The sequence below is a fragment of the Actinomyces sp. HMSC065F12 genome (assembly GCF_001814535.1).
GTDB classification, from domain to species: domain Bacteria; phylum Actinomycetota; class Actinomycetes; order Actinomycetales; family Actinomycetaceae; genus Pauljensenia; species Pauljensenia radingae_A.
Genome location: NZ_KV816945.1, coordinates 57,672 through 111,889, shown reverse-complemented (window position 1 = coordinate 111,889; position 54,218 = coordinate 57,672). Strand labels below are relative to the sequence as shown.

Genomic DNA, 54,218 nt, shown 5'->3' with positions numbered 1-54,218 from the left:
ACCGACCACGCCGAAAAAACCCACGGACACTAACCAAACAGAGAAACCACAAAGTAAACCGAGAAAACACCAGCTCATTCAAGAAAGATAACCGCCTCGACATCGCAATCGGTACTTCCTTGAAAGAGACAGTGACTGAGCGGGGAGGGAGTCGCCAGACCACACAATGAATCTCTCTCGCGCACCTTAAGCTTTCCCTCACCGCACAAGCTCTCCTTCACCGCACAAGGAAATTCGCCACTCCACAACGAGGAGCCTCCACCACACCGCTTAAGGCAACTCGCCCAGTCGCGGAGGAAATACTCCCCTCAGCGCACAAAAAGCCTCACCACACCGTAACGAGGGACCTCATCACACCGTGCAAGGCACCACACCGCGCCATAAAAAGAAGCGGCTGGTGCAAGCCCGCCGCAATTCGCGGGCTTACACCAGCCACCTGAGGTTAACGGTCAGTTCTGGCCGTGGAACGGAATTCCGAAATCGATCGAGTCGAGCGAGGCCAGGAAGGACTCAGGAACTTCTCCATCCTGGAAATCCAGTTCGGAATAGTTCGCATCGGCCATTGCCTCAGCAGTGGGCTCCACGACAACCTGGTTGTAGCGAGCCAGGCCGGTGCCGGCCGGGATCAACTTTCCGAGGATGACGTTCTCCTTCAGACCCACCAGGTGATCAACCTTGCCGTTCATGGCGGCTTCGGTCAGGACCTTTGTGGTCTCCTGGAAGGACGCAGCCGACAGCCACGAATCCGTTGCCAACGACGCCTTGGTGATACCCATCAGCATCTGGCGACCTGACGCGGGCTGACCGCCCTCGGCGGCAACTCGACGGTTGGCCGACAAGTACGCTGAACGATCCACCAGCTGACCCGGCATGAACGAGGTGTCGCCCGGCTCCAGAATAGTGATCTTGCGCAGCATCTGGCGCACGATGACCTCGATGTGCTTGGCGTGAATACCCACACCCTGATCGCGGTAGACCTTCTGCACCTCATCAACCAGCTGCTTCTGAGCCACATTGCGGCCCATAATACGCAGGACCTCCTTGGGATCCAACTGGCCTTCAGTCAACGGGGTTCCAGCTTCGATGTGGTCGCCCTCGTTCACCAGGAGTTTCTGGCGACGAGTCACCTCGATGATTGAATCCTCACGGCCATCATCGCGAGTGATCACGATCTTGCGTGAACCGGGATCTTCGTCGTCAATATGGACGCGACCGGCGGCCTCGTTCATCTTGGCTTCAATCTTCGGGCTGCGCGCCTCGAAGAGCTCCTGAACACGCGGCAGACCCTGGGTAATGTCAGCAGCCGACGCAGCACCACCGGTGTGGAACGTACGCATCGTCAGCTGGGTACCAGGCTCACCAATCGACTGAGCTGCGATAATACCGACAGCTTCACCGATCGAGACGCGCTTACCGGTGGCCAGCGAACGGCCGTAGCAGCTGGCGCACACGCCCACCGCCGACTCACAGGTCAGCACGGAACGGGTCGTCACCTCGGTCACACCGGCGGCAACCATCTGAGCAATCAGGTCATCACCAATGTCGGTGCCAGCCTCCGCCACGACAGTGCCATCTTCACCCACCGCATCGCGGGCAAGCGTACGGGCGTACGCAGTAGTCTCAACCGCTTCAACGGCTTCCCACTCGTCAAACTCGTTCTTGCGGGCGATCGGCACGCGAATGCCGGCGCGGGTACCGCAGTCCTCTTCACGCACAATCACGTCCTGCGACACGTCGACCAGACGGCGGGTCAGGTAACCAGATTCGGCGGTACGAAGAGCGGTATCAGCCAGACCCTTACGAGCGCCGTGAGTTGCGATGAAGTACTCCAGAACCGTCAGGCCTTCACGGTAGTTTGCCTTAATCGGACGCTCAATGAGCTTCTGCTTCGGGTCAGACACCAGGCCACGCATACCGGCGATCTGCTGGACCTGGCTCCAGTTACCACGAGCACCCGACGACACCATGCGGTAGACGGTGTTGCGCGCATCGAAGTTCTGACGCATGTCGTCAGCAACTTCCTCAGTGCACTTCAGCCACAGCTTGACCAGTTCCTCGTACCGGGTTTCTTCCAGGATGATACCGGTGTCGAACTGGTCCTGAATCTCCGCAGCTTTGGCTTCGTAACGCGCCAGGATTTCTTCCTTGCGGTCTGACGCTTGAATGTCAGAGAACGCGATTGTGATGCCAGACCAAGTTGACCAGTGGAAACCGGCAGCTTTCAGTGCGTCCAGAGATTCGGCGACGAGGACGTTCGGGTAACGCTCCGTCAATGTGTTAACGATCGTTCCCAGCTGCTTCTTACCCACAACGTAGTTGACGAACGGGTAGTCGACCGGCAGAGTCTCGTTGAAGATCGCGCGCCCCAGCGAGGTTTCCAGCAGGATCGGATCGCCCTCTTCCCAGTTCTCCGGGACTTCCCAGCCCTTGGGCGGCACAATGTCGGTGAAGCGGATCCGTGCACGGGCATTCAGATCCAGTTCGCCACGATCAAACGCCATACGTGCCTCAGCCACTGACGAATAGCACGGCACAACCGGCTCACCGTTTTCATCAGTCGCCACCTCAACAGCCGGATCAGGATCACTGGTCAGGTGGAACAGACCAATGATCATGTCCTGCGACGGCATTGCAACAGGGCGACCGTCGGAAGGCTTGAGGATGTTGTTCGTCGACAACATCAGGATGCGTGCCTCAGCCTGAGCCTCAGCACCCAGCGGGAGGTGGACTGCCATCTGGTCACCGTCAAAGTCAGCGTTGAACGCGCCACAGGCCAGCGGGTGCAGCTGAATAGCTTTACCTTCAATCAGCTGCGGTTCGAAGGCCTGAATGCCCAAGCGGTGCAGTGTAGGTGCGCGGTTCAGCAGCACCGGGTGCTCACGAATAACGTCGTCGAGGACGTCCCACACCTCGGGGCGCTGGCGCTCAACCTTACGCTTGGCTGCCTTGACGTTCTGCGCGAACGACTTCTCAACCAGGCGCTTCATCACGAATGGCTTGAACAGTTCCAGAGCCATCTGCTTGGGCAGACCGCACTGGTGCAGTTTCAGCTGCGGGCCCACCACGATGACCGAACGGCCCGAGTAGTCCACGCGCTTACCGAGCAGGTTTTGACGGAAACGACCCTGCTTACCCTTGAGCATGTCAGAGATCGACTTCAGCGGGCGGTTACCAGGACCGGCCACGGGGCGGCCACGACGGCCGTTGTCGAACAGGGCGTCCACAGACTCCTGCAGCATGCGCTTTTCGTTGTTGACAATGATCTCGGGCGCACCCAGCTCCAGCAGCCTCTTCAGGCGCGTGTTGCGGTTGATGACGCGACGGTACAGATCGTTCAGGTCCGAGGTCGCAAAGCGGCCACCGTCCAGCTGAACCATCGGGCGCAGATCCGGCGGGATGACGGGGATAGCGGTCAGCACCATCGACTCCGGCTTGTTACCGGTTTGCACAAAGGCGTTGACGACCTTCAGGCGCTTGATCGCCCGGGTCTTGCGCGGGCCCGACTCGTTGGCGATCGTGTTGCGCAGGTTCTCCACTTCGGCATCCAGGTCGAAGGTCTGCAGACGCTTCTGAATGGCGGCTGCACCCATATCGCCCTTGAAGTACGTGCCGTAACGCAGCTGCATGGCGCGGTACAGGCGCTCGTCACCTTCCAGGTCACCAACCTTGAGGTCGCGGAAACGCTCCCACACGGTCTCCAGCTGTTCCAGGTCGCGGTCGAAACGGCGGCGAATCTGCCCCATTTCGCGTTCCCCTGCCTTGCGTTCACGGTCGCGATCGGCAGCTTTGGCGCCATCGGCTTCCATTTGTGCCAAGGTCTGCTCCAGCTTTTCGGCGCGCTGGTTGATCGCGTCGTCACGCTGAGACTCCAGGTGGCCCTTTTCAACTTCGAGCTCGCTGCGCAGGTCGGCAAGGTCCTCGTCGCGACCCTTTTCGTCAACCTCGGTGATCATGTAGGCAGCGAAGTAGATAACCTTTTCGAGGTCCTTCGGAGCCAGGTCCAGGACGTATCCGAGGCGTGAGGGCACGCCTTTGAAGTACCAGATGTGCGTGACAGGCGCTGCCAGGTCGATATGACCCATGCGCTCGCGACGCACCTTCGAGCGTGTGACTTCGACGCCACACTTTTCACACACGATGCCCTTGTAGCGCACGCGCTTGTACTTGCCACACGCACATTCCCAGTCGCGGGTCGGACCAAAAATCTGTTCACCGAACAAGCCGTCGCGCTCAGGCTTGAGGGTGCGGTAGTTAATCGTTTCGGGCTTTTTTACCTCGCCGTGGGACCATCCTGAGATGTCATCTGTCGTTGCCAGGGTGATCTTGAGGCTGTCGAACGTCTTAGCGTCGATCAAGGTCTCGCTCCTTGCATTAGTTCGTCGGTTCCAGCGTAAGTGGTCTGCTCAAGCCCGCCGCTGGAGGGGCTGAGGTTCCCCGCAAGCGCGTCGCCCTCGTTCGTCGTCTTGATTGACGAGGGCGACCTGTGCGCCGCGGAACCGACTGAGTTAAATGGCGTCAATGGTTGCTGCTGCGTTCGGACGGGCATCCAAGGTGATGCCCATATCCTCTTGCGCATCGTACGATTCGTCCTCGTCGCGCAGGTCAATCGGGTTGCCTGCCGCGTCGAGTGCTTCAACGTTCAAGCACAGCGAGCGCATTTCCTGGATGAGGACCCTGAAGGACTCTGGAATACCAGGTTCCGGGATGTCTTCACCCTTGACAATGGCTTCGTAGACCTTGACACGTCCAACGGTGTCGTCCGACTTGATGGTGAGCAGCTCCTGGAGGGCGTAGGCGGCACCGTAGGCCTCCAGTGCCCACACCTCCATCTCGCCGAAGCGCTGGCCACCGAACTGGGCTTTACCACCCAGCGGCTGCTGCGTAATCATCGAGTACGGGCCGGTTGAACGGGCATGAATCTTGTCGTCAACCAAGTGGTGCAGCTTGAGCATGTAGGCGTACCCCACTGCGATGGGGTACGGGAACGGTTCACCCGAACGGCCATCAAACAGCTGAGCTTTACCTTCATCGTTGGTCAAGCGCTCTCCATCGCGGTTGGGACGAACTGAACGCAGCAGGCCTTGCAGCTCCTCTGCTTCCAGACCGTCGAACACGGGGGTTGCAACCAAGGAGCCGGGCTCGGCGCTGATGCCGTTCTCAGGCAGGAACTTCGTCCAGTCTTCGCCAGCTTCCTTCGCCTTCGTGGCATCCCAACCCTGGTGGGCCAGCCAGCCGAGGTGGTACTCGAGCACCTGACCGACGTTCATACGTCCAGGAACACCCAGCGGATTCAAGATGATGTCCACAGGTGTGCCATCTTCCAGGAACGGCATGTCTTCGACAGGCAGAATCTTGGAGACGACGCCCTTGTTTCCGTGACGGCCAGCCATCTTGTCACCAATGGTGATCTTGCGGCGCTGAGCCACGTACACACGCACCGTCTGGCGCACGCCGGGGTTCAGATCGTCTTCTTCGTCATTGAACTCGCGCACGCCAATGACGATGCCCTCTTCACCGTGTGGGACACGCAGGCAGGTGTCGCGCACTTCGCGCGCCTTCTCACCGAAGATGGCGCGCAGCAGGCGCTCCTCACTGGTCAGTTCGGTTTCACCCTTCGGGGTGACCTTGCCGACCAAGATGTCGCCGGCCTGAACCTCAGCACCGATGCGGATGATGCCGCGTTCGTCAAGGTCAGCCAGTGATTCCTCGGACACGTTCGGAATGTCGCGCGTGATTTCCTCGTCGCCCAGCTTCGTTTCGCGGGCGTCAACCTCGTACTCCTCAATATGGATGGAGGTCAGGACGTCATCCTGCACGACGCGGCGTGACAGAATCACGGCATCCTCGTAGTTCAGGCCTTCCCACGACATGTAGGCGACCAGCAGGTTCTTTCCGAGGGCGACTTCACCGTTGTCGGTGGCCGGGCCATCAGCCAGAACGTCTGCTTCTTCAACGCGTTGGCCTTCCTCGACAATGACACGCTGGTTCGTGCAGTTGCCGGGGTTGGAGCGTTCAAACTTTTCGAGTCGGTAGGTGTCGCGGCCACCCTCGTCAGTTTCAACGACGATCAAGTCGGCGCTGACCTCGGTGACGACGCCGGCGCGCTCAGCGATCACCATTTCGCCTGAGTCCTGAGCGGCGCGGCGTTCCATGCCGGTGCCGACCAGTGGGGCTTCGGTGCGCAGCAACGGGACAGCCTGGCGCTGCATGTTCGCGCCCATCAGGGCTCGGTTGGCGTCATCGTGCTCGAGGAACGGGATGAACGCGGTGGCAACAGAGACCATCTGACGTGCAGAAACGTCCATGTAGTCAACGTCGTCGCGTGCAACGAGCAACGGGTCTTCGCCGGAGAGACGGCACAGAACCATCTCTTCGGCAAAAGTGTTGTCCTCCGTCAGCGGCGATGATGCCTGAGCGATGTAGTGGCCGTTCTCGTCATCAGCGGTCAGGTACTCGACCTCGTCGGTGACGTGGCCGTCACGCACCACGCGGTACGGCGTCTCGATGAAACCGAAGGGGTTGATGCGCGCGAACGTCGCCATCGTGCCGATCAGACCAATGTTTGGGCCTTCAGGGGTTTCAATCGGGCACATGCGTCCGTAGTGCGACGGGTGAACGTCACGGACCTCCATGCCGGCACGGTCACGCGACAGACCGCCAGGGCCCAGTGCCGACAGGCGGCGCTTGTGCGTCAAACCGGCTAGCGGGTTGTTCTGATCCATGAACTGTGACAGCTGGGATGTTCCGAAGAACTCCTTGATCGCTGCGACAACGGGGCGGATATTGATCAGCGACTGAGGCGTGATCGAATCGGCTTCCTGCGTTGTCATGCGTTCACGCACGGTGCGTTCCATGCGCGCCAGGCCGGTACGCACTTGCGACTGGATCAGTTCGCCCACCGCGCGGATACGACGGTTACCAAAGTGGTCAATATCGTCCGACTCAACGCTGACTTCCACGGCTTTGCCGCCACGCACGCCGGTGAACGTCTTGTCACCCTTATGCATCGAGAGCATGTATTTGATGGTCGTGACGATGTCTTCCAGCGTCAGAACGGAGGTACGAGGATCCGCATCCAGAGCCAGCTTCTTGTTGATCTTGTAGCGGCCAACCTTCGCCAGGTCGTAGCGCTTGGAATCGAAGTAGAAGTTGTTCAGCAGTGTCTGAGCTGCGTCGACGACTGCGGGCTCACCGGGGCGAATCTTGCGGTAGATATCCAGGAGAGCTTCCTCCTGGGTGTCGACCGTGTCCTTCTCAAGGGTTTCCAGCAAAACCGGGTAGTCCGCGAACTGTTCACGGATCTCAGCTTCGGTCATGCCGATAGCCTTGAGGAAGTGAGTCACCGACTGCTTACGCTTGCGGTCGATACGCACACCCACTGCGTCACGCTTGTCGATCTCGAATTCGAGCCAGGCACCGCGGCTGGGGATGACTTTGGCTCCGAAGATTTCCTTATCGGAGGAGCGGTCAGATGTGCGCTCGAAGTACACGCCAGGCGAGCGGACCAGCTGGGAGACGACGACGCGCTCCGTGCCGTTAATGATGAAAGTGCCGCGCTTGGTCATCAGGGGGAAGTCACCCATGAAGACGGTCTGCGACTTGATTTCGCCGGTCATGTAATTCATGAACTCGGCGGTGACGTACATCGGTGCTGAGTACGTGTAATCCTTGGCCTTTGCCTCTTCGACCGAGTACTTCGGGCGTTCGAGTCGATGGTCGCGGAATGACAATGACATGGTTTGTGCGACGTCTTCAATCGGCGAGATCTCCTGGAAGATTTCTTCCAGCCCGGAAACGTCCGGCACGTCGAATCCGCCTGAAGCTTTCGCAGCCTCAACGCGTTGTTTCCAATTGTCGTTCCCCAGAAGCCAGTCGAAGCTCTGAATCTGCAGACCCAGCAGGTTCGGGGCCTGCAAAGGTTCGCGAAGCTTCGCAAATGAGATACGGTTCCTGGGCTGATGTGCAGTGGTGCTACTGGCAGCCAAAGGGTGTCCTTCCCTGCAGTCGGTGAGTGCGCGCTCCCGCCTGCCGCCCCTATCTGATACTGTGTCGCTAGCACACTTAGCGCTGGTCTCGCGTGCGGGCACAGCTCACCTCGGGCGTCATCAGGCGCAAATAGTTATGTTAGAATCCTTCGCCGCCGTCGGCAAGGGGTATGCGCGAAGCTGTGCCCAATCTCACGGACCCCACCGCCGTGTTGCTTGGGGCCTGACCGGCGCTTTCACTTTTCTCTGCCCCTCCCGTTCACTGTTCTTTGCCCCCGTCTACTTTTCTCTGTCCCTCCCCTTCACTGTTTTCCACCCTTTCCATTCGCTGTTTCTGCCCTTTCCGTCTGGCTGGTTGTTGCCGGCGGCTGGTCGCCGTCTTTTCCCAGCCCCGAGTGCCGCCTCTCCCTCTCCCCCTCTCCCTCTCTCCTCCTCTCCCTCCGCTTCCCTTCTGTCGATCTCGACCGGTTCTCTTCGCAATTGACGAGGGCACCCATCCGTTTATGCAGGTCGCAGGCGCGGACGTGCAATGACACCCGAACTGAGTGCGCTGAGATCGACAGATGGGTGAATCGAAGGGAGGAAGTCAAGATCGACGGTCGGGTAAATGAGGGGAGAAAGTCGAGATCGACAGACGGGAATAGTACGGAAGGGGGTGGTGAGAGAAAGCGAGCACGGGAACGAACGGCGAACCGAATTAGGAACCGCTCGCCAGGTGCTCAATACACGCGAGCCAGCAGACACCAGGCCCTACCGGCCGCCGCCAAGGATGTCGCGAATACAAGCAGACAGCAGCACTGACTTCGGGTCCAGTCCGCCAGGCTCGTTCATGCGGCGCACATTGTATCCGAATGCCAAGCCGTAGAACGGATCAGCAAAGCCCAACGCTCCGCCCGCACCGTCGTGCCCGATAGCCTGATAGGAGCCAAACGGGAACATACCATTGGGCTTTTGAAACACCCGAGCAAAGCACATGACGTTTTGCAGCACTCGATCCATCCCGAACACCTGCTGCGTTCCCATTAGTTTCACCGTGTCAGGCGTTAAGAACGGCTCAGACAGATCATGGCGTGGGTTTCCCTCGTCAATTCGTGAAACAGAACAGTCGTTGAGACCGGTGACAGCTGCTGCGTACAGGCGAGCCAGGCCGCGAGCGGAACCGACCCCACCTGTCGACGCAACGCCGGCGGCACGAATATGGCGGTGGTTCGGTGTGGGTGTGTTGTCTGGCTCAATGACGCCGCCACCGAGTGCGGACAGCGCGCCAAGCGAATCTCCGAGCTCGCACTGGCCTACCGCTGCCGCAAGCTCATCAGCGCTGACAGGCCCGGCGCCAGGATCGTCGGACAGAGCGGCCGTTCCCGGAACCCGTTCGCCACGCTTGTCACGTTCCGCCAGGGCTTTCTCGAAGGGAAGAGACGGCAGGATGGGTTCGTAGCGATCATCTTCCGATTCAGGAAAGCCGATATAGAAGTCAATGTCACGTGGGGCACGAACCTCACGCTCGTAATGGGTTTGCAGGTCCTCGCCGGCGACTCGACGGAAAAGTTCCTCCATCAGCGGTCCGATCGTGCGGCCGTGGTAGCCAAACGCCGTGCCCGGGCGCCACAGCGGTGACATGGCTGCCAACTTTGCCGCCATCCCGCGCGAGTCATAGGGCACATCCATCAAACGCATCGATTCTTCGCCAAGCAGTCCCGCCTGATGGGACAGCATTTGACTGACTGTAATCTGGTCTTTGCCACAGGCGGCAAACTCCGGCCAGTAATACGCAACTCGCTGCTCAAGATCCAAGTCACCTGAGTCAACCAAGCGCGCCAAGGTCAGTGCGGAAGCACCTTTTGTTGCCGAGAAAAACCCTGTAACCGTCTGCCCATCCATGAGACCGCCGCCCCATAAGTCAACGATCTTGTCACCGTTGACGTAGGCGCACACCTGAGCAGAGTAGGTGGGATCGCGCTGGAGCATGCGTGCGAAAAGAGTCTTGACCGACTCGAATCGTTCGTCGACCCAGCCGTGCACCTCTCCGGCGCGGCGCGGCTCATCCGCGTCGATGTCACGTGCGGCTGCATCTGTCCGGCTGTTCATTTCCGTATTCATGGCACTCTCCTTTGCGCGCTTGCACTGTCAGTTTCTCGCAGGTTCACCGCCGCTGCCACCGCTACCGCCGCACGGGCCGATCCGCATACCGCCCTTCGCTCCCTCACACCCCTCGTCCCCCATCTGTCGATTTCAACGGGTCTGAGTGACCTATTGCCGAGCAGACTCCGCTCCTTTTGCAGGTCAGAAGCTCGCGAGCATATACGGCGTGTCTGCAAACGAAGTGAGATCGACAGTTGGGGAATGGAATGGAGGGCGGAGTTGAAGCTGCCGCCTTTGCCGAGAGCTTCGGGAGCACAGAAAACCCGCATACCTGCAATTACACGACGCACCAGTCGCGGCTTGGCGCCCCAGTACACATCCTGCCCCCACACAGCGAGGATGCAGACGGCGAGATCTTCAGTGCCCCCAGCGCGCGTACTGATCTTCAATGACATCCTTGCCGTCACGCCACCACGATTCATGTGAGCGATACCAGGCGATCACCTCAGCCAGCCCCGCTTCAAAATCCCTCTTTTCCGGCTCCCACCCAAGATCCCGGCGCAGTTTGCTCGCATCCAGCGCGTATCGGCGATCATGGCCGGGCCGATCCCCGACCCAGTCGAAGTCATCCTCGTCCCTGCCCATGAGGCGCAAGATCGAGCGTAAAACGTCAAAGTTGGAACGCTCCCCTTCGGCGGAAATCAGGTATGTTTCTCCGGGTATGCCGCGACACAGGATCTGCCAAACGGCCGCCGAATGGTCGTCGACATGGATCCAGTCGCGAACGTTTCGTCCATCGCCGTACAGCTTGGCGCGCCGGCCGGTCAAAATGTTCGTGATCTGTCGAGGAATGAATTTCTCAATGTGTTGATATGGTCCGTAGTTGTTCGAGCTGTTCGAAATTGTCACCCGGACACCGAAGGTGCGAAACCATGCGCATGCCAGCAGGTCAGACGAGGCTTTGCTGGCGCTGTAAGGGCTTGACGGCTTCACAGGTGATTCTTCAGTGAATCGCATGGAATCATCGAGAGCCAGGTCGCCGTACACTTCGTCGGTGCTGACGTGATGAAAGCGCCGCTCATGGTGCCGGCATGCCTCCAGCAGTCTGTAGGTGCCTGAAATGTTAGTGTGGATGAAAGGCTCGGGGTCAGCAATCGATTTGTCATTGTGGCTTTCGGCGGCAAAGTTCACGACGGCCTCGTGGTCAGCGACCAGGGATTCAACCAGCTCCTCGTCACAGATATCCCCAACGACGAGGGCGACTCTGCCGGGCGGCAAACCATCAAGATTGTGCCGGTTCGCGGCATAGGTCAACTTGTCGAGCACCGTGATGCGAATATGAGGATCGCGTTCGAGTGCGAATCGCACAAAGTTACTGCCGACGAAACCGCAGCCACCGGTGACCAGCAGGGAGTTCATGGTGTCCGACATGGATCCTCCTTTCCCCTCGTCAATTGTCACACGGAAAGCACTCCCACTCGGAGCAGCGGGGCGCGGCATTCGCGTGCAGACATCGCGGCCGGGCGGCTAGCGTGCAGACATCACGGTTGCGGGGCTCGCGCGTCACCGCCTGCCCACACTGCGCACAGTGGCCACACCGCCCATATACAAGTGTCGCGGCCCAGCTGATGCTGAACCGCGACAACTTGATATGCGCTTAAGCTAGCGCGAGGGTTTCAAGTGAAATCACTTGAGGGTGACGGTGCCGCCAGCCTCTTCGATCTCTGCCTTGGCCTTCTCGGCGTCTTCCTTGGAAGCGTTCTCGAAGATGGTCGACGGTGCGCCGTCAACCAGGCCCTTGGCGTCCTTCAGGCCGAGGCCGGTGAGGGACTTGACAGCCTTGATAACGGCAACCTTCTTGTCGCCGGCTGCTTCGAGGACAACCTCGAACTCGGTCTTTTCCTCAGCTGCTGCTTCTTCACCGGCAGCGGCTGGTGCTGCAACAACGGCGGCGGCCGGTGCGGCAGCCTCAACGTCGAAGACCTCTTCGAACTGCTTGACGAAATCGGACAGCTCGATCAGGGTCATTTCCTTGAAAGCTTCGATGAGCTCATCTGCGGAGAGCTTAGCCATGAGTGGCATCCTTCCTTGTTTGGCCTGCTACGCGAGCAGATTACGTTGTGTAAATGAGTCCGGGTGCATGGCGGTGAGGCCAGTAACCCGGGGCCTGTCGCGTCAGGCCGCTTGCTCCTGCTTGTCGCGAAGAGCATCGATTGTGCGCACAGCCTTGGTGGGCAGTGCATTGAATGCGTACGCAGCCTGGGAGAGCTTCGCCTTGAGGGCACCTGCAGCCTTGGCCAGCAGGACCTCGCGGGATTCCAGATCAGCAAGCTTCTTGACGGCGTCAGCATCGAGTGCGACACCATCCATAGCGCCAGACTTCAAAACCAGCGCCGGGTTATCCTTGGCAAAATCACGCAGCGTCTTGGCGGCCTCAACCGGCTCACCGCTGACGAATGCAATAGCTGTCGGGCCCTTCAGGTCGTCCTCGAGGAAATCGAATCCGACTTCGCGGGCCGCCAGCCGTGCCAGCGTGTTCTTCACCACGGCGTAGCTCACGTCATTGCCCAAACCGCGACGCAGCTCCTTGAGCTGTGCAACGGTCAGACCGCGATACTCAGTCAGCAGCACGGCATCCGAGTTGCGGAACTTCTCCGTCAGCTCGGCGACAACTGCCTCCTTGTCAGACCTCGCCATGGTCCTCCTTCCGAAAAGTCAGCCGCCGTACCCACGAAAAAGCCCGACACGCAGGTTCGTGTCGGGCTTGCACCACGCTTGTCCAGGTTTCCGCAAGGGAGCTGTCCAAGTCACGTTACCTGCGTCGGTCGCTCTTGCGCTTCGATCTACTGTCAGTAGATGTCCGACGGTCTTTGGCTGTTCCACTATACCAAGATCGATGTGCGGCCTCTACTGTGCGCTGTGTGCAACAAAGCACGTTTGCGTGCCGCTATTTATTCCCGCCCTTATGCCTCTGGCATCCTGCACATTCCCACGTGTTCTCCTCTCGCTTTTTCTCGCCGTTCTCTCCGCTCGCTCTCTTAGCTCCCCTCGGCATCCCTCTTGGCCTGCTCTCGACCTGCTCCTCGGCCTTCCTCTCCGCCTTCCCTCATCTTCCCCCCCTCCCCCTCATCCTGTCCGCATTAATCCCCAACTGTCGATCTGGAGCTCCCGTTATCGTCCTAATTGACGAGGGAGGCCCACACCTTCCGCGAATAACACTCTCTGACCAGTGAAAACGTTCGTCAGTGTTGAAAGCCAGTAATCCAGCCCGCCTTCTTGGTCCATCGAGATCGACAGTTGGGATTGGTAGGGGTGGGTGGGCTTCGGGAAAAGGGGGCTGCCGAGAGTAAGACGAAATGCGGATGAGACCGGACGCGGAAAAGGTGGCACGCAACGAAGACGTTCCACTAGAGAGTCGCCATTTGCTGAAGTCGGCTCAGGTCAAAATGCCATGCGCTGGAGACTGCGTGCTAGAAAGGGGCCGCGCATTCAAGACAGGGCTCATCGATGACGGCACACAATGAGGGTGGGTTCGCACACGCGTGCGAACCCACCCCCATTTATCAAGATTGCGACGTGACGCGGGCGCTGCGGCACCCTCGTCGAGGATCGCTCAGGCATCAATCCGCCTGGTCATCAACCCAACCGGTCATCTCTGCAACCGATCGCCGAAGCACCGAGAATCAATGCCGTCAGGCATCGAACAATCAGTCGTCAGTGCCGAGCAGATCGCGCGTCTTGGTCGGATCCAACGGGATGCCAGGGCCCATCGTCGTTGAAACGGTGGCCTTCGTGATGTAGCGACCCTTGGAGGAGGACGGCTTCAGACGCAGGACTTCATCGAGGGCAGCGGCGTAGTTTTCCGTCAGCTGCTCAGCAGTGAAGGATGCCTTGCCGATGATGAACGCCAGGTTCGCGTGCTTGTCCACACGGAACTCGATACGGCCACCCTTGATCTCCTTGACAGCCTTGCCAACTTCCATCGTGACCGTTCCGGTCTTCGGGTTCGGCATGAGGCCACGAGGACCGAGGACGCGACCCAGACGGCCAACCTTGCCCATCATGTCAGGGGTTGCGACGGCCACATCAAAATCGGTGTAGCCCTTCTGGACCTTCTCAATCAGTTCGTCGCCGCCGACCTCGTCAGCTCCGGCGTCGATCGCTTCCTGTGCGCGCGGGCCCACAGCGAAGACCAAGACCCGTGAGGTCTTGCCAGTGCCGTGCGGCAGGGAAACGGTTCCGCGGACCATCTGGTCTGCTTTACGGGGATCGACACCCAGTCGGAACATCACCTCAACGGTGGCGTCAAACTTGGTGACAGTGGTTTCTTTTGCCAGTTTCATGGCTTCAAGAGGTTCGTATACCTCACCGGCGTGGATCTTCTCCGCGGCGGCCCGGTAGCTCTTCGAGCGCTTTGTCATTCTGCTATCTCCTTGCAGGTGTGGTGTGTTCGGGCAAGCGCTTGCCCTTCCACAAAGATTGGTTTGGTGACGTATCAGTCGCTGACGGTGATGCCCATGGAACGGGCGGTGCCGGCAATGATCTTGATCGCGGCTTCGATGTCGTTGGCGTTGAGGTCCTGCATCTTGGTCTCAGCGATCTCGCGAACCTGATCTTTGGTCAGGTTTGCCACCTTGGTGGTGTGAGGCGTCGGTGAGCCCTTGTCCACGCCAGCCGCCTTCTTGATCATCTGTGCAGCCGGAGGCGTCTTGAGAACGAACGTGAACGTGCGGTCTTCATAGACGGTGATCTCAACAGGGACGATATTGCCGCGCTGAGATTCGGTTGCAGCGTTGTACGCCTTGGTGAACTCCACGATGTTCACGCCGTGCTGGCTCAGTGCCGGGCCAACTGGCGGAGCCGGAGTTGCAGCACCGGCAGGGATCTGCAGCTTGATCAGGCCGGTGACCTTCTTCTTTGGTGCCATATAAGTTACGGGTCTTTCATTGGTGATTCGAAGCGAACCGACGGTTGCCGATCCGCCTGCGCGTCCTACACGCAAATGCAGACGCACAAACAGCGATGATATCGCGTCAGATACCTTGATCCCAAGTTCTCGTGCGCGACATCACTCACTAAGCTGTGCGCAACACCTGGGCGGGCGTGTCCGCCCCTGCGCCGCGGCGACTAGTCGTCGATCTTTTGAACCTGATCGAAGTTGAGTTCCAGAGGCGTTTCGCGCTCGAAAATCGTGACCAGAACTTTCAGCTTCTGGGTCTCGGGCATGATCTCGGAGATTACGGCGTTCATCGTTTCGAACGGTCCGTCCACCACTGTGACAACTTCGCCCACCTCGTAGCTGACCTTGAGTTCCTGAACCGGAGCCGGGCCAGTCTTGTTTTCCTGAGCGGCCTCTTCCATGACGTTCGGGGTGAGCATCATGACAACCTCATCTTCAGACAGAGGCATCGGATTGTGCTGATCGCCAACGAAGCCGGTCACGGCTGGCGTTTCCTTGACAACTCGGTATGACGCGTCAGTGAAGTCCATGCACACCAGGACGTATCCGGGGATGCGCACACGACGCACACGCTTCTTCTGAGAGCCGCGGAATTCCATGACATATTCGTCGGGAACCTCAACGCGGTAGATGTAGTCCTCCATGTTCTGGCTGGTGATGCGCTGTTCAAGGTTAGCCTTGACCTTGCGCTCGTGGCCGGAATACGTGTGGATGACGTACCAGTCGCCTGGCAGAAGGCGCAGCTCGCCACGCAGAACTTCGATGGGGTCTTCGATTTCGTCAGCCGCGGATTCAGTGTCCGCATCGCCCGGCTGCTCGCTTGCTTCAGCGTCGCCAATTTCCGAGGGTGGCTGATCCTTAGCAGACACCTCATCATGAGCGGGCGCCTCAGCTACAGCCGCATCAGCATCGGATCCACCGTGCTCGGTGGCAGCAACTGACTCAATCACAGCTGCAGTTTCTTCCTGCGCGAGGGTGGAGTCAGCTGTCTCGACGCCATCAGCTTTCTGCGCGCCGCTGCCCTCCGATACAGATTCGGATGCAGAGACGAACTGAGGGGCAGAATCAGCGTCGACGTGGGTATCGTTTACAGCGGTAGTCTCATCCGCATCTGGTGCGTTTTCAATGTGGTCGCTCACGTGTCCTCCTTCAGAGCCAACGCGCGTGGGCTTGTCAGCAGTGGTTGACGAACCGTAGAAGAAACCCGCCTGCAGGTTCCTGCCGGCGGGTCAATCGGGTTCAGCCGAATATCAATGCGTTTAGCTTACCGAATATCAGGTCTAAAAGTCCTGTGTATGCCATCACAGCGGTGACGAAGACGATCACGACAACGAAGTACGTCCATGTTTCGTTGCGAGTCGGATACGTCACCTTCTTCATCTCAGCGATGACCTGGCTGATGAACAGGCGAATGCGGGAGAACAGTCCACGCTTTTCGCCTTCCTCATGCGTCGACTTCTCACGGCTCGGAGTCGGTGCACTCTTCGTGCGGTCACGACGCACAGGAGCGCTCGGCTTGTCCGGCACGTCGGGCAGACCGTCATTGTCGGGTCCGCCAAGTGCGCGACTGTCGCTCACAGAACCTCTCCTTGTCGTGTAGGCCGATATCTACAATGTAGCAGGGCAGGCGGGAATCGAACCCACAACCGCCGGTTTTGGAGACCGGTGCGCTACCTAATTGCGCCACTGCCCTTCACCGCTTGTCACAGGCTGACGCCCATGACCCGCCCCGCTAGTTTAGGGCGTTAACGCGCCAGTGTACAACTTCACGCCGCATGTAGAAAATCACAGATCTGTGTTTTTGGCTTCCACCGTCCGCACCAGCACCCCTGATCATAGCGCGTCCATTCCTAGGAATTTTCTTCCGCACGGCCTCCAATCGTGCAACGATAGAGACATGTCGAACCAAACTGCTCACCGCGCCTCAGCGCGTCTTCGTTCCATCACACCATCAGCGACTTTAGCCGTGGATGCCAAGGCGAAAGCTCTCAAGGCTCAGGGCGTCCCCGTCATTGGTTTCGGCGCCGGCGAACCTGACTTCCCGACCCCCAACCAGATCGTCGAAGCAGCCGCCAAAGCCTGCCACGATCCTCGGATGCATCGTTACAGCCCAGCCTCAGGTCTGCCGGAATTGCGCGAGGCAATCGCAGCCAAGACGCTGCGCGACTCGGGCTACGAGGTCGACCCCAGCCAGATTCTGGTCACCAACGGCGGCAAGCAGGCCGTGTTCGAGGCGTTCGCAGCTGTCCTCGATCCCGGTGATGAAGTTCTCCTGCCAACCCCCTACTGGACGACCTACCCGGAGGCCATCAAACTTGCCGGAGGCACCACGGTTCCCGTTTTTGCCGGTGCTGACCAGGATTACAAAGTCACCGTTGACCAGCTCGAAGAGGCACGCACCGACAAGACTGTGGCATTGCTGCACTGTTCCCCCTCGAACCCGACAGGCACGGTGTACACACCCGAGGAAACTCGCCAAATCGGCCAGTGGGCACTGGAGCACGGTATCTGGGTCATCACCGATGAGATCTACGAGCATCTGCTGTACGACGGCACCCAGACTGCTCACGTTGTCAAGCTGGTTCCCGAACTGGCTGACCAGACCCTCGTCCTTAACGGCGTCGCAAAGACATACGCGATGACCGGCTGGCGTGTGGGCTGGATGGTTGGCCCGCAGGACATGGTCAAGGCGGCCACATCTTTCCAGTCTCACTTAACCTCCAACGTCAACAACGTTGCCCAGTGGGCTGCCAAAACCGCGCTCGAGGGTGGCCTGGAGGACGTGGAGCGTATGCGCCAGGCGTTTGACCGCCGCCGACGCACGATGATCGACATGCTCAGTGAAATCGAAGGATTGACCGTACCCACACCGAAGGGCGCCTTCTACGCGTACCCATCGGTGGAGGGACTATTGAACACCTCCATTCGCGGCACCACGTGCACCACGTCCGCTGAACTCGCCGACTTCATCTTGAAGGAAGCTGAGGTCGCGGTAGTGCCGGGTGAGGCCTTTGGCCCCAGCGGCTTTATTCGCCTGTCGTACGCGCTTTCCGACGATGATCTGGCCGAAGGCGTTGGTCGTATTCAAAAGCTCCTGGCTGACCGCGACTAAGACTCACTTTCTGCCTGGGCGAGGCTGATCGCTGGTTCAGCATCGGCGAGCGTTGTTTCTGCTTCAGCATCGGCGAATTCCATCTCAGTCTCAGCATGCCCGCACCTGACCATTTGCTGTTGCGGTCGCACCACCAATTCTGCCCTTTTGGCGCTGATAAGCGCTCATCAGCGCCTTTTAACAGGCACAATAGTGGTATGCAGTTGTTCACCCATCACACATCCGATCCCCAGCCTCACGGCACCGTCTTGATCTGCCACGGATACGCCGAGCATCAAGGCCGCTACAGGCGCCTCGTCGATTCTCTCAATCACGATGGCTACGACGCAGTGACATTCGATCTGAGCGGACACGGAAGTGCAGATGGTCCACGTGCTCAAGTCGATGTCGGCCGTCTCATTACAGAGCACCGCGCAGCGCGCGCAGACGCCCTCGCCAATTCGCGCACGTCGCAGCTATTTGTGTTGGGTCATTCCATGGGCGGCATTATCACCGCTGCATCTGTCCTCATCGATCCGGATCATGTTGCCGGCATGGTGCTGACCGGTCCGGCATTTCGTCCCGCCGCGCCGATCACTGCCAAGGTAGCTCGCTCCATGCTGACACTGGCTCGCATTGCCCCCGGATTGCCCACAGCGAAGCTTGATGCGGGCGGCGTCTCGCGCGACCCTGACGTGGTGGACGACTACGAAAACGATCCGCTCAATTTCCATGGACCCGTCCCGCTGATCACTGCACTGACGATGTGCGTTCAGGGCGACCACACGATCGCACGAGCCGATTCACTCAGCGTGCCCACCCTGGTCATCCACGGCTCACACGACCATCTTGCTCGCCCGAGTGGGTCAGAGGAATTCGTGCGCAATGCTCGACTGTCACTGGCATGGGGCACGCACACCCCCGACGCGCACCTACGCGTCATCGACGGCGCATACCACGAAGTACTGAACGAGCCTGAAGGTCCCGGCCTGATGCGGGATATCGCCTTGTGGATGGACGCGCGCCGGCCGGCTGCCGATAATGGTGCTGATGCCTGAACATTCTCACAGCATGCCCCCGCCGATGCCGCTGCGTCCGATTGCTTCACCCAGTCCCAGTGACCAGCCCATATTGACGAAGGCGGCGCCCACGCCCCCCGGCCGGCGGCCCCTGGCCACATTGCCCAAGGCACATCTGCATCTGCACTTCACCGGCGCGATGCGACCACGCACTCTGGTCGAACTCGCTGTGGAAAAAGGCGTCCGACTGCCGCCTCATTTGCTGGACATGGATCCGCTCACTGTTCCGGCAGATGCGCGCGGATGGTTCCGCTTCCAGCGCGCTTACGATGCAGCCCGCGTGTTAGTTCGCACCGAGGATGTTATGCGCCGCCTCGTGCGTGAGGCTGCCGAGGATGACGCGGCGGAAGGCTCTGTGCATCTGGAAATGCAGGTTGATCCCACGTCGTATGCACCGTGGGTTGGCGGCATCACTCCCGCCCTCGAAATCATTCTGGACGAGGCGCGCGCATCCAGCGAAGCAACTGGTGTGGATGTCAGCATCGTGGTCGCTGCCTCTCGTATCCGCCACCCCTTAGATGCACGCACCCTCGCCCGCCTGGCATCTCAGTACGCTGGCAGGGAGCCGGGCACCGTCGTGGGATTCGGTCTGTCCAACGACGAGCGGGTGGGCTCAACCGCGCAGTTCGGTGCTGCCTTCAACATTGCGCGTGACGCTGGTCTTGCGTCGGTTCCGCATGGAGGCGAGCTGCTGGGACCCTCATCGGTGCGTGAAGTCCTGGCAGCGCTCTCCCCGACCCGGCTGGGACACGGTGTCAGGAGCGCGGAGGATCCGGACCTGCTCAAGCGCCTGGTCGATGACGGCATTGCGTTGGAAGTATGTCCCACGTCTAACGTGCACCTCGGGGTGTATCCAGACATTGCGCATGTCCCTTTGCCTGACTTGATGGCGGCCGGCGCCACAATCGCCTTGAGCGCCGACGACCCGTTGCTGTTCCACTCGCGCCTGTTGGCTCAATACGAGGCTGCTCGAGATGTTTTCGGTCTGAGCGACGAGCAGCTTGCGGAACTGGCCCGTCAGTCGATCCGCGCCTCCCTGGTGTCATTTGACCGCAGGCGCATCTGGAACGCGCAGATTGATCGGTGGTTGGCCAATGAGCCGTGAGATGAACGAACACGAGAATGCTGCTGAATCGGTTCGGCAGTGGCCGCTGTGGCACTGGTTCGCCCCTGCGGAGACGTTGCGCCAAGAGGCACCTTCGTGGGTCACGATACCGCCAATTCCGCAGCGCCTGGCCGTCGCTGCCAACGATTTAGTGGGCGCTGCGCGCCGTCGCCTCCAGCTCATGACATCTGTCGTATGCGACACGCTTTCGGCGGCCGGTGATTCGTCCGACAGCCAGAACGGTTCGGATGATTCGGCAGCCTCACCATCGGCCGGCCCGCAGTCACCCTCGTCGATAACCGTAACAAGTAGCGCGCTCGCCCAGCCTGCCACAGACGCGGGTAAGCCCACTCAGCCTGCCGCGAGCGCACACACACCTGCGACGCTCGCTGCGAGCACAGCAACGCCTGACTGCGCGGCGCGGCCAGTCGCCATCGGGATTCCTGGCATCTGGGAGTCGCGCCACTATCTCGACCCGTGGGCGCGCGCGCTGGCCGACGCCGGGTGGGACGCACGAATCCTGGAAGGTGTGCGCGCTATGCGCCGCCCGATTGACGCGATTGCTCAGATGGCCGAGCGCTACCTTGCGCGAGAAAACCTCACTCATGTGCTGCTCTATTCGCATTCCAAAGGCGGACTGGTGGCCAAAGCGATCATGGCCGGTCCCGAGGGATGGCGTATTCGGCACCTCATCACCTTTGCGACGCCCTTCGACGGAGCACCGATCGCACGTCTGTTGCCGATCCCGAGTTTGCGTGAGCTCTCCCCCGGCTCCCCCGCCATTCGCCCCCTAGCCTCACGCACTGACCTGAACGCACGGATCACTCAGATTGAGGCGACGTGGGATGAGAACGTCCCTCCCACTACGCTTCCAGGCGCGCATCGCCGAGTCATTTTGCCCATCTACGGTCACGGTCAGATGCTTGAATCGCGCGGAGCAGCACGAACATTGGTCCAGCTGGCTGAGCCGTACCGCTGTTAAATTTGCTCTCCCAGGACAACGGGTTCTGGCACAAGCGTCACCCCAAAACGTCCCTTCACCCCTGCGCGCACCGCCCGCGCCAGAACACGGATATCCTGTGCGCAGGCTCCTCCACGGTTAGTCAGCGCCAGGACGTGCTTGGTGGACAACGAGGCGCGCGCCGAGCCGTGGCCACCGCACGGTTCACACTCGTCAGACAGCGCAAACCCTTTTCCAAAACCCGCACGGTCGATCAGCCACGCTGCCGATGTCTTGACCAGGCCCCGCCCAGCGTCAAATCGCGGAGCCTCAGGTGGCAACAGCCGCTCCGCCTCATCGGCATCAAGAATCGGGTTCGTGAAGAACGATCCGGCCGACCACGTGTCATGGTCCCCCTCGTCAATCACCATGCCCTTGGAGGCACGCAGGCGCAGGACCTCGCTGCGTACGCGATTCGTCTCGACCTGCTGTCCAATTGGAACGTCCAATGCGCGCGCGAGCTGGGAATACGCGACGGGTGCAGACATGTGTGAGCGTGTGAGCTGCAGCGTGACATCTAGGACGACCCAGCGCCCGGTCGGCCCCCACTGCGAGCCGTCCATGCGAGGTGTCAGACGCGACTGCTTCAGAATGGATGAACGATAGCCGAGCTCAAGGTCATCGTGGGTCAACTCGACGCGGCGCTGCTCAAGGCGATCCCACGCGCCTATGCGGAGCAGTGTGTGGGCAACTTCGCCGCCGTACGCTCCGATGTTCTGCACAGGTGCCGCCCCAACCGTTCCAGGGATTCCTGACAGTGCTTCCAGGCCCGACAGTCCCCGCTTCACACTCTCATTGACGAGGGCGTCCCACGCTACGCCAGATGCAGCCGTCACGATGACAGGTGAGCTCTGCGGCGCGGATGGTTCCGAGGGGATCCAGGTGACATCTGTTTCAAGGCTTGTGCGAGCGTCACGAATCACCGTTCCATCAAACGGCGCATCATCAGCCAAGATGTTCGATCCGCCGCCGAGAATCAGGAGGCGGTCAGGGCTGTGTTCACCGTCGGCGCGGCGCAACGCGTCAACGAAGGCGTCTTCAGTGGAAGGCTCAACAAGGGTGGTCACCGGACCGCCGACACGAAAGGTCGTCATGTCAGACAGGCGGGGGGCATGCGTACGGGCGCACGGGCGCCTATGCTCCTCGGCGTTGATCGGTGGTCGGTTCTTCCCCTGTTCGCTCACGTAGGACATCCTAGCTGTCTGACTCAGGGCGCAGGTAGCGCGTCAGCCACGCACCAACCGCAACCGGAACAACCAGACACGTCAGAGCACGGTGGTACCCGATATGCGAGGCGAGCAAGCCGAGCACAGGCGGACCGATCAGGAATGCGCCGTAATTGATGGTGGACAGCACCGACAGGCGCGCAGCTGTCATCGACGGGTCGTGGGACAGGGCAGAAGCACCGGTGGGATACACCAGGGCGGCGCCGAATGCCCACAACACCACGCCAATCATCGCAATACCCCACACGGGTGCGAAACCGACCAGGACCAGTCCGGGACATGCGGCGATCAGCATGCCACGCAATAAAACATCAGGTGGCCAGTGCCGACGCAGCCACGCCGCACTGAGCCTGACGACTACCACCGTGGCGAGGAAACCGGACAGTACCGCAGAACCTTGCGCCGCCGTCATGTCGTACCCATCAACCATCGCCAGTGCAAGCCAATTATTTGCTGACCCCTCCAGCAATCCCGAGGACAACACCATCAGACCGATCAACAGCGTGCGTTTTTCGCCCCACGCCTTTCGCGTACGGGCCGTTGATCCGCCGATTCCAAATATCCGGCGACGCTTGGGAGCGCCGTCGCTCACAGATTGGGCGAGCACATCGTCCTCGGTGAGCAGGAACGCGGTTGCGACTGCGACGCAGATCAGGCCAAAGACGATCACTCCCAGCAGGTGATAGGTGACGTGGACGGCCGCCCTCGCCATTGCGGCACCTGAAAGCGCGCCGGTGACTGTGCCGATCGAGAACATCGCGTGGAATCGATCCAGGATTGGGTGGCCGAGGGCGACTTCGATTAGTCCGCCTGCAGTGTTAATTGTTGACCCTGTCAACGACATCCCCATCGACACGAAGATGAGGCTCAGTGACAACAAACCGAGCGACCCCACGTGGATAGATGCCACCACGCAGCCCAGTCCCATAGCCCACAGCGCACCCGCGAGGCGGCCGCTCATACGCGGCCCAATCGCCCCGACTACCGGGCCTGAGGAGGGAAGCGCCACAAGTGACCCGATAGAGCCGATGAGGAGCATTGCGCCGATCTGAGTCGGGCTGAGGTTCAGAGAATCACGCACTGCCGGCAAGCGAGACACCCACGAGGAACTGGCAAAGCCCATGAAAAAGAACATAGCGGCGTCAGCAATGACGGCACGACGTATCCGCGATTGGGGCAGATCTCTGCGTGACAGGCTCATGACAGCCTTCCCTGTGGCCATATTGTGCCGATCGAATAAGTGCCGTGCGTGGCTATCTAGTGCGCCGGGGCGGCGGAAACGCAGCGTGCATAAACCCCCGGGCTGTTGAACAGCTCCGGGGGCATGACAGTTGCGAGGCGTCGCTGGAACGTCACCGAGTTTCGCGGTGCGTCGTCGACTTGCGGCAACGCGGGCAATACTTGGCCAGCTCGAGGCGGTCAGGCGTATTGCGACGATTCTTCCTGGTGATGTAGTTACGTTCCTTGCACTCCGAGCACGCCAGAGTGATCTTGGGGCGAACGTCCTGAGACTTGCTTGCCACGATCTTTCCTTCACTTGAGGTTCTGAGATTATCGCCGGAGACCGGGAGGTCACGGTAGCGGGGGCGGGACTCGAACCCGCGACCTCACGATTATGAGTCGTGCGCTCTAACCAGCTGAGCTACCCCGCCGTGGTAGGTCGCGACTGCGAGGCCGCAAACCAGAGCCCCGAAAGGGAATCGAACCCTTGACCTTCTCCTTACCATGGAGACGCTCTGCCGACTGAGCTATCGGGGCAACGAGAGAAACTCTAGCCTGACACTCATGCTCGAAGCAATCTCCAGGCTTGAGAGCATCCTCACGTCGCAGAACTGAGCACCTCGAGAGCGAAGCACTTGTGGCATTCAGTCCAGTGGCGGGGGAGGGATTCGAACCCCCGAAGCATTCCGCGGCTGATTTACAGTCAGCTCCCTTTGGCCGCTCGGGCACCCCGCCATTGACACCAATCATCGGTGCCGTGAAAGAATAACAAAAATACAAGCGTGAGCGCCAATCGGATCACCGGTTTTGACCCGCTCAAATGCGAGATATCGAGCACACTCATAGCCAGACGCTGATAGGAAGGGATTCCCATGTCTGATTCATCATTCGACATTGTCTCCAAACTCGACCGCCAGGAAGTGGATAACGCTGTCAATCAGGCGGCGAGGGAGGTGTCCCAACGCTACGACTTCCGTAACGTGGACGCATCGATCGAGCTGTCGGGCGATACCGTGGTGATGGAAGCGAACTCCCCCGAACGCGTGATAGCCATTGTGGACGTGCTGCGCTCCAAGCTCACCAAACGCAAGGTTTCACTTAAGGCACTGGATCTGAAGGATCGTGAGCCTCAGCCGTCCGGGAAAATCTATCGAATGGTCGTTCCCCTGCGCGAAGGTATCAGCCAGGACAATGCCAGGAAGATTACGAAGCTGATTCGCGACGAAGGCCCGAAGGGCGTGAAGGCACAGATCCAGGGAGATGAGGTTCGCGTTTCGTCAAAGTCGCGCGATTCCCTGCAAGAAGTCATTGCACTGCTCAGAGGCGAAGCGGGCCGGAAGATCGACTGCGCGTTGCAGTTCGTGAACTATCGGTAGGATCATCGCCGTCAGATAGCGGCCTTCACCCCCTCTGCCTTGTCCCCAACTGTCGATCTCGAGGCAGTGCGGGCGTCCTCGCCCATATCTGAAGCACCCCACTCTCCTGTCCCCAACTGTCAACCTGGAGGCAGCTTCACCTATGCGAGCACTGATTGCTTCCCTCACTGCAAGGTAAAACTGCAGGAAAATAGGGATTTCCCACGTATCAGCCTGACAAGGCTGGCAGGGAAGGTGCAGCCTGGCGTCTTCTGATCGACAGTTGGGAAAATCAGAGAATGCGTGCGCAGGGAGCTCGCATTCGCGTCCTAATCGACAGATGGGAAAATGAGAGAGGAGCCGATGTTCGGCCTAATAGCCGGCCAGTTCCTCCAAGCGGCGGATCCGCTCTTCCATCGGCGGGTGCGTGGACATGAGCGAGCGCACCGATTCCCCACTGAACGGATTCGCAATCATCATCTGGGCTGCTCCCTGGTGCTCCGGTGTACGCTCAAGTGGCACGCGGCTGGTGCCCACCTCAAGCTTCTTCAACGCCGACGCTAAAGCAAGGGGATCGTGCGACAAAATCGCGCCGTCGTGATCCGCCTCGTACTCACGCGTGCGTGAAATCGCCAGCTGGATGAGCATGCCGATCAGCGGCGCAACAATCGCGGCGACCAGTGACAGTATCAGTCCGGCCGCTCCCCCACCGTCACGGTTACGACGGCTGTAGCCTCCCATCCACAGCAGAGAGCGCCCAGCGATTGCCATGATGCCCGCCAGGGACGAGGCGATCGCAGTAATCAGAATGTCACGGTTGTACACATGAGACAGTTCATGCCCGATTACACCGCGCAGCTCTCGCTCATTGAGCAGATCGAGGATACCGGCGGTCACGCACACCGCAGCATTTTTCGGGTTACGTCCCGTTGCAAACGCGTTAGGCGCCATCGTCGGCGCAATCCACAGTGTCGGCATTGGCTGATCGGCCTGCCGACTCAGATCCTCGACAATGCGGTAAACCTCCGGATACAGACTTTGATCCATAGGCTCGGCATTCATCTGGCGCAGCGCCAAGGACGCCGAGTTCCAGTAGGTGAAGAACGTACCGATCAGCGATACGCCGCCCATCACCCACAGCCACACCATCGACCCGGTTGTATGCGCCAAAATCGCACCAATACCGAGGAGCACCGCCCACAGGACGGCAAACAGAAGGATTGTGCGCACTGTGTTGGACGCGACACGCGAACGCGATTTCATATCTCTAGTGTCTCATTCGCCGCGCGGACCGGTGTAGTGATCACCAAATCGCTCAATAGCCGTGGGCACGCCCATCTCACCGGGCTGACCAATCAGGTCCTCATCGTCGTGCGAATGCTCTTCACCGCGAGAAATCGCCGTCATCGCATTGCGGGAGACAACCTTGATGCGCTCACGGATGCCGCGACCACCAGAAAGCTCACCATACCGTGAGCCCAGTTCGCGTTCGTACGCATCCAGCAGCTCCCAGCCTTCCCATGTCGTGTAGGCGACGCCACGCTCGTCAAGCAGTTTGATCATCGCATCGTGCCCCACTGCTTCACTGGTGGCATGCAGAGCGCCAGCCTCTGCATCTTCAACCAGGTGCGCAATGGTTTGCTGTGCGTCCGACTTGGTGGAGCCGATCAGGCCCACAGGGCCACGCTTCACCCATCCGGTCGCGTACACGCCTGAAACAATTTCCGTTGACCCCGGCTCGGTGACAACACGTCCCTCGTTATTCGGGATCACGCCACGAACCTCGTCAAACGGCACGCCGGGGATGGGCGACGAAAAGTACCCGACGGCCCGGTACACGGCCTGCACCGGCCAGTCAGTCATCACTCCGGTGCCGCGCACGCTGCCGTCACCGACCAGTTCAGTGCGTTCGGTGCGCAGTGCGCGCACGTTACCTTTGCTGTCCGCCAGAATCTCCGAAGGTGACTGGAACAGGTGGATATGGATACGGCGAGAAGCGTTGCGCTCGTCTGGATCCACCGAGGCGTAGTTCGTCAGTGTCTTGACGACCTGGCGCTGCTGGTTGAATGAGCGCATCGTCTGTTCGGAGCCTTCATCAAAATCAAAGTCTTCCTCATCGACAATCACGTCAACGTCGGGCACTTTGCCCAGTTCACGCAGCTCGAGTGGCGTGAACTTGACCTGCGCGGGACCTCGGCGGCCAAAAACATGTACATCGGTGATGGGATTGTCTTCGAGAATTTTCGCCACGTTGTCCGGCACTTCAGTCACCATCAGGTCATGCACATGCTTAGAGAGGATGCGGGACACATCCAGCGCCACATTGCCCACACCGATGACGGCAACCTCGCGCGCGTCAAGCGGCCAGGTGCGCGGGTAGTCCGGATGCCCGTCGTACCACGAGACAAAGTCGGCTGCACCATATGACTGCGGCAGGTCGACACCTGGGATGTTTAGCGGAGCATCACGGTCAGCTCCGGTTGCCAAGATGACGGCGTCGTAGTGTTCGCGCAGATCGTCGATCGTCACGTCGCGACCGATCTCCACGTTGCCGAGCAGGCGGATGTCGCCTCGCTGCAGGATCTTGTAGAGAGCAACGATGATTTGTTTGATACGCGGATGATCAGGAGCCACGCCGTAGCGAACGAGTCCGTAGGGAGCAGGCAGGCGTTCGAACAGGTCGATATTCACATCGAGATCTGATTTCGACAAGATGTCCGAAGCATAAATACCAGCCGGGCCGGCCCCGACAACGGCAACGTTCGTTGCTGTCACAGTCATTCGTCCCTTCTCAGGCTCACCACGCACGAATGAGCGTGGCTCGAGCCGCGTTTTCGATACAACACACCATCCTAGCGCGCTTCACAGGAACGGCACTATGGCGCCGCCCACGCACGATCAGGACAAGCGGTTGACCATAAGATGAGCGAAAGCAGTCAGCGCCTGTTTGGGTTCAGAATCGTCGAGGGCGTCCAGCACTGCCACTGCATCGTCGCACCACTTTTCAGCTAGGTCGCGAGTCTCCTGCAGCACTTGGTGATGGCGCAGCTTGTCAACAACGTCAGCCAGGACGCCATCGGAACTCAGATCCCCGTCGATTGCGTCCAGGATTTCCTGACCTGCCGCATCGTCACCGTTGTGTGCCACGTGGCGGCGCAACAGCAAGACGGGCAGTGTATCCACGCCTTCACGCAGGTCAGTTCCCGGGGTCTTCCCTGAGGTCTCACCTGTGGAGGCAAGATCCAGAACATCATCAGCGATCTGGAAAGCGACGCCGACCTTCTCACCGTAGGTGGCAACAAGGTCAGCGACCTCTCTGCCGGCTCCGCCGTGGAAGGCTCCAAAGAAAGCTGATGCTGAAAGGAGCGATCCTGTCTTGTCTGCCAAAACCTGCAGATAGAACTCGACCGGGTCGGCGTCTTCGGGTGGTCCGAAGGTTTCGTTGAGCTGCCCCATGCACAGACGCTCAAAGGTGTCTGAGTGATGCGCCACCGATTCAGGTCCCAGGGAAGCTATCAGGCGTGATGCCCTGGCAAAGAGCACATCGCCAGCGAGGATGGCGCGGTTGTTACCCCACATGTGCTGTGCGGAGGTAACCCCGCGCCGAGTGGGTGCGCTGTCCATGACGTCGTCGTGATAGAGCGATGCCAGGTGCGTCAGCTCCATTGCGGTTGCTGCGCTGATGACACGCTCGCTCGTTGCGCGCTCGGGGTCACCGAGCTGCGCACACACAAGCGTCAAAGCCGGGCGGATCCGTTTGCCTCCCGCCACGCTCAGATGGCGTGTGAGTTCTTCGACCAGGTCACGCCCGCCTCGAACTGCGTCGTTCAGCAGCTCCTCCACGCTTTCCAGCGCAGGAGTGATACGCGCTTCGAGAGAAGGGACGTCAAGGTCAAGTACGGAATAAGAATTCACAGCTGTCACGGCAAGAAGATAGCGACATTTGAGAGCATTGACAAGACGGGCCCAGGAACGATGCCCAGCAGGATCGTCCCAAGCGCACACACAGCAATAGCGATCGCAGTGAGGCCTTCGCTCTTAATGACCACGGTGTTCTCACTTGGTTCAGTGAAGAACATCAGGCGAACAACACGGAAGTAGTAGAACGCTGTTGCCACGGAGCACAGCAGGCCGATCGCAACCAACCATCCGAGTTGGCCAGCGAAGGCATCTGAAAATACAACGAACTTTCCAATGAAGCCGCTGGTCAATGGAATGCCGGCGAATGACATCAGGAACACCAGGACGCTGCCTGCCAGCAGCGGGCTGCGTTTGCCCAGTCCGGCCCAGCGATCCAAAGCCGTTGCCTCTCCACCTACCTCCAGCGAATCACCAGAGCGGGTGCCGGAGCGAACCAGCGTAACCGCAGCGAAGGAGCCGATGGTGGCCAGTGCGTATGCCAGGACGTAGAACAGGACGTGGCCTGCCGATCCCTTGACCAGGGACAAGACCGCCAGCAGGATGAAGCCCGCATGCGCGATTGACGAGTACGCCAGCATGCGTTTGATGTCTGTTTGGACCAGACCTGCGACGGTGCCAACCACCATCGTCAGGACAGCGATAATACTCATCGGGATCAGCAGATCCCATGTGAAGTGTCCGGCGAGGACCTGGTAGAAACGCAGGATCGCGGCAAAGGCAGCCATTTTCACTGCAGCTGCCATGAAACCGGTGATCGGGCTGGGTGCGCCGGTGTAAACGTCAGGCGTCCATGCGTGGAACGGGGCAGCACCAACCTTGAAGAGCAGGCCCACCAGCACCATGACGATGCCGGCCAGCAACAGCCAGTCCATCTCGCCCGTGCTCTGGGTCATGACCTTGTACACTCCGGAGAACTTCAGTCCACCTGAGTACCCGTACAGCAGTGCCATGCCCATCAGGAAGAAGGCCGAGGCGAATGCGCCGAGGATGAAGTACTTCAGCGCGGCTTCCTGTGACAGTTGGCGGCGACGGCGCGCTGTCGCACACAGGATGTACAGCGGTAGCGACATCACCTCGAGTGCCACGAACAGCATGATCATTGAGTCCGCTGCAGGGAACACCATCATGCCACCCAGCGAGAACAGGACAAGGGCAAACATTTCCGAACGTTGGTAGCGCTTCTTTTCTGTGAGCTCCTCATCGACGGAACCGGGACGGTCCGAGGGCTGTCCAGCGAAGGCTCCATCACGAATCTGCGTACGATCCGCGATGACGAGCAACGCCAGGAAGGTGATGACCGCAAGAATCAGTTGCGCACCCACTGTCAGCGGGTCCTCAATGTATTCATCGAAACCCTGCGGCGTGTCAGCTACGACAACCCAGCGCCATGAGAGCACGACGATAGCTGCAGCGGTCACGACGAGGGAGACCCCAATTCCCAGCGGGCGACGAAGGCGTGCGGGGGCAAATGATTCAACCAGGACTGCCAGTACTGCTCCACCGAGCACAATCAGCACTGGTGTCAGGCTCGCCCACGGAACACTGGCCGTAGTTGTAGCGACGTTCATGGGAATCACTTGGAGCTCCCTTCAGTTGACGTATCGGCAGGTGCGTCAGAGGTTTGCCCATCTGTCTGCGCTGGCGCACTCGCCGCGCTTCCTGCGTTCAAGACCTGGTCTGATACCGGGGTCAGTGCTCCGACAATCGGAGCAGACCACAAGCCGATGACAGCCATCGCGATGATCAGCGGCGTCACGACGGCCTTTTCGCGACCATTCATGTCAGTGAGGTGGCGCATTGGTTCGTTTGGCGGGCCGGTGAAGACCTTCTGATACGGCAGCAGCACGTACAGGGCGGCGATGATGACACCCAGCACAGCGAACAGCGCGATCGGAACTGACACGGAGAAGGACCCCATCAGCACCATGTATTCAGGGACGAACCCTGACAAGCCAGGCAGGGCGATTGAAGCCAAACCGGACACCAACCACGTGCCGGCGATCACCGGAGTCACACGCTGCATTCCGCGGTATGCAGGAATCTCGCGTGTCCCGCCTCGGCGGGTCAGGAAGCCGGAGATCAGGAACATGGCGGCGATCGAGACACCGTGAGCGACCATGTAGATCATCGCGCCGGTCAACGCCAGCTGCGAGCCGATGAAGATGCCCAGCACCATGAAGCCGAAGTGTGACACCGAGGTGTAGGACACCAGTCGCATAATGTCGTTTTGTCCGATGGCGGCCAGACCGCCCCACAGGATTGAGACGATGGCGGCAACGCACATGGCGACGGCGCACTTGGCCGCTGCCTGCGGGAAAAGGCTCACGCACAGCGTGATCATTCCGAATGTGCCGATCTTGTCGAGCACGCCGACCAGCAGGACGGATGTACCTGGGCGGGCAACTGCCGCCGTGTCAGGCAGCCATGTGTGGACCGGAACCATCGGCGCCTTGATGATGAAGGCGACCATGAAGGCCCAGAAGATCCCCATTGCCCACGAGGACGGCAGCATCGGGGTGAATTGAGAGAGAGTGTCCAGGCGGAAGAACGTCTCGGACTTTTGCGGGACAACTGCCCACAGTGCCACCAGACCGCCCAACATGGCCAGGCCACCGGCAAGCGAGTACAGCAGGAACTTGATGGCAGCCTTGCGGCGTGCCACGGCCTCGCCCACTCCGTAGGTGCCGATCATAAAGAACAGCGGCACCAGCATCGCTTCAAATGCGATGTAGAAGACGATTACGTCGAAGGCTGCGAAGATCACGACCATGAACATTTCAAGGACGAGGATCAGCGCGCTATAGGCGCCCTCACGCGACTCACGTTCGTCAGCGTCAGCGTCGCGCGCGTCGCCCTCGTGCGTGGAACCGGCGAGGCGAGCAGGCGCAGCAAGCAGAACGAGCGGCACCAGTGCGACGGCCAGCAAGATCATCACAAGGCCGAGGGCATTTACGCCGAGCGCCCATGACACGCCCATCTGCGGGATCCACGAATATGATTCACCGAGCTGGTGTGTGGCAGGTGTGGTCCAGTCGAATTGCGTGGCAACGATGATACCGAGCACCAATTCGATGAGCGAGGCGCCCAACGCCACAAGGCGTCCGCGCGCACGCAACCCCGGGATGAGGCCGACCAGTGCGCCGGCCACGAGCGGCCAGGCAACCATGATCGTCAGCCACGGGATTGAACTGGACTGGATGAGATCAGTAGTAGTCATTGATTCTCCTCCTCACCCTCACAGCCTGAAGCCGAGGACGATTGCCAAGACGACAAGAACGCCGCCAAGGATGTAAGACGCATAGGTTCGCACCAAACCGTTCTGTGTGATGGCGACGAGGCGACCCGCACCAACGGTGAGCCAGCTCAAGCCGCCCACTGCACCGTCGACCACCTTTCGATCGCCCTCTGTTGCCACGGTGACCAACGCCTGTCCGGGCATCATGAAGAGTTTCTCGTTGATGTGGTCCTGGTACAGATCCTGGCGTGCAGCCTGCGTGAGCGCGTTGCCTGCCGGGACGCCAATCGGGACCGGCTTCTTCACGTACATGAACCACGCAACGGCGACGCCGATCACGACAAGCAGCAGGGTGGCGACCTGGATCAGCCACACCGGCAGGACCGGCTCAACGTGAGGGGTCTCCCCCACTGCGGGAACCAGCCATGAGGTGAATGCTCCGCCGATGCTGAGCAGTCCACCGATGAGTACCGAGCAAACCGCCAGAATGATCATCGGGATGGTCATCAGAGGGGACGACTCGTGCGGGTGGACTTCCTGCTCGGGTGTCGAATCTGTCCAGCGTGCTTCTCCGTGGAAGATCATGAAGAACAGGCGCGACATGTAGAACGCGGTGATTCCGGCACCGAACATGGTGACCAGGCCGAATACCCACGGAGCCCAGGGTGTTGACATTCCGGAGAACGAGGACGCTGCAAATGCCGCCTCGATGAGCTTGTCCTTTGAGAAGAATCCGGAGAATGGCGGCACGCCGAGGATGGCGAGCCAGCCGCATGCGAACGTAATCCAGGTGACTTTCATCGCGGTGCGCAGGGCACCGAAGCGACGCATGTTGACCTGATCGTTCATGCCGTGCATGACGGAGCCTGCTCCCAAGAACATCAATGCCTTGAAGAAACCGTGCGTGAACAGGTGGAAGATGGCGAACGCCCAGCCGATGGGGCCAAGGCCCGCACCCAGAAGCATGTAGCCGATCTGCGACATCGTTGATGCTGCCAGCACCTTCTTCATGTCGTCCTTGGCCGAACCGACGATCGCGCCGAACAGCAACGTGATCGCACCGATGATCGCCACTGTCAGTGATGCGGCAGGGGCTGCCAGGAAGATCGCGCCGGAGCGGACAATCAGGTACACACCTGCGGTCACCATCGTGGCCGCGTGGATCAGCGCGGACACCGGCGTCGGGCCGGCCATTGCGTCACCGAGCCATGCCTGCAGTGGGAACTGCGCGGACTTACCACAGGCAGCGACCAGCAGGAAGATACCGATGAGTGTCGCCTGTGCAGTGGACAGTCCCGCAGCTGCAGTGCTGACGTCATTCATGGAGACGGAGCCGACATAGGCAACCATCCCCATCATGGCGATCAGCATGCCCATGTCACCGACACGGTTCATGACAAACGCCTTCTTCGCGGCGGTCGCATTGTCGGGCACCTGGTTCCAGAAGCCGATCAGCAGGTATGAGGCAAGGCCTACGCCTTCCCATCCCATGAAGAGCACTGCGTAAGAATTCGCGATGACCAGTGTCAGCATGGAGGCGATGAAGAAGTTCAAGTAGGCAAAGAAGCGGCGGCGATCCCGGTCGTGTTCCATGTAGGCGATGGCGTATACGTGGATGAGCGAGCCCACGAAGGTCACGAGCATCACGAAGGTCATCGACAGCGGGTCGATCAGGGTTCCAAAGTTGATGGACAGGTCGCCGGCCGGAATCCACGAGAACAGATCGATGGACAGTCGTCGCTCACCTGCTGGAAGTCCAAGCATCTGCACCAGGATAGCGACGCCGACAACGAATGACGCCCACGCGGCGATCACACCGAGGATGTGGCCCCATTTGTCTGCGCGCCGCCCAAGGACGAGCAACAGGATTGCGGACGCCAGTGGGATCGCGACCATAAGCCACGCAAGTGCTGCCGGCCCTGTTGCGGCCGTCAAAGCGGGGAGGGTAGTGGTCATTGAAATGGTCCTCCCTTAGTTCTTTAGCAGGTTGTTGTCGTCCACGCCGGTTGTCGCGCGTGCACGGAAGATGGATACGATGATGGCCAGTCCGACGACCACTTCAGCTGCGGCGACAACCATGACAAAGAACGCCATGATCTGTCCGGCAACATCTGCGTGGATACGTGCGAAGGTCACGAGGGCGAGGTTCGCGGAGTTCAGCATGAGCTCCACACCCATCAGTGAGATCACCGCGGAACGCCTCACGAGGACTACGACCGCTCCGATGGAGAAGATCACGCCCGCGAGGATCAGGTACCATGCCATACTCATTTGGCAGCTCCTTCACCAGGTGTGTGCGGCTGAGCATTGTTATTGCTTCCGCCCTGCGTAGGGCCGGCGTTCGCGCCCGGTCCCTGTACATGATCAGTATTGGCTTGTCCGGCATCCGGTGCGGTCTGCACCTCGCCCATGCCCTTCGGATCAGCTTCGTTGGCCGAGGTCTCGGCCTGCGCGTTGCGGTCAGCCGCGGACGCTTCAGGCTGGTTGAGGCCGGTGGGCGCGGAAGGCCCCGGCATGCCCCAGGCTCCGGATCGAGGAACCGACACGTTTTTTCCTGCCTTGAATGGTGAATCGTCCAGCAACCCGGCGCGCGTCAGCTGCAAAGACTCTGCAATGTCAGGGGCAACCTGGTTCAGTGAACGGCCCAATCCTCGCACGCGGAAGACACGCGGCACGGAATCTTCCACCGGGGCGAGTGTGTCGCCGCCGATTGCCGGAACGTCCGTTGCGTTCGAATGAGCGAACACGCCAGGCGCCGGAAGCTGTCCAATGTGACGGCCGCTTTCCTTGAAGGCCTTCATCTTGGCTTCAGCCGTAGTGCGCTGGTTGAACGAGGGTCCCAGGCGGTCCGTGTGAGTCAGCAGCATCGCGCCGATCGCGGCAGTGATGAGCAGAGTGCCCGCTAGTTCCATTGACATCCAGTGGTCTGCGAACAGTGAGGATGCCAGCGAGGTGACCGGCTCATTGGAGTACGGGTCAACGCTCGAGGCTTTGCTCGCGGACAACACTGTTTTCGCGCCGATACCGGCAAAAATGGCGATCATGCCGAGCCCGCCGATGCATGCGGCAGTGATTGCACCGCGTGACTGGAATTGGTATCCGTCGGTGGCTCCCAGGCCGATCATCATGATGACGAACAAGAACAGCATCATGATGGCGCCGGTGTAGACGACGACTTGGACAGCACCCAAGAACGGTGCTCCCAGAGCGATGAACAATACTGCCAGTCCAATCATCACCGCGACCATACAGATCGCGGAGTACGCAGCTTTCTTGAAGAAGAGCACACCGAGGGCGCCCAGCACCATGACGACGGCGACGCAACTGAAAAGGATCGCCTCGCCTGTGCTGCCCATCAGTGGCCATGCTGTTTCTGTCACCGCGCAGCCTCCTGTTCAACTGGTTGTGCAACCGCCTGCTGAGCGGACTGCAGTGAAGAATCTTCGGGTCGACGCTCGCGTACCCAGTCGATCTGGCGTTGCGTCGGTCCAGTCACCTCACCCTTGTAGTAGTCGTCGTCGGACATGCCTTCGACCATCGGGTGCGGTGGTGCCAGCATGCCGTCGGCAAGGGGAACAAGGAGCTGGTGCTTTTCGTAGATTTCCGCTTCGCGGCGGTACTCCGACAGTTCGAAGTTGTGTCCCATGGTGAGCGCACGCGTGGGGCACGCTTCGATGCAAAATCCGCAGAAGATGCAACGCAGGTAGTTGATCTGGTAGACCGCGCCGTAACGTTCCCCTGGCGAGTACTGTGCGTCAGGCGTGTTTGAGTGGGCTTCGACGAGGATGGCGTCGGCCGGGCAGGCCCACGCGCACAGCTCGCAGCCGATGCACTTTTCCAGGCCGTCGGCGTAACGGTTGAGCTGGTGACGCCCGTGGAAACGCGGCTGCACGAACGGCCCCTCGAAGGGGTACTGTTCGGTGACAGTGGGGCGGAAGAATGACGTGATCGTCACGCCATACCCTGCCACGGGGGCAAAGAACTCACTGACCGGGCCGCGATGATCGTGCTCGTAGAGCAGCTCCTCATCGGGTCCCAGTGGCGGAAGATGCTTGTCTGACTTACTCATCGGTTTCCTCCTGAGCATCAGTCGCGACAGTCGTGTTGGCTGCAACCCCAACTGGCTGGGCTCTGCCGGCTCGCGGTGACGGCGGCAGCTGCTGGCCGGGCTTGGGCGGGACAGGGAATCCGTCGGCTAACGGATCGAACGTTTCGGTCACGTCGTCTCCCTCGCCGGTGGTTTCGCCCTCACCGGAATCCAGGAACCACATGACTGCAAGGGCGATGACGAAGATCGCGAGGATCACGCCGAGGATCACCGGCATCGAGGTGTCAACCCAGGCGGTCACTCCACGCAGCACTGCTACGGCAACGACCCATGCCAGGGCAACCGGGATGAGACGCTTCCAGCCAAACTGCATGAACTGGTCGTATCGGATACGCAGCAGAGTGCCTCGCGTCCAGATCATCAGGAACATGAAGAACCACATCTTCAGGAAGAACCACACGATTCCGAACCATCCGTCGTTGATGACGGGCACGTGCGACAACGGCCACGGTGCGTGCCATCCGCCAAAGAACATGGTGGTTGCCACGGCTGACACGTTCAGCATGTTGACGTATTCGGACAGGTAGTACCAGCCGAATTTCATGGAGGAGTACTCCGTCATGTGTCCGGCGACAAGTTCGCCTTCAGCTTCGGGCAGGTCAAAAGGCAGGCGGTTGACCTCGCCGACTGCCGAGATGCAGTAGATAACGAAGGCGGGTGCCAGCGTCACTGCCCACCAGAACGGAGTCTGTGCGGCAACGATCTGGGAGGTGGACATTGATCCCGACATGATGAACACGGAGACCAGGGCCAGGCCCATCGACAGTTCATAGGAGATCACCTGCGCGGATGAACGCACGGCGCCGTACAGCGGCAGCGTTGAACGCGTCGACCAGCCACCGAGGACGATGCCGTACAGGCCCAGCGAGGTGATCGCCAGGATATACAGCGCAGCAACCGGCATGTCGGCCAGCTGCAGTGGCGTTGAGTGGCCGAACATGTTGATGTTCGGGCCAAGCGGGATCACTGCGAACACGCTGAATGCGCAGAACGCTGCGATGGCCGGGGCCATGAAGTAGAGGAACTTATCGGAGCGCCTGGTCCACATGTCCTCTTTGAACAGCAGTTTCAACGCGTCAGCGAAAGCCTGGAACAGGCCGAACGGGCCGGCAACGTTCGGGCCGGGCCTGGTCTGCATGCGTCCCAGTCCGCGTCGTTCCACCCACAGGGCGAGCAACACGTTGAAAATCAGGAACAAGATGATGAAGACCGCTTTGATGAGGGTCAGCCACCACGTTTCCTGGGAGAAGTCCGCCACTGTGTAGTCGGGAATCGCCAGCGGAAGCGTTGTCATCATCGGGTCACCTCCACTGCGTGTGAGAGCGTCACAACGGAACCGGCTGTTCCCAGTGACTCATGTACAAGTGATCCTTGGGAGCACTCAGGCAGCCAGACCACACGATCGGGCAGATCGGTGACCTCCACCGGCAGCGTGAGCGATCCGCGTTCGGAGCTAACAGTCAGGGCGTCGCCTTGCGACATTCCCAAAGCCGACAGCGTTGCCTGCGAGATGAAGGCAACGGGGCGGCGCGCTGTTCCAGCCAGCTGCGGTGCGCCGTCCTGAAGGCGTCCGGCGTCGAGCATCGGTTTGTGAGTGGCCAGAACAGCCTGTCCCTCGCTCACCGATTCGACAGGCGGGGCGGTTGTGGTAGCCACATCCATGACGCAGCGTTCACCGGACCAGTCCATCACGGGGTTGACCTCGTCATACAGATCCTTCAGCGTGGCTCCACCCAGATCGACATCAAATTCGCGCGCCAGTCGCACGAGCACATCGCGATCAGTCAGCGAGCGTGACGAGATCGCCTGGCCGAAGGGGCGCAGTCGGCCTTCCCAGTTGATGAAGGTACCGTTCTTTTCCAGTGGCGGGGCAACGGGCAGCACCACGTCAGCAAGCTCAGTGACATCGGACGCGCGCACTTCCATCGACACGAGGAAGTCCACTGCGTCGAGCGCATTGCGTGCCGCTTTCGGATCGGGCAGGTCACGCAGGTCAACACCTCCCACGATCAGGGCGCTGACAGAGCCGGTGCGCACACCGTCCAGAATGTCCTGAATGTCCATGCCGGTTGTGGTCGGCATGCCTGCCGTATCCCAGCCCATGCTTTCGCGGGCACCGGCATCGGCAAGTGAGCGACCAAATGGCAGCAGGCCGGGAAGAAGTCCGGCTTCAACCGCTGCGCGGTCACCGCTTCGGCGTGGAACCCACTGGAGTCGAGCTCCAGTTGCCTGAGCGAGCTTGGCGGTTGCAGTCAGCAGCCCGGGGGTGCGCGCTGCGCGTTCTCCGACCAGGATGATCCCGCCGTCGGACAGAGACTCGACGAGGGCGGTGCCTTCGGCCGCTGCTCCGCTGGTGAGCGACGCGAGAACTTCGGTTTCAGTTCCGGGTGCGGCGTGCACCACCTGTGCGTTGAGCTTGAGTGATCCACTTGTCGTCATCGGCGCAATGGTCGTGACGTGAGTGGTTCCCTTCAGGACGCCTTTACGCAAGCGCAGGAAAATGGATCCGCATTCGTCTTCGGGCTCGAGTGCGACCAGCAGGACGCTCCCGGCCTTTTCCAGATCCGCATACGTCACACCCAGGCCTGTTCCTGCTACGTGTGCTGCGAGGAATTGGCGTTCTTCCTCGCTGGTTTCGCGAACGCGTGCATCGATGGAATCGGTCCCCACAACAGTGCGAGCAAACTTGGACCATGCCCAGGCATCCTCGAAGGTCAGACGGCCGCCAGGAAGCATGCCAACTGTTCCCTTGTCACGCGCCACCTTCAGTCCTTCAGCCACGCGGTGCAGCGCGTCGGCCCAGGAGGTCGGCACCATCTGACCGTTTTCTCGAACCAGCGGTGTGGTCAGGCGGGATTCACGATCCCATTCAAAGGCGAAGCGATCCTTATCGGTGATCCACTCTTCGTTCACGTCCGGATCGTTGCCGGCCATGCGGCGCACGACCTGGCCGCGACGCACGTCGATACGGATCGCTGATCCGGATGCGTCGTGTTCTGACACCGACGGTGTGGAAACCAGGTCGAAGGGGCGTGCACGGAAGCGGTAGGACGACGCGGTGAGCGCGCCGACCGGGCAGATCTGAATAACGTTGCCGGAGAAGTACGAGGCGAATGCGCGTCCCGACTGGTCGTATCCTGATGGTGGAAGCTCTCCCCCGTTGATGGATCCAATGACGCCAGCCTCGCCGTATGGACCAGACAGCGGCACAGTTCTCGCGTCGTGAGCACCTTCGTCGTGGAACCCGATGACCTGGGTGTCGAAGGAGCCGATCTGTTCGCCCATGAAGTAATGGTCGTCTGTCGGTGAGGTACCGCCGCCGCGACCTTGCAGGTCGATGAACGCGTCGCCTGCAATCTCCTTACCGAAACGCACGCAGCGCTGGCACAGGATGCAGCGGTCACGGTCCAGCATGATGTGGCTGGTCAGCTTCAGAGGCTTGGGGAAAGTGCGCTTGGCGTCAGCGAATCGTGACTTTGCGCGTCCTTCTGTCATGGCCTGGTTCTGCAGGGGACATTCGCCGCCCTTGTCGCAGATAGGGCAGTCCAGCGGGTGGTTGATCAGCAGGAACTCCATAACGCCGCGCTGTGCTTTGTCGGCAATCTCGGAGGTGAACTGGGTCTTGACGACCATTCCCGGGCTGACTGTCTGTGCGCATGAGGGCTGCGGCTTGGGCATGAAGCGCAGCTCGCCGGTCTTGCGGTCAGGCATTCCGACTTCGACAAGGCACTGGCGGCATGCAGCTGCAGGTGCGAGCAGTGGGTGATCGCAGAATCGTGGAATACGAATTCCAGCCTGTTCCGCAGCGCGAATGACCAGCGTTCCCTTGGGAACGGACATCTGGATGTCATCGATCGTAATATCGACCATTTCTGGCGCGTCGCTCATCGGGCACCTCCTCTAGTGAAGTTAGCGGACGCTTCGTACGGGAACAGCTCCTGTGCGGGCGTCGTCAAACCGGCTTCGAATTCTTCTCGGAACTTGCTGATGCCGGACCTGATTGGTGTGGCTGCAGCGTCACCGAGTGCGCAGAAGCTGCGACCGGCGATGTTCCCGGCGATCTCTTCGAGCAGATCGACGTCTCCGGGAAGTCCTTTGCCCTGTTCCAGGCGCAGCATGATCTGCTTGAGCCAGTACGTTCCTTCACGGCACGGCGTGCATTTGCCGCACGATTCGTGCTGGTAGAACTCGGTCCAGCGGGTAATGACGCGCACGACCGATGTGGTCTCGTCGAACACCTGCAGTGCACGCGTTGCCAGCATCGATCCGGCCTGTCCCACGGATTCGTAATCGAGGGACACATCAAGTTCAGCTTCGGTAAACAGCGGGGTGGATGATCCACCTGGTGTCCAGAACTTGAGGGTGTGGCCTTCGCGGATGCCTCCGGCCATGTCGATCAGTTCTCGCATCGTGATGCCGAATGGTGCTTCAAACTGGCCTGGGTTCTTGACGTGGCCTGAGACGGAGAAAATACCGTGGCCCTTGGATTTTTCCGTGCCCATCGAGGCGTACCAGTCGTCTCCGTTGCGGAAAATCCCTGGCACCTGCGAAATGGATTCGGCATTGTTAATAACAGTCGGGCGCGCGTACAGGCCTTCAGCTGCCGGGAACGGGGGCTTCAGGCGCGGATGTCCGCGACGACCTTCCAGGGAGTCCAGCAGTGCGGTTTCTTCACCGCAGATGTAGGCACCGGCACCTGCGTGAGCAATGATGCGCAGGTCTTCCAGCAGGCCAGCCTCTTCAGCTTCGCGAATCGCATTCAGGAGGCGGCGGTAGACGTGGACGACCTCGCCACGCAGGTAGACGAAAGCGTGGTGGCAGTTAATGGCGCGGCATGTGATCGCCATGCCTTCAACCAGAATGTGCGGGTTCGCCATGATCAGCGGGATGTCCTTGCAGGTTCCCGGTTCTGATTCGTCGGCGTTGACCACGAGGTACCGCGGCTTGCCGTCATCGGGAGGCAGGAAGGACCACTTGAGTCCGGTCGGGAAGCCTGCGCCGCCTCGGCCTCGCAGACCGGCAGCCTTGACCTTCTCGACGATGTCAGACGGTTCAAGGGCGCGGGCGGCTTTCAATCCTTCGTATCCGCCACGGCTCAGGTAAGACTGCAGCGTCCATGACCGCTCTGCATCCCACCCGCGCGTCAGGATCGGCGTGAGGGTTGATGGTGCGCTTAAGGAGCTCACTTGTCCTCCTCCTGTTCAGAACCGGTCCGCACCGGAGCATTCCAGTTGTTCTGCTCTGCGATGCGCAGGCCCAGCAGTGAGTTCTCGCCCGCTGAAGGGCCCTCATGCTCGTGACCATCAAGAAAACCGGCAAGTACGTGCTCGACCTCTTTGAACGTGTGGACCGTGTCGGCACCACGCGTCGGGTGGATCGGCTTATCGGCCTCGATGTCGTCGATCAGCTGAATCGCTGACTGCGGTGTCTGGTTATCGAAGAACTCCCAGTTGACCATCATGACGGGCGCGTAGTCACACGCGGCGTTGCATTCGAGGCGTTCCAGCGTAATCTTGCCGGATTCACTGGTCTCATCGGTGCCAACTCCCACATGCTGTGAGACGGCCTCCCAGATTGCGTCACCGCCCAGCACGGCGCACAGCGCGTTCGTGCACACGCCCACCAGGTAGTCTCCCGTGGGATGGCGCTTGTACTGGGTATAGAACGTCGCCACAGCGGATACTTCCGCACGTGTCAGGTCGAGGATGTCAGCGCACAGCGCGATGCCGTCAGCAGTGATGTATCCGTCAACGGATTGCACGAGGTGCAGCAGCGGAATCAGTGCTGAGCGTGAATGTCCGGTGGGATACCGGTCCACAACCAGCGCCGCTTCTTCACGCAGACGCTGTTCAACTTCTGGCGCGTAGCTCATCGGTCAACACCTCCCAAAACAGGGTCAATTGTTGCCAGGCAGACAACCACGTCAGCCAGCTGGCCCCCCTCGGTCATGATGGACAATGACTGCAGGTTGGCGAATGAAGGGTCACGGAAGTGCGCGCGGTAGGGGCGCGTGCCACCGCCGGAGACTACGTGGACCCCGAGCAGGCCCTTCGGATGTTCGATGGTCTGGTATACCTGACCGGCGGGAACAGAGAATCCCTCGGTCACCAGCTTGAAGTGGTGAATCAGCGACTCCATCGACTCGCCCATGATTTCGCGGATATGTTCGAGCGAGTTGCCCTGTCCGTCGGTTGCAACCGACAGCCGTGCCGGCCACGCGATCGAGGGGTCATCAACCATGGTCGGACCGCCCTCGCACTTCTCGAGGCGTCGGAGCACCTGCACGACGATGCGCAGTGACTGGTAGATCTCGTCGAAGCGAACGAGTGTGCGGTTGTAGGCGTCGGATGAATCGTAGGTGGGAACGTCGAATTCGAAATCTTCGTACCCGCAGTACGGTTGCATCTTTCGCAGATCAAACGGAATGCCGGCCGCTTTCAGGCCCGGTCCGGTCATACCGAGCGCCATAACAGCTGACAGCGGCATGTAGCCGGTACCAACGAAACGCTTTTTGAAGATCGGGTTCTGTAAGGTGAGGTCCTGCAGTTCGCCCACGTCTCTGCGGATGCGCGGCAGCTTTTCACGGATGAAGTCCACCGTTCCTGCCGGCAGGTCCTGTGCGACGCCGCCAGGTCGGATGTACGCGTGGTTCATGCGCAGGCCGGTGATGCGTTCGAAAATTCGCAGGATTTCTTCACGTGCGCGGAAGCCGATGGTCATCATCGTGGTGGCACCCAGCTCGTTGCCGCCGGTTCCGATTGCCACGATGTGCGAGGCTGCACGGTTGAGCTCCATCATGAGTACGCGGATCAGCGTGGCGCGCTCTGGAATCTGGTCGGTGATGCCCAGCAGTTTTTCCACCGCCAGGCAGTAGCCGACTTCCTGGAAGAACGGTGCGACGTAGTCCATGCGGGTGCAGAATGTGACGCCCTGTGTCCACGTGCGGTATTCCATGTTCTTTTCGATGCCGGTGTGCAGGTAGCCGGTGTCAACGCGTGTTTCGCGCACGAGTTCGCCGTCCAGTTCAAGGACCAGGCGGAGCACGCCGTGCGTCGAGGGGTGCACTGGACCCATGTTGAGCACGATGCGTTCGTTCGTGATCTTTTCGATTTCGGCGAGGACGTCTTCCCAGTCACCGCCCTGCGCCATGACTTCGGGAATGTCGTCGACATCGATGTTGGCTGTTCCGGGGGTTGCCCGGAAATTGACACGTTGTGCGTTCATCAGTTGTACGACCTCCGTGTGTCGGCCGGTGGAACGGTGGCTCCCTTGTATTCCACGGGAATGCCGCCCAGTGGGTAATCTTTGCGCTGCGGGTGTCCTACCCAGTCATCCGGCATCGCAGTACGCGTCAAAGAGGGGTGGCCATCAAAGATGATGCCCATCAGGTCCCACGTCTCGCGTTCCTGCCAGTCGTTCGCGGGGTAGATGTCGACGATGCTGGGGATGTGCGGATCTGCGTCCGGGCACGTGACTTCCAGTCGCAGCATCCTGTTATGGGTGATCGACATGAACGGGTAAATGGCGTGGAGTTCACGGCCCCTGTCGGCCGGGTAGTGCACGCCGTTGGTGCCGATGCACAGTTCAAAGCGCAGGTCCTGGTCGTCACGCAGGTGACGTGCCACGCGCTGAATGTGCTCGCGCGCAATGAAGATCGTCAGTTGATCGTGTTCGACAACGACCTTTTCGATGACGTCGTTGACATCAAGGCCATCCTCGGTAATCAGTTCTTCGAGGATGTCCACGACCGAGTCAAACCACGATCCGTACGGCCGCTGGCTGGGGGCGGCGAACGTCGCGGCCTGCTGCAGCCCGCCGAAACCGGTGGTGTCTCCGGCGTCGTGAACGCCGAACATGCCGGTGCGTTGGGCCACCACGTCGGGGGCCTGGAAGGATCCCAGCGCCTGCATCTGCCCCTGCGGCTGCACCTCATCAGGGGTAGGCGTCACTGATTCAGTTTCGCTCACGACAGGAGTCCCTTCATCTGGTGGGTCGGTGTAGCAGCAAGTGCTGCCTGCTCGGCCTTGCGTGCGATTTCCTGACGGTGGACGCCAAGCGGCTCTTTGCCGATCTGCTCACGCAGGGTGAGGACGGCGTGGATCAGCGCTTCGGGGCGAGGTGGGCATCCGGGCAGGTAGACATCCACAGGCAGGAAGTGATCGCAGCCCTGGATGACGGCGTAGTTGTTGAACATGCCGCCGGACGAGGCGCAGGCGCCCATCGAAATGACCCACTTGGGGTCGGCCATCGAGTCGTAGACGCGACGGATGATCGGTGCCATCTTGTGGGAGACACGACCCGAGACGATCATGAGGTCGGAGTGACGCGGCGAGGCGCGGAACACTTCCAGTCCGAATCGTGACATGTCAAAGCGAGGGGTGCCGGCTGCCATCATTTCAATCGCGCAGCACGCCAAGCCCATGGTGACAGGCCACTGGCTGTGTTTACGACCCAGCCCCAGCAGTTTTTCCATGCTGGTCAGAGCAATGCCTGCAGGTAACGCTTCTTCAATACCCATGAGTCCTCCTTCGCTCCTAGTAGTCCAGCCCGCCGCGGCGCCACTCGTAAATGTAGGGCACCGTGATCAGGGCGATAAAGGTCAACATGACAACAAGCCCGAACAAGCCCAGCTGGTTAAAGCTGACGGCCCACGGGTACATAAAGACGACCTCGATGTCGAAGATGATGAAGGTCATCGCGACGAGGTAGTAGCGCACCGGGAAACGGCCTTCCTCAATGTGCTGAGGGCCTGGATCAATGCCACATTCGTAGTTGTCAGCTTTGGTGCTGTTCTTGCGTGTGGGTCCCAGGATCGCTGATGCACCCAGGCCGCCCAGCGCCAGCACGATGGCTGCTGCGGCCATAATCAGCAATGGCACGTAGGGATTGGTCATTGTTCCTCCCGGTTATTGACGAGGGCGGTCAGCCCGATGGCACAACTGCAACACGGAGATTGCTGAGTCGATCTCATACCTTGGGCACCACCTTCGTGAGGGTAGTAATCAGACGGTCGTCCCATTGACCGCCGCTACGTTCAAAACCATCTGATAACAGTTTATGGACAAGTGTCATCAAGCGTGGGATTCCAAGCCCCGTATGTGTACACAAGTGCATCACTTTCGGGTTCTCGATCAGCCGCACGAAGATTCGTCCCATGGAATAGTACCCGCCATATTCCTGTTTCATCGCATGAGGGTACTCTTCCATCGCCTTATCCATGCCGGCAAGCGTCGTGCGGGCAAGACCCTGAGCCATCGCCATTGCAGCAAGACGACCCGCTTTCAGGGCCGGCGCGATTCCCTCGCCGTTGAAGGGTGAGACCATTCCGCCAGCATCACCCACCAGCACCAGTGAGTTCGCGTAGTGGGGTGTGCGGTTAAAGCTCATCGGCAACGCTGCGCTGCGCAGGGAGCCAACCTGATTGTCAGGCGTGAAACCCCACTCGTCGGGAAGGGAATCGACCCATTGCTTCAGCACTTTGTGGTACGGCAGTTTGGTTGCCTTCGCATCTGAAGAGACTGATCCCAAGCCGACGTTGACGGTGCCGTCACCCATCGGGAAGATCCAGCCGTAACCGGGCAGCGGTTCGGATTTGCCGGGCTGTCCTGCATACAGTTCGAGGTGGGATTCCATCCACTCTTCATTTGAGCGAGGTGAGCGGAAGTACGTGCGTGCCGCCACTCCGAGGGGACGGCGCGGATTCTTTTCACGTCCCATTGCGGTGGCCAGTCGCGCCGACACGCCGCCTGCATCCACCACAAGTTTGGCGTGGAACTCGACATCTTCAGCGTCTTTACCCTGCCCGATGCGCGCGCGCACGCCAGTGATGCGCCCAGTTGAGTCAGTCAACGGTCCTGTCACCGTACAGTTTTCGACCAGGCGCGCACCACGATTGCATGCGTGCTGAATGAGGTCTTGGTCGAGTTCCGTGCGGCGACGTGTCATGCCGTATCCGGGCAGTGATTTTTGGTCAGGCCATTCCAGTTGCAGGCGATGCCCGCCACCAATGACCGTCAATCCGCGGTTACGCGTCCACGTGCTTGTATCGACGCCCATCACAATGAGTTCGTACACGGCTGCAGGGGTCAGCCCGTCGCCGCATATCTTGTCCCGCGGGAATGATGCTTTTTCAAGTACGAGGGCATCAATGCCGGCACTTGCCAGGTGGTAGGCAGTTGATGCACCTGCCGGCCCGCCACCGACGATTACGACGTCAGCATCATCATGCTTCGCCACACCGTCAGACACAGTGTCTCCTCTACTTGTTGTCAAGCCTCATTCGACTAGCACCCTACTCCGATTGCCCCAAAGGGCGCATTTCGTCATTTTGGCGCGAAAAAAGACTGGTTCTTTGATGTATTTGAGAAAGGGGGCCTTTACCTATTTCAGGTATCGTGAAGCGCGTCTCATTGGGCACGTCGGGCACGATGCAGCGCAACGATGCCGCCTGTCAGATTCCTGTACTCCACGCTCTCCCATCCGCTCCGCGCGATCATCTTCCCCACAGTGATCTGGTCGGGCCAGCTCTGGATCGTCTCAACCAGGTAGTCGTACGCCACGTCGTCAGATGAAACCAGGCGTGCCAGCGTCGGCATGACCACCATCTGGTGGATGCGGTACAGGCGCGAGAAAATCGGGTCAGTCGGGTGGGAGAATTCACAGATCACCAGTCGCCCGCCCGGTTTCGTCACGCGTGCCATTTCACGCAAGGCGCGTTCCGGGTCGCTGATATTGCGCAGCCCGTACGACATGGTCACGGCGTCGAATGTCGCGTCTCCGAATTGGAGGTTGGTGGCATCGCCCTGAACAAATGAGATCTCCGGGTGGCGCTCACGGCCTACCGCAATCATTCCTTCTGACAGGTCGCACGCCGTCACGCGTGCGCCACCGGCAGCGATCGCCGCAGCTGATGCACCGGTTCCGGCAGCAAGGTCGAGGATTTCCTCCCCAGGCTCGCCATCGACTGCAGTGCGCAATGCGCGCAGCCACACATGATCCATCCCACCGCTGGCAAGTGCATTCATCATGTCGTATCGACGTGCCACGGAATTAAACATTGCCGCAACTTCGCCGGGATCCTTATCCAGTTGCGCGCGCACGCCCGCCGGTGAGCTGTCGTCATTGAGGTCAGCGTCCTGGTCATAGACGTCGTAGTTCAGACCTGCCGTTTCATTCATGTCTCTATCTTTTCATGGTCTGGATACGATGGCCTCATGTCTGGCACTTTCGGTTCCGTATCTCTCAATGGCAAACTCCACGTCTCTATTGCATCACTACCGCCTTCACACCTCTGTGCGACGCGTCCGCTGGCCTCACTGCTGCCCAGCCCTGCAGACGCGTTGACGTGGTTGGGAGATCGCTGTTCGATCGTTGCCGATGGGCGCACTGCCACGATCACTGTGACAGGTACACAGGCCATCAGGCAGGCGTCGTCAGAGTGGACGAACGTGTGCCAGGACGCCCTCGTCGATACTGATTCGACAATTGACGAGGGGAGCTCACGCCTTTGTGGACCGGTTGCATTGGCCTCGTTCGGTTTTGCATGGAATACGCGCGGTGTCCTGATCATTCCGCACACCGCAATCGTCGAGCGCGATGGCGCGCGCTTCGTGATCACGACGGCACTCGACCAGGATCCTGCTGATCCGATTCAGGCTGCCTCCGCTCTTGCCGAGGCAGCGCTCAGTACGCAGCTGACTACGCCGAAAGGACTGATGACACAGGCCGGGCGTATGACGCAGAACCAGTGGCTCAGCGCGGTGCGCCGCGTGATCCGGCGCCTGAACTCGGGAGCAGCATCGAAAGTGGTGATGAGTCGCGACATGGTCGTGGACAGTCCGACCGCTATGGATGAGCGATACCTGGTCACCCAGTTGCACGAGCAGTTTCCTTCGACCTGGACATATGCCGTTGCCGGTTTAGTGGGCGCCACACCGGAGATATTGGCGTCTAAAGAAGCTGATCATGTGTACTCGCGCGTCCTGGCTGGCACTGCAGCTCCCGGAAATGCTGACGAGTTGATGTCGTCAGATAAGAATCGTCGTGAACACGCGCTGGCCGTTGAATCTGTCACCCGCCGCCTCGAACCGATGGCCACGTCCGTCGAGTGCCCGCCCGAGCCTAGCGTGATCGAACTTCCAAACGTCATTCACCTGGCAACCGAAGTCAACGCTGTTGTGCCGGATCACTCCCTCCTCGACGTGGTGGCTGCTTTACATCCCACGGCAGCGGTGTGCGGCACACCGACAACACTGGCGTACGATCTGCTGGAATCCTTCGAGCAGACGCGTCGCGGCCGCTATTCAGGCCCGGTGGGCTGGGTCGATGCGAATGGCGACGGTGAGTTCGGCATTGCGTTGCGATGCGGACAGTTCACGCGTGAGCGCACACAGATCCGTGTCTTCGCTGGTGGGGGCATCATGCCTGACTCCGTGCCGGAGATGGAACTGGCCGAAACGCGCGCGAAGATGTCCCCTGTTCTGGACGCGCTGGGCGTGTAGATTGCGCGATTGGGTACTGGTGGTATCCGCCTAACGGAAGTATCGGCGGCCGTGCGGCGCGGCGTGGTGTGGTTGCCTCGGTGACGACGCTTCGGCGGCGCGGCGTGGTCACGTCGGTGCGGGCGTGCGTGCACCGACCCCTCAAACTGGCGGGCGCACGTGCATATACCCCTAAAAAGTCTCGCCAGAATGCACATACCCCTAGAAAAGGCGGTTCGCCATTTCATCGCTTTCCCATATGCGCAGGTCACGGGGTGTTGCGCGGAGAGCGCCAGCGGACGGTCGCGGTTCTTCTAGGGGTATGTGCACAAAATGCCGAAGATTTAGGGGTATGTGCACAAAAAGATCGAAAATCTAGGGGAATGTGCACGATTCAGCCTTAAATCTAGGGGGTCGTGCGCCGACAGTCGGGCGATGCGTGAAAAGAGCCTCTACCTAGATGACGATGCTGGCGGACATGCGGGAACTACATGCGGCCGGGAGGTTCGGGTCAGGATCTCATCGAGAGCGCTGCGCACGCTGTCAGGAACCACAAGGTATTCGGGTTTGTGCGGCCACTGTATTGTCGGGGTTGGCTCACCCAAAGAGGCGAGGCCGCCCAAAGCGCGTTCACCTTCCTCACGAATCATCTCGATCGCGCGTTCCTTGGCCGGATAGCCGATCTGCGCCTTGAACAGCAGGTCGAATGCGTCATCAAACCACGGATCGTCCGCCACTGTCAGTGCTTCCGCAGACATCTCAACCGTAACCTGCTGATCTGCCGGAACGTCAGCAATCGTGACTTCATAGGACAAGGTCTTGTTGCAGTAGGTCAGCGCCACGCGTTCAGAGGCAACCTTGGCGTTGTTGACGGTGATCGTCACGTCACCCTCGTCAATGGGCGCAACGCCGCGGAAGACGAGGGTCCACGTGCGCGTGGCCGGGAGAACGTCGACATGGTCGGCAGGCGGGTAAATGGTGAAGGTACGCGTGTCGGAATCATCGGCAGGCGACCAGTTCAGTGAAAGAGTGGTTGCGGCCCATGCGACATTTTCCTGTGCGGCTCCGTCATCTTCCCACAGGACGAACTCACCATTCTCACCGGGCATGACGATGACGCGCAGATGCTCGGGGTTGTCAACATTGTTGAGCTGGTCGGGCGCGTTATCCTGCAGCGGGATGATTGCGCCTGCGGGAGCGAAAACCGGGTAAGAATCCAGATCGCGCCATACGCGCAGGCGACGGCCGGCTTCACCGCGAGATTCGACGCGTCGACCTGTAAAGAAATCGAACCACGTGCCGCGCGGGAACCAGACGTCGGCCTGGGCTTTCATCGTGTCGTGCTCGCGTGGATCAGTGATGGCAGCGACCAGCAGCTGCGAACCGAAGCGGAATTCGTGCGGGTGATCGCAGGCATCGGCAGTCTCGGGTGCCTGCCAGTACATCGGCTCAACGAGCGGCCGCCCCTCGTAAGCGGTGTGCCTGTTCATCGTGTACAGGTAGGGAATCAGTTGGTGGCGCAGACGAAGTGCCTGGTTCATCACGCTGCGCGTCTCGTCGTGGAAGTTCCACGGCTCCTTTGAGTTGAAAGCTGATTCAGTGGAGTGCAGGCGATTGATCGGGCTGAAGGTGCCCAACTGGTACCAGCGTGCCTCCAGTTCTTCGTCGCGTACACCGAACATATGTCCGCCGATGTCGTGGCTCCACCAGGAGTATCCGATGTTGGAGGCCGTGGATGTGAAGAAGGGTTGGAACTTGAGCGAGTCCCACGACACGACCGTGTCGCCGGAGAATCCAACCGGGTAGCGGTGTGAGCCTGGCCCTGCGTAACGCGAGAAGGTCAGCGGACGCTCCCCTGCCTGCGCGGAATCGAGGAAATGCAGGTGGTTGATCATCCATAGCGGGTCCAGGCCGGGCTGACGGGTTGTTCCGCCTTGCTGCCAGTCAAGCCACCAGAAGTCGACCCCTTCCTTTTCCATGGGGTGAATGACTTCTTCGAAGTAGATCTGCATGAAGCGCGGATCTGTCAGGTCAAATTCGGCCGGGTCCTCACTGGCCGGATCGATTCCCATGCGTGTGGCGACCCGCTGGTACGCCTCTTCAAAGGCACGGATCCCGTCGGCCGGATGCAGATTCAGCGTCGTGCGCAGCCCCCGTTGATGGAGCCAATCGAGGAACTGTTCAGGTTGCGGGAACAGGTCACGATTCCATGTGAATCCAGTCCATCCGGTGCCGTACTTCGGGTCAATGTCGTGGACAAGGTGCCAGTCCATGTCGATTACGGCAACGGTAAGCGGCACGCGCTCGTCCTCAAAGCGTGTGATGAGCTCACGGTATTCCTCGTCCGAATAGGCGTGGTAGCGGCTCCACCAGTTGCCCAGTGTGAAGCGCGGCAGCAGCGGGGTCGGGCCTGTCAGCTGATAGAAGTCGCGCACCGCGTCCGCAAAATCATGCCCGTAGGCAAACAGATAGAAGTCGTGCGACGAGGGTGTCGCTCCGGACGGCTCATCCGGATTACGGGGCTGGACCCACGTACCGAATGCGTTGTCATGCCCGTCAACTTCGCTGACTTCGCGGATCAGGTTGGACTGGGAATCATCGATCACAGCCCACCCGTCGAATGCTGCGAGGCCTTCGTCCAGTTCAACAGGACCGTCGATCTGGTCGAGTGTACGGGCGGTGCCGCCCAGGTTGGCCCGAGCCGGTTCCGAGAAACGCCAGGTGGATCCCACGCCCTTGATAAACGCAGACAACCCGAAACGGGAAAACGGTTTTTCGTCGTAGGTGATACGCACAGCGTCCGTATCGATCAGGACGCGCCCGTCGCGCCGGGTGACGCGGAATTTTGGAGTATCCCCAAAACTGCGGTTCAGAACGATCTGAGTGGCGTCGTCAACGAATTCGTCGGTGTCGGACCATTCGAATCGGATCAGCCGGTCGGTGATGATGCCGATGCGCCAGTGGGGCCCGCTCACTGTTCGCTGCGGATCCATCGAGGGGCGTGCCCCTATTTTGTCCATACTGAACAGTGAGTCGGCCACCATGGCGCTGTATCCTTCCAAGTTCAGGAGATATTGACCCGTTTAACAAGATGTTGACACGAGCATAGATCCTGGCATTTCTATTTCTGGATCTGCGATTGGAGTGTCACATCTGCACTGGCCAGTTTGCCGTCACGCACATATTCGATGGCGACGTGGTCGCCTCCAGTGTAACGGCGAATGTAGCCGGTCAGAGACTTTCCGGATTCAACCGCATTACCGTCGACGGCGGTAATGACGTCACCAGCTTTCAGCCCTGCCTCGGCCGCGGCTGACCCATTGTTGACCTCGCTGATGGCGGCACCCATGCGCGTGGTGCCATCGACTGTGGCTGTGCCGGTTGTAATGAGCACACCCAACACAGCGTGGTCGACTTGTCCGTTCGCGATGATCTGTTCAGCGACAGACTTCACGAGGTCCGATGGAATTGCGAAACCAAGTCCGATCGAGCCTGCAGATGAGGAATCTGAGCCCATAGATGCGATCGATGAGTTAATACCGATGACTTTGCCCTGGGCGTCAAAGAGCGGTCCGCCGGAGTTTCCCGGATTGATCGAGGCGTCCACCTGAATCGCATTGGTGATGACCGAGGGACTGGTTTCCTTGTTCTGATTTTGAGGAAGCTGTCCGAAGGGGTCACGTGGGTCGATCTGCTGCTGGTTGTCCTGTTGTTCGGTTGCCACCTCGACTGGGCGGTTGAGTGCTGAAACGACGCCGGTAGTGACGGTTGAAGACAGACCCAGTGGCGATCCGATCGCCATCACGTCCTGTCCCACCTGGACATCCGCAGATGACCCGAATGCGGCGACAGACAGGTCTGCGGGAGGATCCACAATCTGCAGCACGGCCAGGTCGGTACTCGAATCGACGCCGACAATTTCGGCGGCATAGATTCGCCCGTCAGACAAGGTCACGCTGATTCGACCATTTGAGGCATTTTCGGCCGCTGACACAACGTGGTAGTTCGTCACGATGTGACCGGCTGAATCGTACACGACGCCAGAGCCGATATCGGCTGTTTGCCCGCCTTGGACGTTGATGGACACCGTTGCGGGAGAGACCGCTGCCGCAACTTCTGCCCACGTCGCATCACTGCTGATGACAGGTGCAGGCTGTTGCGAGGCGTGCGAACTCTGCGAACTGGTAGCGGTTGCCGTCGAATTATCTGAACCGACAAATTCATTAATCCCCCACGCGCCGCCAAGAGAGAGGGCAACGGCCACAAGCATCGCGGCTGCAACTGCGCCCCAGCCCGGGCCATTCTTCCGCGTCTTTCGTGCACGTTTCGTCGAGGATGCCGGCGCGGCAGTGGCGACGCGACCATAGGAAGCGGATCCAGACTCTGGGTTCGGTGATGCATAGGGATTGCGGGAATCGTGCGAGTACTGGTCACCTCGTGACGCACCTGCATACTGGCCAGATTGCGTGTACTGGCCGTTCGCCCCCTGAGCATACTGGCTAGCTCGTGAATACTGGCCGCCCTGCAGGTATTGCGTGCGCTCAGGTGACTCACCTTGGTCATACGACTGCCTGTGCCCGTACGACTGGCTCTGGCCACTCGCCGCACTTTCTCCATACGACTGGGAGCTCGGGGCTACGAAGCCATCGCTGCCGCCTGCGTAGGCCGAAGAACCGCGCCCTGCGTAGCTGGGCCCGTCCGGGCGGATATATTCCGTCGAGTTCGAGGGCGACCCGTAGGCATATCGGGATCCCTGCTGAACCTGCCGGCTCTGCCCGGTTTGCTCACTCGACTGGCCCTGATATCCCTGATCGCCCTGATTTCTCTGATCGCTCTGATAACCTCGCTCCTTGAGATCACTCTGTTCACCCAGATCGCCCCGTTCGGCGCTATCGCTTTTCGAACGCGGCAGGTCACTCGGCGGCATATATGCCGACGAGTGGTCAGAGGTTTCCTGTGGCGCGTAAGCGTCGCGCCCATCTGGTGTCTCGTTCTGATCATTGAATTCAGATCGAGGAAATTGCTCGTTTGTCATACGTCCTTCTTTTTCTGGTCTGTGTGATGCCCAGTATGACAAGGGATCTTCCAGATGACCTGAAGGTTATCTGGAAGTTTTCTGAGAACGTGAAGGTGTGAGAATTTTCCGCATACCGTCAGCATCCCTCGTCAATTTGACATGAATCACAGACGGTTCATCGATGGGGAGCGCCAGGGCCTCTGCCACATCATCCAGGCTCACGGCCGCGCAGTAGGACCACCCGTAGGCTCGGCATAGTGATTCGATATCAACGCTCTGCGCGCAGCCAAACCATCGCTCGTACATCGATTGAGGTGCCTGTCCATGTTCAAGCGAGGCGAAAATGGATCCGCC

At 60.0% G+C, this 54,218-nt stretch carries 40 protein-coding genes, 4 tRNA genes and 1 pseudogene (1 of these 45 only partly in view); 6 read left to right on the top strand and 39 right to left on the bottom strand.

The window, feature by feature from the left end:
• Positions 1–449: 449 nt before the first annotated feature.
• The 11 genes from HMPREF2975_RS01840 to HMPREF2975_RS01790 form a co-directional block, all read right to left on the bottom strand.
• The gene (locus HMPREF2975_RS01840; protein WP_070725394.1) at positions 450–4,355 is read right to left on the bottom strand and encodes a DNA-directed RNA polymerase subunit beta'; all 3,906 of its coding nucleotides are present in this window, start codon (positions 4,353–4,355) and stop codon (positions 450–452) included.
• Between the two features lie 150 nt (positions 4,356–4,505).
• Complete coding sequence (rpoB, locus tag HMPREF2975_RS01835; protein ID WP_070725392.1) at positions 4,506–7,985, bottom strand: DNA-directed RNA polymerase subunit beta; 3,480 nt, start codon at positions 7,983–7,985, stop codon at positions 4,506–4,508.
• A 750-nt stretch (positions 7,986–8,735) separates the two neighbouring features.
• Positions 8,736–10,085, bottom strand: coding sequence for a serine hydrolase domain-containing protein (locus HMPREF2975_RS01830; protein WP_058237178.1), 1,350 nt, complete (start codon positions 10,083–10,085; stop codon positions 8,736–8,738).
• 399 nt (positions 10,086–10,484) lie between these two features.
• On the bottom strand, positions 10,485–11,498 hold the full coding sequence (gene rfbB, locus HMPREF2975_RS01825) for a dTDP-glucose 4,6-dehydratase (protein WP_070725390.1): 1,014 nt from the start codon (positions 11,496–11,498) through the stop codon (positions 10,485–10,487).
• 255 nt (positions 11,499–11,753) lie between these two features.
• Positions 11,754–12,140 (bottom strand): 50S ribosomal protein L7/L12, encoded by a 387-nt coding sequence (gene rplL, locus HMPREF2975_RS01820; protein ID WP_070725389.1) that lies wholly within the window; start codon positions 12,138–12,140, stop codon positions 11,754–11,756.
• Between the two features lie 102 nt (positions 12,141–12,242).
• Positions 12,243–12,764, bottom strand: a complete 522-nt coding sequence (rplJ, locus tag HMPREF2975_RS01815) for a 50S ribosomal protein L10 (protein WP_058237180.1) — start codon at positions 12,762–12,764, stop codon at positions 12,243–12,245.
• A gap of 1,010 nt (positions 12,765–13,774) precedes the next feature.
• Positions 13,775–14,488: a 50S ribosomal protein L1 gene (rplA, locus tag HMPREF2975_RS01810; protein WP_058237181.1), complete on the bottom strand. Its 714-nt coding sequence runs from the start codon at positions 14,486–14,488 to the stop codon at positions 13,775–13,777.
• 74 nt (positions 14,489–14,562) lie between these two features.
• On the bottom strand, positions 14,563–14,994 hold the full coding sequence (rplK, locus tag HMPREF2975_RS01805; RefSeq protein ID WP_058237182.1) for a 50S ribosomal protein L11: 432 nt from the start codon (positions 14,992–14,994) through the stop codon (positions 14,563–14,565).
• Between the two features lie 200 nt (positions 14,995–15,194).
• Complete coding sequence (gene nusG / locus HMPREF2975_RS01800) at positions 15,195–16,166, bottom strand: transcription termination/antitermination protein NusG (RefSeq protein ID WP_319803186.1); 972 nt, start codon at positions 16,164–16,166, stop codon at positions 15,195–15,197.
• A 100-nt stretch (positions 16,167–16,266) separates the two neighbouring features.
• Positions 16,267–16,563, bottom strand: a complete 297-nt coding sequence (gene secE / locus HMPREF2975_RS01795) for a preprotein translocase subunit SecE (RefSeq protein ID WP_058237861.1) — start codon at positions 16,561–16,563, stop codon at positions 16,267–16,269.
• Between the two features lie 83 nt (positions 16,564–16,646).
• Positions 16,647–16,720 (bottom strand) — tRNA-Trp (locus tag HMPREF2975_RS01790).
• A gap of 204 nt (positions 16,721–16,924) precedes the next feature.
• Between HMPREF2975_RS01790 and HMPREF2975_RS01785 the strand changes: the two genes are divergently transcribed.
• The 4 genes from HMPREF2975_RS01785 to HMPREF2975_RS01770 all read left to right on the top strand — a co-directional run bounded on the left by HMPREF2975_RS01785 (position 16,925) and on the right by HMPREF2975_RS01770 (position 21,284).
• Complete coding sequence (locus HMPREF2975_RS01785; RefSeq protein WP_070725386.1) at positions 16,925–18,139, top strand: pyridoxal phosphate-dependent aminotransferase; 1,215 nt, start codon at positions 16,925–16,927, stop codon at positions 18,137–18,139.
• A gap of 197 nt (positions 18,140–18,336) precedes the next feature.
• Complete coding sequence (locus tag HMPREF2975_RS01780) at positions 18,337–19,176, top strand: alpha/beta hydrolase (protein WP_070725384.1); 840 nt, start codon at positions 18,337–18,339, stop codon at positions 19,174–19,176.
• A 25-nt stretch (positions 19,177–19,201) separates the two neighbouring features.
• Entirely contained in the window at positions 19,202–20,302 is a 1,101-nt protein-coding gene (locus HMPREF2975_RS01775) for an adenosine deaminase (protein WP_058237862.1), read from the top strand.
• Position 20,303: 1 nt separating this feature from the next.
• On the top strand, positions 20,304–21,284 hold the full coding sequence (locus tag HMPREF2975_RS01770; RefSeq protein ID WP_070725382.1) for an esterase/lipase family protein: 981 nt from the start codon (positions 20,304–20,306) through the stop codon (positions 21,282–21,284).
• Here the strand turns inward: HMPREF2975_RS01770 and HMPREF2975_RS01765 are convergent.
• The 6 genes from HMPREF2975_RS01765 to HMPREF2975_RS01745 form a co-directional block, all read right to left on the bottom strand.
• Positions 21,281–22,456, bottom strand: coding sequence for a UDP-N-acetylmuramate dehydrogenase (locus HMPREF2975_RS01765; RefSeq protein ID WP_264673886.1), 1,176 nt, complete (start codon positions 22,454–22,456; stop codon positions 21,281–21,283). The genes HMPREF2975_RS01770 and HMPREF2975_RS01765 overlap by 4 nt on opposite strands.
• 40 nt (positions 22,457–22,496) lie before the next feature.
• On the bottom strand, positions 22,497–23,729 hold the full coding sequence (locus HMPREF2975_RS01760; RefSeq protein WP_070725420.1) for an MFS transporter: 1,233 nt from the start codon (positions 23,727–23,729) through the stop codon (positions 22,497–22,499).
• Between the two features lie 151 nt (positions 23,730–23,880).
• Positions 23,881–24,051, bottom strand: coding sequence for a 50S ribosomal protein L33 (rpmG, locus tag HMPREF2975_RS11880; RefSeq protein ID WP_074026201.1), 171 nt, complete (start codon positions 24,049–24,051; stop codon positions 23,881–23,883).
• 55 nt (positions 24,052–24,106) lie between these two features.
• A tRNA-Met gene (locus HMPREF2975_RS01755) sits at positions 24,107–24,180 on the bottom strand.
• Between the two features lie 33 nt (positions 24,181–24,213).
• Positions 24,214–24,286: transfer RNA gene (locus HMPREF2975_RS01750), tRNA-Thr, on the bottom strand.
• Positions 24,287–24,402: 116 nt separating this feature from the next.
• A tRNA-Tyr gene (locus tag HMPREF2975_RS01745) sits at positions 24,403–24,484 on the bottom strand.
• A gap of 137 nt (positions 24,485–24,621) precedes the next feature.
• Here HMPREF2975_RS01745 and HMPREF2975_RS01740 point away from each other — a divergent pair.
• Positions 24,622–25,125, top strand: a complete 504-nt coding sequence (locus HMPREF2975_RS01740) for a YajQ family cyclic di-GMP-binding protein (RefSeq protein ID WP_070725380.1) — start codon at positions 24,622–24,624, stop codon at positions 25,123–25,125.
• A gap of 351 nt (positions 25,126–25,476) precedes the next feature.
• Here the strand turns inward: HMPREF2975_RS01740 and HMPREF2975_RS01735 are convergent, their stop codons facing one another.
• From HMPREF2975_RS01735 to HMPREF2975_RS01645, 19 genes and pseudogenes are all read right to left on the bottom strand, one after another.
• A complete protein-coding gene (locus tag HMPREF2975_RS01735) occupies positions 25,477–26,367 on the bottom strand; it encodes a M48 family metalloprotease (protein WP_070725378.1) in 891 nt (296 codons plus the stop codon).
• Between the two features lie 12 nt (positions 26,368–26,379).
• On the bottom strand, positions 26,380–27,879 hold the full coding sequence (locus tag HMPREF2975_RS01730; RefSeq protein ID WP_141757249.1) for an FAD-dependent oxidoreductase: 1,500 nt from the start codon (positions 27,877–27,879) through the stop codon (positions 26,380–26,382).
• A gap of 123 nt (positions 27,880–28,002) precedes the next feature.
• Positions 28,003–29,028 carry a polyprenyl synthetase family protein gene (locus HMPREF2975_RS01725; RefSeq protein WP_227469105.1) on the bottom strand — a complete coding sequence of 342 codons (1,026 nt, stop codon included), beginning with the start codon at positions 29,026–29,028 and terminating at the stop codon, positions 28,003–28,005.
• Positions 29,025–30,593 (bottom strand): NADH-quinone oxidoreductase subunit NuoN, encoded by a 1,569-nt coding sequence (gene nuoN / locus HMPREF2975_RS01720; protein ID WP_058237866.1) that lies wholly within the window; start codon positions 30,591–30,593, stop codon positions 29,025–29,027. The genes HMPREF2975_RS01725 and nuoN overlap by 4 nt, the downstream gene beginning before the upstream one ends.
• A gap of 5 nt (positions 30,594–30,598) precedes the next feature.
• Positions 30,599–32,242, bottom strand: coding sequence for a complex I subunit 4 family protein (locus HMPREF2975_RS01715; protein WP_070725374.1), 1,644 nt, complete (start codon positions 32,240–32,242; stop codon positions 30,599–30,601).
• Positions 32,243–32,260: 18 nt separating this feature from the next.
• Positions 32,261–34,216: an NADH-quinone oxidoreductase subunit L gene (gene nuoL / locus HMPREF2975_RS01710; RefSeq protein ID WP_070725372.1), complete on the bottom strand. Its 1,956-nt coding sequence runs from the start codon at positions 34,214–34,216 to the stop codon at positions 32,261–32,263.
• A gap of 15 nt (positions 34,217–34,231) precedes the next feature.
• Positions 34,232–34,531, bottom strand: coding sequence for an NADH-quinone oxidoreductase subunit NuoK (gene nuoK, locus HMPREF2975_RS01705; RefSeq protein WP_058237190.1), 300 nt, complete (start codon positions 34,529–34,531; stop codon positions 34,232–34,234).
• A gap of 191 nt (positions 34,532–34,722) precedes the next feature.
• Positions 34,723–35,616, bottom strand: a pseudogene (locus HMPREF2975_RS01700) (NADH-quinone oxidoreductase subunit J); the annotation flags it as partial.
• 20 nt (positions 35,617–35,636) lie between these two features.
• Positions 35,637–36,329, bottom strand: a complete 693-nt coding sequence (gene nuoI, locus HMPREF2975_RS01695) for an NADH-quinone oxidoreductase subunit NuoI (protein ID WP_058237191.1) — start codon at positions 36,327–36,329, stop codon at positions 35,637–35,639.
• The gene (gene nuoH / locus HMPREF2975_RS01690) at positions 36,322–37,662 is read right to left on the bottom strand and encodes an NADH-quinone oxidoreductase subunit NuoH (RefSeq protein WP_070725416.1); all 1,341 of its coding nucleotides are present in this window, start codon (positions 37,660–37,662) and stop codon (positions 36,322–36,324) included. The genes nuoI and nuoH overlap by 8 nt, the downstream gene beginning before the upstream one ends.
• Positions 37,662–40,256 (bottom strand): NADH-quinone oxidoreductase subunit G, encoded by a 2,595-nt coding sequence (locus HMPREF2975_RS01685; RefSeq protein WP_070725369.1) that lies wholly within the window; start codon positions 40,254–40,256, stop codon positions 37,662–37,664. The genes nuoH and HMPREF2975_RS01685 overlap by 1 nt, the downstream gene beginning before the upstream one ends.
• Positions 40,253–41,554, bottom strand: a complete 1,302-nt coding sequence (nuoF, locus tag HMPREF2975_RS01680) for an NADH-quinone oxidoreductase subunit NuoF (protein ID WP_058237193.1) — start codon at positions 41,552–41,554, stop codon at positions 40,253–40,255. The genes HMPREF2975_RS01685 and nuoF overlap by 4 nt, the downstream gene beginning before the upstream one ends.
• Complete coding sequence (nuoE, locus tag HMPREF2975_RS01675) at positions 41,551–42,240, bottom strand: NADH-quinone oxidoreductase subunit NuoE (RefSeq protein WP_058237194.1); 690 nt, start codon at positions 42,238–42,240, stop codon at positions 41,551–41,553. Before nuoE ends, nuoF begins: the two co-directional genes overlap by 4 nt.
• Positions 42,237–43,592, bottom strand: coding sequence for an NADH-quinone oxidoreductase subunit D (locus HMPREF2975_RS01670; RefSeq protein WP_070725367.1), 1,356 nt, complete (start codon positions 43,590–43,592; stop codon positions 42,237–42,239). Before HMPREF2975_RS01670 ends, nuoE begins: the two co-directional genes overlap by 4 nt.
• Positions 43,592–44,278 carry an NADH-quinone oxidoreductase subunit C gene (locus tag HMPREF2975_RS01665; RefSeq protein WP_070725414.1) on the bottom strand — a complete coding sequence of 229 codons (687 nt, stop codon included), beginning with the start codon at positions 44,276–44,278 and terminating at the stop codon, positions 43,592–43,594. The genes HMPREF2975_RS01670 and HMPREF2975_RS01665 overlap by 1 nt, the downstream gene beginning before the upstream one ends.
• Positions 44,279–44,331: 53 nt before the next feature.
• The gene (locus HMPREF2975_RS01660) at positions 44,332–44,886 is read right to left on the bottom strand and encodes an NADH-quinone oxidoreductase subunit B (protein WP_058237196.1); all 555 of its coding nucleotides are present in this window, start codon (positions 44,884–44,886) and stop codon (positions 44,332–44,334) included.
• Positions 44,887–44,902: 16 nt separating this feature from the next.
• The gene (locus HMPREF2975_RS01655; RefSeq protein ID WP_058237197.1) at positions 44,903–45,262 is read right to left on the bottom strand and encodes an NADH-quinone oxidoreductase subunit A; all 360 of its coding nucleotides are present in this window, start codon (positions 45,260–45,262) and stop codon (positions 44,903–44,905) included.
• Positions 45,263–45,335: 73 nt separating this feature from the next.
• Positions 45,336–46,616, bottom strand: a complete 1,281-nt coding sequence (locus tag HMPREF2975_RS01650) for a geranylgeranyl reductase family protein (protein WP_058237198.1) — start codon at positions 46,614–46,616, stop codon at positions 45,336–45,338.
• 158 nt (positions 46,617–46,774) lie between these two features.
• The gene (locus HMPREF2975_RS01645) at positions 46,775–47,425 is read right to left on the bottom strand and encodes a ubiquinone/menaquinone biosynthesis methyltransferase (protein WP_070725412.1); all 651 of its coding nucleotides are present in this window, start codon (positions 47,423–47,425) and stop codon (positions 46,775–46,777) included.
• A 156-nt stretch (positions 47,426–47,581) separates the two neighbouring features.
• On the opposite strand from HMPREF2975_RS01645, the gene HMPREF2975_RS01640 reads away from it, so the two are divergent.
• Positions 47,582–48,868, top strand: coding sequence for an isochorismate synthase (locus tag HMPREF2975_RS01640; RefSeq protein ID WP_070725364.1), 1,287 nt, complete (start codon positions 47,582–47,584; stop codon positions 48,866–48,868).
• A 431-nt stretch (positions 48,869–49,299) separates the two neighbouring features.
• Here HMPREF2975_RS01640 and HMPREF2975_RS01635 read toward each other — a convergent pair whose 3' ends face one another.
• The 3 genes from HMPREF2975_RS01635 to menD all read right to left on the bottom strand — a co-directional run.
• Positions 49,300–51,891 (bottom strand): glycoside hydrolase family 31 protein, encoded by a 2,592-nt coding sequence (locus HMPREF2975_RS01635; protein WP_070725363.1) that lies wholly within the window; start codon positions 51,889–51,891, stop codon positions 49,300–49,302.
• Between the two features lie 77 nt (positions 51,892–51,968).
• On the bottom strand, positions 51,969–53,882 hold the full coding sequence (locus HMPREF2975_RS12720) for a S1C family serine protease (RefSeq protein WP_227469104.1): 1,914 nt from the start codon (positions 53,880–53,882) through the stop codon (positions 51,969–51,971).
• A gap of 66 nt (positions 53,883–53,948) precedes the next feature.
• On the bottom strand, positions 53,949–54,218 hold the end of the coding sequence (menD, locus tag HMPREF2975_RS01625; RefSeq protein ID WP_070725361.1) for a 2-succinyl-5-enolpyruvyl-6-hydroxy-3-cyclohexene-1-carboxylic-acid synthase. Its footprint extends 1,407 nt past the window's final position; 270 of the gene's 1,677 nt are visible here — the last part of the coding sequence; its start codon lies beyond the right edge, outside the window — the gene reads right to left on this strand; it ends in the stop codon at positions 53,949–53,951.

Coding starts and splice junctions, on each gene's coding strand:
- HMPREF2975_RS01830 (WP_058237178.1), bottom strand. CDS start 10,085: ATGAATACGGAAATGAACAGCCGGACAGATGCAGCCGCACGTGACATC.
- rfbB (WP_070725390.1), bottom strand. CDS start 11,498: ATGTCGGACACCATGAACTCCCTGCTGGTCACCGGTGGCTGCGGTTTC.
- rplL (WP_070725389.1), bottom strand. CDS start 12,140: ATGGCTAAGCTCTCCGCAGATGAGCTCATCGAAGCTTTCAAGGAAATG.
- rplJ (WP_058237180.1), bottom strand. CDS start 12,764: ATGGCGAGGTCTGACAAGGAGGCAGTTGTCGCCGAGCTGACGGAGAAG.
- rplA (WP_058237181.1), bottom strand. CDS start 14,488: ATGACAAAGCGCTCGAAGAGCTACCGGGCCGCCGCGGAGAAGATCCAC.
- rplK (WP_058237182.1), bottom strand. CDS start 14,994: ATGGCACCAAAGAAGAAGGTCACCGGCCTGATCAAGCTGCAGATCCCT.
- HMPREF2975_RS01785 (WP_070725386.1), top strand. CDS start 16,925: ATGTCGAACCAAACTGCTCACCGCGCCTCAGCGCGTCTTCGTTCCATC.
- HMPREF2975_RS01780 (WP_070725384.1), top strand. CDS start 18,337: ATGCAGTTGTTCACCCATCACACATCCGATCCCCAGCCTCACGGCACC.
- HMPREF2975_RS01775 (WP_058237862.1), top strand. CDS start 19,202: ATGCCGCTGCGTCCGATTGCTTCACCCAGTCCCAGTGACCAGCCCATA.
- HMPREF2975_RS01770 (WP_070725382.1), top strand. CDS start 20,304: ATGAACGAACACGAGAATGCTGCTGAATCGGTTCGGCAGTGGCCGCTG.
- HMPREF2975_RS01760 (WP_070725420.1), bottom strand. CDS start 23,729: ATGAGCCTGTCACGCAGAGATCTGCCCCAATCGCGGATACGTCGTGCC.
- HMPREF2975_RS01740 (WP_070725380.1), top strand. CDS start 24,622: ATGTCTGATTCATCATTCGACATTGTCTCCAAACTCGACCGCCAGGAA.
- HMPREF2975_RS01735 (WP_070725378.1), bottom strand. CDS start 26,367: ATGAAATCGCGTTCGCGTGTCGCGTCCAACACAGTGCGCACAATCCTT.
- nuoN (WP_058237866.1), bottom strand. CDS start 30,593: ATGAACGTCGCTACAACTACGGCCAGTGTTCCGTGGGCGAGCCTGACA.
- HMPREF2975_RS01715 (WP_070725374.1), bottom strand. CDS start 32,242: ATGACTACTACTGATCTCATCCAGTCCAGTTCAATCCCGTGGCTGACG.
- nuoL (WP_070725372.1), bottom strand. CDS start 34,216: ATGACCACTACCCTCCCCGCTTTGACGGCCGCAACAGGGCCGGCAGCA.
- nuoK (WP_058237190.1), bottom strand. CDS start 34,531: ATGAGTATGGCATGGTACCTGATCCTCGCGGGCGTGATCTTCTCCATC.
- nuoI (WP_058237191.1), bottom strand. CDS start 36,329: ATGAGTAAGTCAGACAAGCATCTTCCGCCACTGGGACCCGATGAGGAG.
- nuoH (WP_070725416.1), bottom strand. CDS start 37,662: ATGACAACGCTTCCGCTGGCGATTCCCGACTACACAGTGGCGGACTTC.
- HMPREF2975_RS01685 (WP_070725369.1), bottom strand. CDS start 40,256: ATGAGCGACGCGCCAGAAATGGTCGATATTACGATCGATGACATCCAG.
- nuoE (WP_058237194.1), bottom strand. CDS start 42,240: ATGAGCTACGCGCCAGAAGTTGAACAGCGTCTGCGTGAAGAAGCGGCG.
- HMPREF2975_RS01670 (WP_070725367.1), bottom strand. CDS start 43,592: ATGAACGCACAACGTGTCAATTTCCGGGCAACCCCCGGAACAGCCAAC.
- HMPREF2975_RS01665 (WP_070725414.1), bottom strand. CDS start 44,278: ATGCAGGCGCTGGGATCCTTCCAGGCCCCCGACGTGGTGGCCCAACGC.
- HMPREF2975_RS01660 (WP_058237196.1), bottom strand. CDS start 44,886: ATGGGTATTGAAGAAGCGTTACCTGCAGGCATTGCTCTGACCAGCATG.
- HMPREF2975_RS01655 (WP_058237197.1), bottom strand. CDS start 45,262: ATGACCAATCCCTACGTGCCATTGCTGATTATGGCCGCAGCAGCCATC.
- HMPREF2975_RS01645 (WP_070725412.1), bottom strand. CDS start 47,425: ATGTTTAATTCCGTGGCACGTCGATACGACATGATGAATGCACTTGCC.
- HMPREF2975_RS01640 (WP_070725364.1), top strand. CDS start 47,582: ATGTCTGGCACTTTCGGTTCCGTATCTCTCAATGGCAAACTCCACGTC.
- HMPREF2975_RS01635 (WP_070725363.1), bottom strand. CDS start 51,891: ATGGTGGCCGACTCACTGTTCAGTATGGACAAAATAGGGGCACGCCCC.
- HMPREF2975_RS12720 (WP_227469104.1), bottom strand. CDS start 53,882: ATGACAAACGAGCAATTTCCTCGATCTGAATTCAATGATCAGAACGAG.